This is a genomic window from Membranihabitans marinus (genome assembly GCF_019802045.1).
Classification (GTDB): Bacteria; Bacteroidota; Bacteroidia; order Chitinophagales; family Saprospiraceae; genus Membranihabitans; species Membranihabitans marinus_A.
This window is the reverse complement of record NZ_JAHVHU010000023.1, coordinates 1-46,268: the sequence shown is the minus strand read 5'-3', so window position 1 is coordinate 46,268 and position 46,268 is coordinate 1. Positions and strand designations below refer to the sequence as shown.

Genomic DNA, 46,268 nt, shown 5'->3' with positions numbered 1-46,268 from the left:
TGCTTCACTCCAATTTCAATTAAAAGAGCTTCAGAAAATGGTTTATGGTGCAAAGCGTGAACGCTTTGTTCCTGCGACTGCGGACAACCAGTTGAATATATTCTCCGAACCTGAATCTGAAGAACAGACAGAGCTGGAATCTACTACCGAAGAAGTCTCCTACACCAGAAAGAAAAAGAAAAAGCATCGGGGCAGAAATGCCTTCCCCGATCATCTGCCTGTAGAAGAGCAGGTTATTGAGCCGGAATCAACCACCGCCTGGGATTTGTGCGTCGCGTTGATGAAGAACGGCCTACTGGCGAAGCCCACACATGGTAATATTATCCGGTTTGCGCCGCCACTGGTTATTCAGGAGGAGGAGTTGAACGAAGGGCTGGATATTATTGGGAGAACATTTGAAGAAATGGAGTAGTGGTTTGTAGTTTGTGGTTTGTGGTTTGAAACCGTTGGTGGAAGCCCCTTGCAGTGATAATTCCTTCGATTAATTACAATCTCTATCTTGATGAAGTCACAATGACATTTCTAAATACTACTTTTGAAAAAGCAATATCTGAATATCAAGCACCAAAAGACAAAATAGTAGTTGGAGGTTTCTCGCTGGGAGGGATGAACGCAATAAGATATGTAGAAATCTCAAGAGAAAATCCTGATTTAACAGCAATTGAACCCACTGCGGTTTATGGAATAGACCCACCATTAGACTGGACAAGAATTTACTATACATTTCAGCGAACAAAGGATTTAAATTTTTCGGAAGTAGCCGTTAACGAGGCAACGGACTATTTATCCAAACTCGATGAGCAATTCGGAGGTTCCCCAGATAAAGTGCCAAATATCTACATTAAACATTCGATGTACTCAAAAGCAGTAAAAAATGGTGGCAACGCGAGATTTTTAATTGACGTCCCGATTAGAATTTATTCTGATCCGGATATTGATTGGCATTTAAGAGAAAGACAGACGGACTATTATGATATGAATGCGTTAGACCAAACAGCCATGATTAATGAGTTAAGGATATTGGGTAATGAAAATGCGGAATTTATTAACGCGTTAGGTAAAGGATATCGCTTAAACGGTACGAGACATCCACACTCTTGGTCGATTGCAGAACCCCATGAATTGATGAAATGGATAATCAACAAACTGACATAAAAAGGGTGCATAACTACAGGGTATTTAGCTCACAGCTTAGCTTTTGGTTCATCGAAAGGATAAAAATGTTTAATGCTGTGGGATAGTCAAACATCTATGTTTCCAATATCAACAGAAAGCGTCATATAATGAAGGTGCTTATTACGACATAGAGCCCTGCGGATTGCTATAGTTGCAACTCGCAAAGCTCTGGATGTGAATCCACGTGAGTGGGTGAAACAAACTCCGTATATCTTCCGTTCACGACGGAAATCTTAGCTGCTTTTACACAACGAACTATCTATAAACACTTTATACAAAATTAGAAAGCCAATGAATATGTCAATCGCCAACAAGACTCCGTTTATAAAAAACATTTCACCATTTCGATCCTTAGAATTAAAAGCCACCTGATTGATGCACCTGGTCCTGGAAATCACCCTTACTGATACTGACATCCAACAAAAATCAGTCAGTAATTAGACATATACAGTTAGATAAATTATGAAAATCACACCACTTGTTTTTTGTTTCGTACTATTCAGTCTGTTTACTGCTTGTTCCCAAAAATCTGCTAATACCAATCATAAAATGGAAATGGAGTTTATCAAAGCGGCCAGAAACAACGATATAGAGCAACTTCAAAACTTATTAGAACAAGGCGTTGATATCGAGACCACCGATTCCCACAAAAGAACAGCATTAATGGTAGCGACCTACGAGAATCATGTAGAAGCATCCAGCGTGCTCATAAATTCCGGTGCCGATGTCAATGCACAAGACGATCGGCTGGAAAGCCCGTTGCTTCACGCCGGAGCCAGCGGATACCTCGAAATTCTTAAAGCCTGCCTTGCTACCGGCAAAGCTGACCATCTGGTACTGAACCGATATGGGGGCACAGCACTGATACCTGCCTGTGAGCGAGGTCATACAGCAGTTGTACAGGAATTATTGAAAATAGCGGACTACCCCATCGATCATATCAATAACCTGACCTGGACAGCCTTAATGGAAGCTATTGTTCTGGGCAACGGTGGTCAAACCCATACGAACATTGTTCAACTTTTGGTCAATGCAGGCTGCGATGTCAACATTCCGGATAAGGAGGGCATCAGCCCGCTTCAGCACGCCAAAAAAAGGGGATTCAAAGACATTGTGGCTATTCTAGAAAAAGCCGGAGCTCAATAATCACTTCACAAGTATATGGTAACCACCCGTGTCACTTGCGCTCTAAAGCTTTTCATTGAACTCCGAAGGTGTTCAACCAGAACATCTTAGTTTTTGATACGGTTTTTATATCTTTAAGAAGTGCGTTAATTGTTATAAGCTGATCCCACTCCTCAAAATGTTGAAAATCATGCGTCACCCCGCTTATTAATTTCCCATAATTCACTATATTCAGCCATTGATTTGCCCCTTGTAAAGGAAACCAGTACAACACAATGCCCGCTGCCAAATATATAGATTATACAGCTAAACTTCGTTGGACACCTACAGAGAATAATCCCACGAATATTACCCGAATCGTCCGACTTGACCTTTTTTGGACGGTCGAAAAATAGAAAGAAAAATGTTTTATTATTGGTACCGTGTTAGCCGAATTTTATTGGCCCGAAACTTTCAAAAACAAGTAGACATCCAGACTGAGCTCAGCCGAAAGTTTACCGTTCGGCTGTTGGACTGCGATGGAATGCGTGTCATGACAGCCTCCCAATATGCAGCTTATATGGACTTTATCCGGTGGGAAATGATTGCCCGATCCAGGCTCTATCAGGAAATCGTGTTAAAGGGGCTGGCCCCCACCCTGGGTTCTCAAAAAATCATCTACAGGAAGCCGTTGAAACGCTGGACCTCATTTACTTTAAAATTACGAACGGCTGGGTGGGACGAAAAGTGGATTTATCATATCCATCAATTTGAACAAAAGGGTGAAATAAAGGCAGTCGGCGTAACAAAAGCCTTGATTTGGAAAAAAGACAAACCCCAGCTCCTCCAACATATCCTTAAAAAGATCGGCGTTCAGGATCTCCACAACCCGCCGCCTGACTGGGTCAGTCATTTATTTCAACACGATGGCGATATTCTTAGTGGCCGCTTGGAGTAAAAAAGTATCGACCAATGAATTCGAAAATCTTTCCATTTATCTGAACTCTGATACTACCACTTCATCTCATGAGACTCTATTTTTAGCATAAGCGTATAAATATCCCTATCTTGCGCACGCTCAACGACAATCGACAAATCATGAATAAAAAACTAATCGTCCTCACCGGCGCCGGCATGAGCGCTGAAAGCGGCATCAAAACCTTCCGGGACGCGGACGGTCTCTGGGAAGGCCATGACGTGCAGAAAGTAGCTACCCCTCAGGGTTTTCAGCACGATCCGGATTTGGTCCACGAATTCTACAATCAACGACGGCGGCAACTGCTCGAAGTCAAGCCCAATCCGGCCCATGAATTCTTGGCCGAACTTGAATCGGATTTTGATGTACATATCATCACTCAAAATGTGGACGATCTTCACGAACGGGCCGGCAGCAGCCAGGTCCTTCATTTGCATGGTGAATTACTCAAAATCAGAAGTCTGCAGGATCCCGGCCGCATCATGGAATGGAAGAAGGACCTCACCACAGCATACAAAGATGACGATCAACACACCTACCGGCCCCACATCGTCTGGTTCGGGGAAGCGGTCCCCATGCTGGAGCAGGCAGCGATGCTTTGTCAGCAGGCCGATTTGTGCATTGTGATCGGAACCTCTCTACAGGTCTATCCGGCAGCTTCTCTGTTGGATTACTGCCCACAGGATATACCCATCTATTACATCGATCCCAACCCCGGTGACATCGGCAGCTTTCAGAATCAATCTCAAATCGAGGTTCTTCCCTACCCCGCAACCCAGGCCATCGTACACCTTGAAAAAATACTAGCCGAATTTAAATAATTTTATTTATTGCTATGAACCCCCAATTCATTTCAAAAGCCAAAACCAAAATGTCATTTTTGTTTCAAACTGTCATTTTTTAACAATTATGACATTTTAATCCCACCTAACACCAGTAAAACTTTTAAATTTATTCATTTTAAGCTTTGGGCGTCTGATTAATATTTCCTACTTTTACCGATTCAATGCAGGAAATCAACTATTCATATCATCCATTTTTCCCTCGCCCCTCAAGGGCAAGGATTCCGCACGATCGTCGATGCTAAATCGACGAGCCTGGTCACACCCACCCCATTTTATTTATTCCTGTAGCATTATTTTATTTCAATTTTATTAATCAATGGACATTCAATTACATATAGGCAACGAAGACCATGCGATCTACGCAGAGGAAATCTGCGCTGAAATTGAGAAATCAGCCAAAGTCCGGGGGACGGGAATCGCCAAAAGAGAACCGGAATACATCCGGCAGAAACTTAAGAACGGCAATTCGATCATTGCCCTGGACGGTGATCATTTTGTGGGGTTTTGCTATATTGAGATTTTTCAAGGGAAAAAATATGTTTCCAATTCGGGACTGATCGTCAAGGATACCTATCGAAAAATGGGGATCGCCAAAAAAATAAAATACCGGGTTTTTGAATTGGCCCGAGACAAATTCCCGCAGGCCCGTATCTTTGGCATTACAACGAGCCTGGCCGTGATGAAAATCAACAGTGAATTGGGTTACAAGCCGGTCACTTATTCTGAATTGACCCAGGATGACGAATTTTGGAAAGGGTGTAAAAGCTGCCCCAACTACGATATACTGATGCGAAACGATCGAAAAATGTGTTTATGTACGGGAATGCTGGCAGCCTCAAAAATAGAACAAATTAACAAAGAACTCATTGACAAAAAATCAAAAGAAGATGAAGAATAAAAAATTGGTACTTGCATATAGTGGTGGATTGGATACGTCCTATGCGGTGCGGTACCTCAGTGACAAAGGATACGATGTTCATGCCGCTATGGTCGATACGGGTGGATTTGATGAAGAAGACATCCTGGAAGCCAAAGAAAAAGCACGGATTATGGGCGCCGCTTCTTTTCGGGTGCTGGATGTACAACAAGCGTACTACGATCAATGCATCCGATATCTGGTCTACGGAAATGTGCTTCGCAACAACACCTACCCGATGTCTGTATCTGCAGAACGCATGATCCAGGCACTGACGCTCGTAAAATTTGCCAAAGACATCAACGCCGAAGCGATCGCCCATGGAAGCACCGCAGCGGGGAACGATCAGGTACGATTTGATCTGGTTTTTTCCGCACTGGCCGAAGGAATCGAGATTATCACCCCGATCCGGGATCAAAATTTGTCGCGCGAAGAAGAAATGGATTACCTGATCAAGCACGGGATTGAAATGGATTGGTCCAAAGCGAAATACTCCATCAACAAAGGACTATGGGGAACCAGTGTGGGCGGTGCGGAAACACTGACTTCGGATCAGGCACTTCCGGAAGAAGCGTATCCGAGCCCGTTAAAAAAGACCGAACCCCGGGATCTGGTCCTTCATTTTCAGAAGGGTGAATTAAGTGGCATTGATAGTCATCAATACATTAATAAAGTGGAGGCCATAAAACAACTTCAGTCCATCGCTCAAGACTATGCCATCGGACGGGACATCCACGTCGGCGATACCATTATTGGAATCAAAGGACGGGTTGGGTTTGAAGCCGCTGCCCCCATACTCATCATCAAAGCGCATCATCTTTTGGAAAAACACACGTTGTCCAAATGGCAATTACACTGGAAAGATCAACTCGCCAATTGGTACGGCATGATGATTCACGAAGCCAAGTTTCTGGATCCAGTGATGCGGGATATCGAAGCTTATCTCGAGAGTTCGCAGGAAACCGTGACCGGGACTGTCAATGTACGACTTCACCCCTACCGTTTTGAACTTCAGGGCATCACCTCTGAAAATGATCTTATGCAATCCAAAGCCGGGCAATACGGAGAAACCAATAAGGCCTGGGATGCGGACGATGCCAAAGGGTTTATCAAGATCTACGGCAACCAGGACATTATTTATCATCAGCTGCATAAAACCAAAAAATAATAATGAAAGTCGCTATTGCAGGAGGTGCTGGCTATACCGGCGGAGAGTTGCTTCGTCTATTGCTCCAACATCCAAAAACAAAGGTTACACAAGTTCTAAGTCGGAGTCAGGCTGGTCAACCAGTATGTACTATCCATCAGGACCTCGAGGGAATAAGTACACTAGAGTTCAAAGAAGATTTAGAGGCAGATTATGACGCCCTATTCTTGTGCATGGGCCATGGACGGAGTGGCCAATTTTTGGAAGACAATCCCATTCCAGACGATAAGATCGTCGTGGATTTATCCAATGAGTTTCGATTTGCCAGTCCCGATCACCAGTTCACCTATGGTCTACCCGAGTGGCAAAAAGAAAAAATAAAAAAAAGCCGAAAGATCGCCAATCCGGGCTGCTTTGCCACCGGAATACAATTGGCCCTCTTGCCATTGGCTCAAGCCGGCTGGCTGACCGGGGAAATTACGGCAACCTCCATCACCGGGTCCACCGGGGCAGGACAACGACCTTCTCCGACCACTCATTTTAGCTGGCGGAACAACAATCTGTCTATTTACAAACTGGGAACGCATCAGCACATTCCTGAAGTTTATCAAAGTGTCCAGGACCTCCAACCCGACTATGACCATCCGGTCATTATGGTTCCTGTTCGCGGTGATTTTCCAAGGGGTATCTTTTCCAGCATCATCACAGATACCAGCCACAGTGAAGCCGAATTGGTCCAGCTTTTTAAGGATTATTACGCGGACCATCCTTTTACCATCGTGACCAGTCAGGACCTCGATCTCAAACGCGTCGTTAATACCAACAGAGCGTATCTGAAGGTCGATAAAATAAAAGGAAAAGTGCACATCACCAGTACCTTGGATAATCTGCTTAAGGGCGCCTCCGGCCAAGCCGTTCAAAACCTGAATCTGATAGCGGGCTGGGAGGAAACGACCGGCTTGATACTAAAACCAACCATCTATTAAAACAAGCGCACATGAAACTATTTGATGTTTATCCCCGATTTGATGTCAACATTGAACGGGGGGGCGGAAATTATGTCTACGACAATGAGGGCACAAAATATCTCGATCTGTATGGCGGCCATGCCGTGATCAGCATTGGTCACAGTCACCCGCATTACATTGAACGTATTCAGGGCCAACTCGAAAAAATCGGGTTCTACAGCAACTCAGTGGAGATGCCCATTCAAAACGAACTGGCCACTAAGCTGGGTGAATTATCCGGTTACCCGGATTACGATTTATTTTTAGTCAATTCCGGCGCCGAGGCGATCGAAAACGCACTAAAGTTAGCTTCGTTCGTCAAAGACCGGTACAAAGTCATCGCTTTTGACAATGCGTTTCACGGACGAACCTCCGCCGCAGTCCAAGTCACCGATAATGCCAAAATTCAGGCGCCGCTAAACCGGGGCATCGAAGTGATCCGCTTACCCTTGAATGACCCGGAGGCTCTGACTGCTCACATGAGCGAAGCAGTTGCTGCTGTGATCGTGGAGGGGGTTCAAGGAATCGGGGGCATGGAAGAACCCGATGGTTCCTTTTTGACATTAATCCAGGAGCTCACGAAAAAATATGATTCAACCTTTATCATGGATGAAATCCAAAGCGGATACGGCCGAACCGGCCACTTTTTCGCGCATCAAATCCATCCGGATGTTCGGCCTGACCTGATTACGGTCGCCAAAGGAATGGGCAATGGCTTTCCCGTGGGCGGACTCTTAATCCATCCTCGGTTCAAAGCATCACCGGGCTTGCTGGGTACGACATTCGGCGGAAATCAACTGGCTTGTGCAGCCGCATTGGCTGTACTCGAAGTATTCGAAAAAGAGGAGCTGGTGCATCAGGCGCAGCAGACCGGAGATTACCTGATCGGACAGCTCAAGAACATCCCGGCGATCCAAGCCATCCGGGGACGCGGTCTGATGATTGCGATGGATCTGGACTTCCCGATTAAAGAATTACGGAAAAAATTAATCTTTGATCAAAAAATATTTACCGGTTCCGCGAAATCGCCGAATACCATGCGATTGCTTCCGCCTCTGACCGTAAAGCCGGAAGAAATTGATATTTTTGTGCAGGCGTTTACTGAATTAGTCGAAAAATCATGAAGCATTTTATAAATACCGATGAAGTAGAAGATCTTGTAGCTTTGGCCAACGAAGGCCTGGTATTGAAAAAGCAAGGGGTGGGTAAAAAGCCCGGGGAAGGCAAAGTACTGACCTGCCTGTACCTCAACCCCAGCTTACGCACCCGACTGAGCACAGAGATCGCGGCACGTAAACTAGGAATGGAATGCATCAATCTCGCGGCCGATAGCGCCTGGAAGCTGGAAACACGCAGTGGCATAGTCATGGACGGCGACGCCGCAGAACACCTCAAAGAGCAGGCGGAGGTATTGGGTCGCTATTCGGACATCATCGCCATTCGGGCTTTTCCCTTGTTAAAAGACGCCCAGGAAGATTATCACGATGATTTTATTACCCGGTTTGCCAAATACTGTGACATACCGCTGGTCAGTCTTGAGTCCGGTTCTTTGCATCCCTTGCAGGGTCTGGCGGATCTGATGACGATCCAGGAAACGAAAAAAGTGGCTCGGCCCAAAATCGTTTTGACCTGGGCCCCACATCCGCGCCAACTTCCTCAGTCCGTTGCCAATTCATTTAGCCGAACCATCCAGCAGGCCGGGTTTGACTTGACGATTGCCTGTCCGGAAGGCATGGAGTTATCCGAAGAATACACCGGTCAGGCTACCCTCGTCCATGACCAGGAAGAAGCATTTGAGGGAGCTGACTATATCTATGCCAAGAACTGGTCCTCCTTTCACGATTATGGCCGGACCATTCAACGACCGGACTGGACGGTCACGCAGGAAAAAATGAGCCGGACCAATCAAGGTCGGTTTATGCATTGTCTGCCTGTCCGTCGAAATGTGGTAGTGTCAGATGACGTGTTGGATTCGGAAGCTTCGCTGGTCGGCCAACAGGCCGAAAACAGAATTTACGCTGCTCAGGCCGTATTGAAAAATCTATTGAGCCAATAACATGAAAGAGAAACTGACGATCATAAAAGTAGGCGGTAAACTATTGGAAGACGATGAGCACATTGAAAAACTGGCCGAATATGTGGCCCGGCTGGATGGAAGTACACTCGTCGTACACGGCGGTGGGGCCAAAGCGAGTGAAATCTCCCAGCGGCTCGGATTTGAACCCAAGATGGTCGATGGCCGCCGAATCACCGATGCGGCAGCGCTGAATGTAGCCACCATGGTGTACGCCGGATTGTACAACAAAAAAATCGTCGGCATTTTTCAAAAACACAATGTGCGAACACTGGGGATGTCGGGTGCCGACCTCAATTCTATCCGGGCGCGTCGGCGAACCGTAAAATCCATTGATTACGGGTATGTGGGCGATATTGAAGCGGTCAATAAACGAGCGGTCAAGATGATTCTAAAGTTGGGAGTGACCCCGGTTTTTTGTGCGATCACCCACGACAACGAAGGACAGTTGCTCAACACCAATGCCGATACCATCAGCACTCAACTGGCCACAGCCCTGGCCGAAGACTATGACATTCGATTACTGTTTTGCATGGACAAGGCGGGCGTCATGCTGGATCCGGACGATGATCAAACCCTTATTCACGCAATGAATTACGCTGAATACAAAAGACTAAAAATGGATGAAGTCATTACACTGGGCATGATTCCCAAACTGGACAATGCCTTCTACGCATTGATCAATGGAGTAAGCGAAGTATGGATAACGGGTTTAACCGAATTAACGGAAGCCCGGGAAATGACAGGTACCCGAATATTCGAATAATGAAACCGATTTTAACCCGCCTGCAGGATTTGATTGCCATTCCCTCTTACAGTAAGCAGGAAGATCAGACAGCAGCGTACCTCTACGATGACTTGACCCGTGCGGGGGTTGATGTGGATCAAATGGGCAACAACATTCTGGCTCGAAATTTATACTGGGACGATAACCGGCCTGTCCTGGTACTTAACTCACACCATGACACCGTCAGGCCGGCATCGACCTATACGAAGGATCCCTTTAAACCGAACCTTGAATCAGATCGACTTTATGGGTTGGGATCCAACGATGCAGGCGGCGCACTTTGCTGTCTCATCCAAGTGTTTATAGATTATTACAAAGCCACAGATTTACCTTTCAATCTTTTATTAATTGCTTCAGCCGAAGAAGAAATTTCAGGATCGGGGGGTATAGAAGCAGTGCTTCGGGAAATTCCGACACCGTGGGGCGCTATCGTCGGCGAACCCACACAGATGCGTGCCGCTGTTGCGGAACGGGGTTTGATGGTCGTTGATGGACACTCGGCAGGGGTTTCCGGGCATGCCGCCCGACAGGAAGGCACCAATGCCCTCTACATCGCCTTGGAAGACATCCATGCTATTCGACACTTCACCTTTACCAAAGAATCCAGATACCTTCCGGACACACAGGCCGTGGTCACGCAAATATCAGCGGGTACGCAACACAATGTGGTTCCTGATCGCTGTGATTTTGTAATCGATGTGCGTGTCAACGATCAATATACCAATGAGGAAGTATTTCAACTGCTGGACGGCATCACCCAGTCTACCCTGACCGCCCGTTCGTACCGGTTAAACTCCTCCTTTTTACCCGAAGAACACCCATTGTTCCAGGCCATCCGATCCCTGAATATACCGGTCTACGGTTCACCGACATTGAGCGACCAGGCCCTCATGAATTTCCCAAGTCTGAAAATGGGACCGGGTCGGTCTGCCCGATCGCACACCGCCGATGAATATATTGAGCTGAGTGAGCTGGAAGAAGGATATGTAAAATATCGTGCATTTATTGAATCGCTGAAAAACAACTTACCATGAAAAAGCTTTGGAGTGATCAACAGAATATAAATAAGAAAATCGAACAGTTTACCATCGGCCATGATGCCGCTTTGGATGAGCGGATTGCTTCCTATGATCTCTTGGGCAGCATGGCGCATGCCATTATGTTGTACGAGACCGGAATCATTGAAAAAGAGGATGCTTCCGCACTATTGGATGAGCTTAAAACCTTATTGAACCAGGCCGATCAAGGCCGTTTCACCATAGAGCATGGTGTGGAAGATGTGCACTCTCAAGTCGAAATGAACTTAACCGCCAAAATCGGTCAGGCGGGAAAAAAATTACACACATCCAGAAGTAGAAATGATCAAATTCTAGTTGATCTGAAGCTGTATTACCGCGATTATTTGATTGTACTCTGTGAAAAATTGGATCGGATGATTCAATTATTCTTAAAACAATCCGAAAAGCACCGGGATGTGCTCATGCCCGGCTATACGCATATGCAGGTTGCGATGCCGTCGTCGTTTGGACTTTGGTTCGGGGCTTATGGAGAAACTCTAATTCATGATTATGCCGTCGTCCGAAACATCCTCGATGTTATCAATCACAATCCTTTGGGTTCCGCAGCAGGCTATGGGACATCATTCCCCATCGACCGGAAGCGTACGACGGAATTGCTTGGTTTTGCTGATCTGGAATACAATGTAATCGCGGCCTCTATGAACCGGGGAAAAACAGAATATCTGATGGCGAATGCCTTTGCCAGCATCGGATTGACCCTGGCAAAATTTAGCATGGATGTCTGTCAGTACAACTCCCAGAATTATGGTTTTATTACGCTGCCCGACGAATATACGACCGGTTCCAGCATAATGCCGCACAAGAAGAACCCCGATGTCTTTGAACTTTTAAGAGCTAAATTCAATGGTCTGACCACCCTACCTCATGAAATCACCGCCATTATCCAGAATCTTTCGACTGGATACCACCGGGATTATCAACTACTCAAAGAAGTATTTTTTCCTAAAATGGAAATATTAGAAGATGCACTGGATATTCTGGAGTATGTCATTGACAAAATAAAGGTCAAAGACGGTTTGATGACCAATCCTCTTTACGCACAAGCGTTTTCCGTGGAACTCATTAAGGAAAAGGTAGATCAGGGATTGCCATTTCGGGAAGCCTATTTGGAGGTCAAAACACAGCTCGATTCAGGAACCGGGGATGTACCCGAAATTAATCACATCCATGAAGGCAGCATTGGCCAACTGAACACGACTGAAATACTTCAGAAGCTCGACCGGATTAAAACACAAAACCCATTACCGGATATCAAGGCTGTTTTTGATCGTCTTCGGAATTTTCAGGTCTAAGTAATCCGGTCTCTGTTCCGAAAAACTTGGTAAATTGGACCATGTGATTGGCTAGGTCTCCGTTATTAGTGGCCTTGTAGTAGGAATCAGCCATGGTCCGCAGGGTTTGGAAAATAAACTTATCCATCTCGTCGACGCGAAACTCCTTGGTCCACAGATCCAGCTTCATGGTTTCTTCCGACTCCTCATCATACAGAGACAGAAAGATACTTTTCACTGCTTTAAATCCAGCGGCCTGGCTATCATCCGCTTTCCACCGGATCTCCGTTGGCACCTGCTCATCATCCAGTGTAACTTCTATTTCTATTTTAGACTTTTTCATATTAAGGTAATTAAATTATTGTTGGTTAAGTTGATCATGATTATAGACCAAAGTTTATAGATTATAGTTTATAGTTTATAAACTATAGACTACTAACTAAATATCCCGCCTTTTTCATCAAACGCAATATACCTTTATATCCATACAAATGGGCGGCACCAACGGCAATAAATCCGGAAGTATGCATCAAATCCTCTACCAGACGAAGAGCCATTTGCTCATTGCGCTGATAGAGTAGAATGTGACGCAGCTTTCCAAGTTGACTTTTAGATCGTTGGTATAATTGCCTGGTATTTCGCGATGCATAATCTTGAAGCAGGGCTTGGATTTGATTTTTCGCTTTAGCCGGTTGTCTTCCAAGTTGACGCAATGCCTTGACCTGATAAGCGATGGGAATCTGCTGAAATATGGCCAGTTGTTTTCGCTGGCTTTCCAAATACCGCATTTCTTTGCCTTGATCCCGCGCATACTGGTATAGGTAATAATCCAATATCTCATCCGAAGTCTTTTGAAGGACTGACGTCTGAATAATATTCGCCACAATCATCGGGTAAAAATGTCGCAATGGATGAATATCCACCCCGAATGCCCGAAAAATAATTCGGCGCAGCCGGCTATAATGGTGGAAAGACATTATGTCGGTGAGTTCCTGCCCTCGGGGCATGCGTTGTAACTCCGCCAAAGATCCCAGACCTTTTGATTCCATTTCCAACTCTGAATAATACACTTCACTCCGATTGATGCAACTTTTGATCAGTGGCATGTTCCCAAATGCCAGGGCATCACGGACATGCATCGTTCCAAAAAGGAACGAATCAAATCCCTGCGGTGAAGTTACCCGCCATAGAAGTGCTTCGGTCAATGGAATTTTTATTTTTTCAGGATATGATTTATTTTATTCTTCACCTTGGTCATAATCATGAGGTAGCACATATGAATTTTTGACTTGAGATAAAGTCATCAAAGTCTTCAAACGACCAATTTCCTCTATTTTTGATAAGGTATTGAATAATAGGTTTTCATAGGTCGGAATATCCTTGCAAATAATTTTCATCAATGCATCAGCCTCCCCTGTGATTATATAACATTCAACGACTTCGTCGATTTCATTGACTTTTTCCAGAAAGTTATCCAGTGCATTATCCATATTCCACGCGATCTCCACCAATAAGTAAGTTTGCACATTCAGTCCGATGGCGTTGCGGTTGACATGCGCATGGTAACTGGCCAACACCCCATTGGATTCTAATTTTTTCACCCGTTCTAAGGTGGGGGCTGGTGAAAGGCCAACGCGCTTGGATAGTTCCAGGTTGGTTATTTTACAGTTTTCCTGTAAAATCTTGATAATCTGATTATCAATTAAATCTAATTTTGAATTTGCCATGATAAAATTTTTTAAGTTAATAGTATAAGTAGGTCATTTCTAGCTGCATTCATCCAGTCCAATTAGTTAAAATTGGAATTTGCCATTTCTGGAGATGCCACTTTATATTTTCTTTTAGCGATCGTGAATTATGGGAACACACCCAGTTGAGAATAATCTGATGCCACTTTATTTAAAGCTACCGCATAGGCTGCTGAGCGCATATCCGGAATATCTGATTTTTTCATTTCTGCACGGATGGAGCTGTAGGCCGTGATCATGGTTTCTTCCAAGCCGGAGCGTACTAAATCAATCTCATCTCCACCTTTGGTCAGATCCAGTTTCTCTTCCACGTTTACCTTTTCACCGGTAAGGCGTTCGATAAGGTTCACCATACTGATGTAAGTATTCTCGTTGAACCGTTTATCCATTCGGCCAAAACGCACATGATCCAAATTTTTGAGCCATTCAAAATAGGACACCGTCACCCCACCAGAGTTGGCGAACAAGTCCGGAATGATAATAACATTGTTGTCCAATAATATTTTTTCGCCATCAGCGGTAATTGGTCCATTGGCTGCCTCAGCCACTATTTTAGCCCGAACCCGATCCGCATTATCAGCGTGCAGCTGATTCTCCAAAGCAGCTGGGATAAGTACGTCGCACTCTACATATAGGGTATCAAACCGATCGTCCATGTTTTCAGCGCCTTCAAAATCCAGAATTGAGCCTGTTTCTGCCCGGTGCTTGATCAACTTCTCCACATCGATTCCATCCGCACTATATATGGCACCTTCATACTCTGACACAGAGACGATCTTCATGCCCCCTTCCTTTTGACAAATGGTGGCAGTGTGTGAACCGACATTACCCAATCCCTGGATCGCTATGGTCTTCCCTGCGGTACCGGTTGGCATGTTGATGCTGTTCATCAATTCTTTATCCTGAAGCACCTCTCGAGTAGCGTAATATACACCGCGACCAGTAGCTTCTGTCCGGCCCCGAATTCCACCGATCTGAACCGGCTTTCCCGTGACACAGGCTGAAGCATTTATATCTTCCCCCCCCAGAATGCGGTACGTATCAACGATCCACCCCATTTCTCGTGCACTGGTTCCATAATCCGGTGCGGGAACATCAATGCCGGGGCCTATAAATTTCTTTTTGATAAGTTCCGTGGTATATCGTCGGGTAATATTTTCCAGTTGTTTTACTGTATAATTCCGGGGACTTATTCGCACCCCCCCTTTGGCTCCTCCGAAGGGCACATCGACCAAAGCACATTTAAAAGTCATCAATGACGCCAGTGCCATCACTTCCTGCTGATTAACCACTGAACTGTATCGTATCCCCCCCTTGGTCGGTAAACGGTGGTGAGAATGCTGGATACGGTACGCTTCGATCACCTCAATTTCTCCATCGATTTCCACCGGAAACTGCATTTGATATACGGCATTACACGCTTTGATCTGTGCCAACATGCCGCGATCAATTTTGGTGTATTTTGCGGCATTGTCAAAATTACGGCTAAAGCTTTCATAAAACTTATTTTCTTCGGTGGTAGTTGCGGTAGGCTGATCAGTCATTTTTTCTATTAAATCTCTTTTCAAGTTTTGCAATTTTTCGATCCATAAATATCAGGTACGAAAAGATACCCAGGAGCACTAATACGACCACAGCGACCACGACATACATCTTGCCCATACTGTGCATAAAATCTCCAGCTAAAATTATTTGAGCCACAAAAATAGCTACATTTGTCATATAAACCTAATATTATTGTTATCTAAATTATATTCTTAGTATTTTCTAGCAAGAATGTTTAATTCTCGAACTCTTGTGGCCAAATCAGCCAGCCACCAACCAAACAATGCCCATCCAATGATGGCCGGATAAAAGATCATCCGCATCGTACTGTCGAGGTCTTCCCCCCCCATCGCCGGATTACCACCACTTCCAGGGTGCAGACTTTCAGACATGCGGGGTATAATATACAGCAGTGGAATTAAGGCTATAAAAGCAAAAATATTGAACACCGCTGATAAACGAGCTTTCCGATAGGGATCGCGAACGGAATTTCGCAGCAAAAAATAAGCGGCATAAATCAACAATGCAATGGCTGTTGTCAACTGTTTGATGTCCCAGGACCAGGCTTTCCCCCAAGTGTATTGCGCCCATATCATCCCCGTCAAAACGCCAAGTATTCCAAAGAAGAAACCCACCTGGGTCAGCGCCATCGCCCGGGAATCAAGAGCCAAAGAACCACTCCGCAGATTTCGTACACTATAAACCACCGCACCCGTCAACAGGATCATCATAGCCATCCATAAGCTAACATGGAAATACGTGTTTCGAATCGTTTCCTGCAATATCGAACGATAGGGAAAATGCATATTTTCCACTACGTTTAGCCCCCTCAGGTTGATCGCCGACCAGCCTGCTGTAGTTGCAACCGCTGAATCTGCGGCGGCTAGATACACCGCACGAGGAAGCACCGGGGTACCTTGTTCGGGAATATCCAGAATTAAGGTCAGATCGCTGTGTGTACCTCCATCCGGCAACTGTGAAGGCAGGTCAAAGACTGTCGTCAACTGATCCTCAGCGGATACATCCACACTTTTTGCGGCAATCAAATGATCATCATCGTATTTGAGCCAGGATCGGATCTGAGATTCATTTTCTGCAGAAAGATCAGCATTGTAAGTGGTGATTTCAAACCGGGCTTCTTCGCCACCTTTCACCTGAAAAGGCTGTATTCTCGTAATTCCGATTCCAATCGGAATCAGCAATCCGGCAATATGAACATAAAGTAATATCAGTATTGATAGAATTTTCCACCACTTCATAGGCAACGTCGGTTAATATCTTCTGTATGTACACAAACTCATCGCCCTTAAAGTTCATTTGATTTGTGAACTCTTTCGAATTTAAGGTCGAAAAATAAAAAGTCAAATATACAACTACTTCAGGTATTTAAAATACGAAAAGCAACATATTAATAAGTTGAATTATAGACTCCAACTACTTCCTTTAAGAAGTTTAATTTATTTATGGATACACATTGCAACTCAATCTTTCCAAACGTAAGGGAAAAGAACTACTGCTCCGACGGTAAAAATCAATCCCAAACCGGTCAGAATCGATGCATCGGACCACCAGTTGTTCGCCGCTGGGTTAAGACCGATGGCAATCGCCCCAATATTGTACAGTTCCAGCACGACAGGGATGATCAATGGTAGACTCAAAACAGGATACAGAGATTGGGAACGATCCGTCCGATGCGCAATGGCGTTAACCAAATGACTTATGGCACTAAAATTCAACGCTGCTAAGACCAATGATACAAAAAATCCCCCCGGAATGCGAATAGCCTGTCCAAAGAACAAAATCATCAACCCCCACAGAACCAACAGTAAGATCAGATTTTTAAGAAATGAAATGACCATCTTGGACAAGAGGATGACCTCCGGTGCATACAACTGGTAAAACCATACGAAGTCATGTGTAAACGTATCCTTAAATGCAGTCACCGAGGCATTGATCAACGAGAAAATGGCAATGACCCAGAACATGGACAACCAAAGCTGCCCGGCCATATCCCGAAAAATAAGATAAATGATAAAAGTCGAGGCCAAGAGGTACTGCAAAGTTGCCATCCAACTGGTGAGATCTTTATAATCCCGGTACCATTCCGTTCTCAATAAGGAAATATACGCTTTCAATCCAGAGTCATTTATTAGTGGTACTAAAATTCCAATCCATCGAAGAATTAAGCCGAAGGTACGCTATTCATGATTTGATCATCCTAAGTTAACATTCTGTTCATCTTACGCCCTTAGATTTGCATCAAAATAAAGAATAAAAATATGAAAAACATGAAAAAACAAACACTATTAGGAATATTCCTACTTGCATGCATTATCCTAAATTATGGTTGTGACACCCCCAAACCGATAGAACCTTCCGCTATCCAAATTACCGGAATTGTGATCGAAGTCAGTACCGATGCACCCATACCGGATGTCCAGGTCCGGACAGGATTAAAAAGCACCGTGACCGGATCCGATGGCAGATTTACCATAGAGGCCATCAAAAATGATACAGTGACATTTTCCAAAGCCGGTTATCTGGACACAAGCCTCATCGTAAATAAAGGCCAGTCGATCTCAATCAGATTACACCGAAAAGGCCAGTCGATCGAAACTGTCGTACTCACAGGACTTACCTCAGGTGATATGACACTGACATCCGATAAGGTGTATGAACTGGATAAGAAGTTTGTCGTAGCAAATGGCCATACGGTGACTATTGAACCCGGAACCATCATCAAAGGCCGGGAAGGAGTCGGATCTTTAGCTTCAGCTTTTATCGTGGCACAGGGCGGTAAAATCATGGCAGAAGGGACTGCTGAGCAACCAATCATATTTACCTCCGTCCTGGACAATATTACCCCTGGTCAAAAATGGGGAGATAATTTGACCGCAATCGACCGAGAAAAATGGGGCGGACTCATTATCCTGGGTAAAGCGCCCATTTCTGCCGGTGACGGCGACATCGAAGCACAGATCGAAGGCATCCCAGCGGACGAAGAATTTGGCAAATACGGCGGAGACGTCCCAGATGACAACTCTGGAGTTTACAAATACATCTCCGTTCGTCACGGCGGTGCCCTCATCGGTGATGGCAACGAAATCAATGGGATCACGCTGGGTGGTGTAGGATCAGGAACTGTGTTTGAAGACATCGAAGTATCAGCTACGCTGGATGATGGCGTTGAATTCTTTGGCGGAACTGTCAATGCAAAAAACATCATTGTTTCCTACCAAGGGGATGATGCTATTGACCTCGATCAAAATTATTCCGGCACCATTGAAAATGTTTTGGTTATCCATGGTGGTGACGATTCCGATAAAGCACTCGAAATCGATGGTCCGGAAGGAAGTCTTTCCGATGGATTGTTTACGATCGATAAGGGCACCTTTATTTTCACCGGAGGTAGTGGTACCGGTGCAGACCTGAAATCCAAAGGTCAAGGTACGATCAAAAATTCACTGTTCATAGGTTATGAAGATAGGGCTACTATTCTGATCAGGGACGATTTTGATGCAGACAATAATTGCGCCGATAGAGAAGATTCTTTCGATTATCTCGTGGCTGACGAGCCAAGATTGATATTTGAGAACATTGAAATCCTCAGCAGTTCCCCCTTGGATATTCTTGTTCATTTGTACACCAGCACATGCCAGGAATCTATTACTCCGGAAATGGAAAAACTGATGCTTGACGTCATCACTAACACAAATACGAAAGTAGTCACAGAACCTTCCGGAAATGTAGGAGCAAATGTTTCTGTCTTTGGATGGACATGGTCTGCTTTTCAGAAATTCTATCAGTAACCACTTGTGGAATCTGAATATAATCGCAGGAGGGTTATTGGAATGCCTTCCTGTGATTTTTATCATAAAATCGCACTTATGAAAAAGAGCTTAATATTACTACTACTAACCCTTCTATATTTTCCATTGATGGGGCAGAAAGGCCTGGTGAGGGGCACTCTTTATGACGGCGACACAGGAGAACCTGTTCCTTTTGCCACCGTTTATCTGGAAAGTGACAAAGGGATCGGCACCAGCACTGATCTCGATGGCACCTTTGAATTCCAATTGCCCGCAAAAATCTACAGTATCACGTTTTCATACATCGGCTATACATCGACAACGGTACACGATTTAGAAGTTAGGGAAGATGCTATTCAAGTCATCAATCCAAATATATATCCAGCCATGGAAACCCTTTCCGAGATCGTGGTCGTCGCCAGTCAAATACGCAACACACAATCTGCCTTACTCACCATAAAACGAAAATCACCCAATGTGGTTGACGGCGTATCCAGGGAGTTGTTTTCCAAAACTGGTGATGGTGATGCAGGTTCAGCCATCAAGCGTGTCACGGGTGTATCGGTCGTAAATGGTAAGCATGTTCTGGTCCGTGGTCTGGGAGATCGATACTCCAAAACGGTACTCAATGGAACGGAAATACCCGGACTTGATCCGGATAAAAACAGCGTCCAGTTTGACCTTTTCCCTACCCTGATCATCGAAAACATTTTGATCTCAAAGACATTTATGCCCAATCTACCGGGCGATTTTTCAGGTGGTCTTGTCAATATATATACAAGAGAATTCCCAGAAAGCCCACTTTTCAGGATTTCAGCGTCTGTGGGGTATAACCCATCCATGAATCTGGTAAATAACTTTCTGTCGTACGATGGATCCAAAACCGATGCACTGGGCTGGGACAACGGGTCAAGAGATTTACCCTTTGAGAAAACAACCAACATACCCGACCCGATACACAAAAACCATCAGTTATCAACCCTCACAAGTCAATTCAATCCCCGGATGAGTTCCATGGAAGTAAAAAGTGCTCCAGATCAATCCTATAGCATTGTTTATGGGAATCAATTTGATCTGGGAAGCGGCAAACTCGGTATAATAGGAACAGCTAATTACAAGGTTTCATACCGCACATTTCCGGAATTGGAATATAATACCTATTTAAAATATCCGGATACTGCCAATTTCAATCTCCTCCGAAACCGATCGATTCATGGACGAAGATCAGACCAAGAAGTGCTTTTGACAGGCATAGCCGGAATTAATTACAAATTGAAACGCACCAAAATCGGTATCAACTGGTTCCATATCCAAAATGGTACATCACGTGCAGCGAAACTTGACCAAATCAATTCCGAAACCAATCCATCCACTATTGTTAAGACAAACCTGGGTTACCGTGAACGATCCATGGACCACATCCGAGTCAATGGGAAGCACCATATGGGCTCGGACAATTGGGAGCTGGACTGGACATTGTCCCAAACAAAGTCCACTCTGAAAGAACCGGATAACAGAGTGACTACATATCAGACCCTTGATCGCGGAGAGGAAATCAGCTATGAATTAAATGCCAGCGTGGGCGGCGGCGTTCATCGAGTATGGCGGACCTTGCAGGAAGATAATTATGCCGGCATGCTGGACGTATCCTATGCGATCGATTCGCAGAATAATCGCACATCCTATATCAGAGGCGGAGGTGGTATGACGTACAAGGATCGGAGATATGAGATTTTGAACTATTTATTTCGAGTCGAGCAGTCAGGAAAAATCGGACTCAACGGTGACCCCGACCAATTGTTTCTACCACAAAACATCTGGGATCCAAACTCGCGAACAGGCACCTATGTCAGAGGAAATTATGAACCGGCCAACACCTATAAAGCCAATCAAACCATCTTTGCCGGGTATGTGATGAATGATCTGTCACTTGGTAGCCGTTTGAAAACGATATATGGTGCCAGAATGGAACAAGTGGTCAATCGGTATACCGGCCAGAATAATTTGGGAAGTGAACGGTACGAGAACCAGAAAGTCTTCGATCAATTAGATATCCTGCCTTCGTTCAATATCATATATGCCGCTACAGATAAAATCAACATCCGATTGTCCGCCAACCGGACGCTGGCCAGACCAACATTCAAGGAGAAATCGCTGGCTCAGATTCAGGATTTAATTTCAGGTAAAACCTTTATTGGGAACTTAAATCTTGATGCCACAGAAATCAATAATTTTGACTTGAGATTTGAAAACTATTTTGATTTGGGCCAACTGGTGTCACTGAGCGGATTCTACAAACAATTGTTTGCTCCAATTGAGTTAGTAGCCTATTCCGATGCTTCACCTGATAATGTGCAACCACGAAATAGTACCAAAGCAACCATTTTGGGAATTGAACTGGAATTAAAGAAAAACTTAGCGTTCATGGCTCCTGTTTTGCAGGGAGCCACCCTCAGTGGAAATGTAAGCTTTATCCGATCTAATGTCAAACTAGGAGAATCCGAGTATCAATCCAGACTGCACAATGCCAGATCCGGTGAATTGATATCCTCGACTCGGTCACTCGTTGATCAGGCGCCGGTGATCGCCAATGTGTTTTTACAATACGCTACCCTTAATAAATTGTTGGATTTAAACCTGAGTTATAACTATCAGGGTAAGCAGTTAACTATCGTGGGAATCGGACGAAATTCTGACATTTATACCCAGCCGACACACAGTCTCAACTTTACTGCGCGAATGAACATGAAAAAAACAAACCGTGTACATCTATCTCTATTAATTAAAAACATATTGGACCATGAACATATCCAGGTGTATCAATCTTATGGCTCGATCGATCGAATAAGTGAGCGATACCGGCCAGGCAGATCGGTGTCACTTGGCCTATCCGTCGCCCTTTAAGAATTTTTATACCGTGATTTTATGGATCAGTTGGCCATTGCTGGCCAACTTTCTTTGTTTCAAAACATTCGCTTCTAATTTTCTTTGGTGACTCCGGTAAATTGACCGATAAACAAAGGCAGTCCCTTTTCGTGATCCACGATCAGGTACAAAAATGGTTTATTGAACTGGATGGCCGGAGGTATGCTAGTCGTACCTACACCAATGGTGGTCACTGCAGCACCCTCCACCCCTTTCTCATCCATTTTGAGATAAACATCATGCAGGGTTCGGGAGACAAACAACGAAGGGCCCACTTTGGATTCACCCATGAAACCCAGGTCCGCTTTACCCGGATCAAAGGCAGATGTCATGCCAAGTGATTGCAACGCTTGATTCAGCGGCAAGTGCGTTTTGGTTTCTATAACCGGCATTTCCAGTACAACCCGTGCGTTCTTAAACCCGAGCGACTGATTCCAGATCTCAGTGATCATCGGTGACTTTATCAAATCGGACAATTCATCCGGATTCTGTGGCATGATGAGGTAGGTATAAAGCGATGAGTCAGCCAGCGGGAGTTTGACTACTTGTGTTCCACTGATATTCAGGTGGTCCACCGCACCTGTCCGATGCATGGTAGGAATCGTAATTTCTTCGCCTCGAGCTGTCACAAATTTTCTGTCCGAAGTAGCTTGCTCCTGAAACCCAGTTACCCAATCGGCCTTTAGATACAATGCATTGATCAGAAATAATACCTCCTGATCGGATATATCTTGGATTACTTCCTTGATTTTGTCGTACGTTTTATTACTGACCCACTCATTAATTGATTCCACAGCCTTTGACGAACCAAAGTCCAGCTCCGCTTTGTGCACATCAAAATAAGTCTCCAGTCGATTTACAAAATCCTCCGCCAACGCCACCCGGCTGTCATCGTAAAACAACGCATTGTGAATATCGAGGTGTCCGTCCCGGACTAATCCATTAAAATACCTCAACAGGGATTTTGTACGCTTATTCAGCCTTTCTAAATCCCAATTGGTCGTTCCATCCATCACACGAAGCAATTCACCAATCTCTTCTTTGGTGTCCCCATCAGCACCATTGTATACCATACACAACGCCAGTTGAATACTGAGCGGAGAAATTACAAAGTTCTCGTCTTTATAGTCTTGCGATGTCGCCTGATAGAGGTCCTGACTCGTTTCTTGCATATCCGAAATTTCATACCCATGGTCCAAAAAATGATCTTTATCCATCAGCTCCTTTTGGTCACAGGAAAATAACACGCCGATCATTACTACCATCCATAGGATAAAACTATCGTTTTTGAAGTACAAGGAAACGGTGGAAGTATTCATCATAAAACTATTTGCTTTAGTTAGAAAATCAGGTCAACTAAGAATCATCTTCTAGCTATAAAAACGAATAGCCCTTCCAAATTGTTGCAAACGGTCAAGCGGGTGATCAGGTTCGGGGCACTTTCGACGTGCCACGCAACAGGTATCAGGCGTGCGCGCCACATTGTACCGTGCGCTAGGGTACGCGGTAGAAACTTCTTTTTGTGTGTACTCAATACTATGATCTATCCTCACCGGCTAAATTCAGAAGATGCTTTCCATTCCGGCGTCACCTCCCCCATGGCCAGCTTCCATCCAATGTTGTAATACATCTGAACATCTTCTGTGATTCCCCGAAAATCCATTTCTTCTCGATATTCGTCAGAAGGCTGGTGGTAATGATTGTTCGTATACTCATCCATTTTCTGCTGTGCAAAATCCTTTCCTTTTTCTCGGTTCTCGAACGCTCCTTTGGCATACAAGGCTGGAACCCCAATTTTGGCAAAATTAAAATGGTCACTTCGGAAAAAATAACCTTTCTCCGGCTCCTGATCGGGAACGACATAGCGATCCATCCTTTGCGCCTCTTCTTCCAATATTTCATCGAAAGTCGAATGTCCGTATCCGATCATAGTGACATCCTTCATCGGCCCGAGTGCCTCCAAAGCATCCAAATTCAGATTGGCTACCGTAGTCGATGGTGGATAAATGGGATGCTCCGCATAATACTTTGACCCGAGAAGCCCTTGTTCCTCTGCGGTCACAAAGAGAAAAATGATCGACCGCTCTGGCTGGATGTTATTCTTTACGTAGGTCCGACCAATTTCCAGCAAGGCCGCCACACCGGTTCCATTGTCTATAGCACCATTGTAGATACTGTCGCCATTGACGGGCGTAGCGATCCCAAAATGATCCCAATGGGCCGTGAAAATGATATTTTCATCATGCTCAGCTGCCCCCGGAATCCGGGCTATCACGTTATTGCTTTCGTTATAGGTCATTTTATTCCGAATGGATAAAGACCATTCCACACCTAGTGGTACGGATTCAAAACCGGGTTGAGCAGCCTGTTCCTTTAACGTCTCAAAGTCCTGTCCTGCCAGGTCAAACAATTCCGTAGCAGCTTCTGTGGTGATCCATCCCTGAACCTTGCTTTTGTCCGCTCCTTTATTCTCTTGCTGCAACCCTTGCTGAGAACTTGTCCAGGAGTTCCGCACGACCGACCAGGGATACCCGGCCATATCGGTATCATGTACGATCAGGATACCGGCGGCGCCTTGACGAGCTGCTTCTTCATATTTATAGGTCCACCGCCCATAATACGTCATCGCGGCTCCTTTGAAAAAGGTCGAATCCCCACTGTACAGTCCGGGATCGTTGACCAGGACCACGATGGTTTTTCCTTCGACATCCACGCTTTCAAAATCATTCCAATCGTATTCCGGTGCCAAAATCCCATAGCCCACAAAGACAAACTCACTGTTCTCCAGGTGGACTTCTTCTTGCTCACGCTCGCTGTAAGCCACAAAGTCTTCCCCCAGGGACCATTGTACCGTACTATTTCCTCCTTGGAGTGTTGTTTCCGGATCTGGCGAACCTTTGATATCCACCAATGGCACTTTTTGGACATAAGAATCTCCATTCCCGGGCTCGAGGCCAAAGCTTTTCAATTGAGTCATGAGGTAATCAATCGTTTTCGTTTCTCCTTCGGTAAACGGCATCCGCCCCAAAAAAGCATCTGAGGATAATGTTTTGGTATAAGATCGCAGAGAATCTTCCTGAACCTGTCCTTGAAGGGTGACCTTTTTGTCGCTCAACTGACAAGCTGTGAATAATCCACTTAGGAGGATAATTAAATAAGAAATACGAAAAATTGCCATAATTTGTGATTTCTAACAAAATTAAAAAAATACTTCAGAATCATAACCATCGTATGATCTGAAAAATAACGTGGATACACATGAAAGCAAAAAAGCGGTATCTTTCTCTGGATGTCTTCCGTGGCGCGGCAGTATGCCTGATGATCTTGGTGAACAACCCCGGCAGCTGGGGACATATTTTTGCTCCGCTAAGACATGCGTCCTGGCATGGATTAACCCCCACAGATCTTGTTTTTCCATTTTTCCTGTTTGCGGTGGGAAATGCGATGGCGTTTGTCATTCCCCGCGCCATTGAAAAAGGTCCGCGATCTTTTTGGACCAAGGTGCTGTGGCGTAGTTTTATGATATTTATGATCGGTCTTTTTCTGAATTGGTATCCCTTTGTCCGCTGGAGTGGAGACAGCCTGTCCTGGATTCCCTGGGTCACGAATGAGACCTCCGGTGTGCGCATCTTTGGTGTACTGCAACGCATCGCAGTAGGGTATTTCCTCGCTTCGGTTCTGGTTTTCTATTTTTCCCTTCGGACGGTAGCCCGCATCGCAGGAGCTCTGCTGTTACTGTACTGGGGCATCGTTTACTTTGGTAACCCGGAGGATCCGTATTCGTTGGAGGGGTTTATCGGCAACGATATAGATAAGTTCATCCTGGGGATCCCTCACCTGTATAAAGGGGAGGGCGTCCCTTTTGACCCCGAGGGACTCTTAAGCACCATTCCGGTCGTCGCACAGGTGTTGTTTGGATACCTGATCGGCACAGCGATTACCAGGCAGGATCAAACCCGTCCTCATATTCTGACCACTAAGTTGTTTGTGCGGGCGGTGGCATTTTTGATTATCGGATACTGCTGGAGTTTGACTTTTCCGGTCAATAAAAAGATCTGGACCAGTTCCTTTGTCCTGGTCACCACCGGGTTGGCCACAGCTTTGATCGCTTACATGATCTATTTTATTGAAATTAAAGAGCAAAAAGGGTTCGTAACCCGATTCTTTGAGGTCTTTGGAAAAAACCCGTTATTCATCTTTGCACTCAGTGCGTTTTTACCCAAAACAGCCCGTTTAATCCCGTTGGGCGATGGGGTGACCCCCTGGAACTTTTTATATAAAAAAGGGTTTATTCATGCCCCCGGCCCTCCGGAGATCGGTTCGTTTCTATTTGCGCTTTCAGTCATATTGTTTATGTGGCTGATTGCCTGGTGGATGGACCGAAAAAAGATATACATCAAGGTTTGAATTACCTGACGTACCGGGCCCTTCATGAACTCATTCTCTACGGACGTCAAGGTAGGAAAAAAGGAATCTACCGGTTGATTTCTCAGCCATTCCAATACCAGAACTGTTTTGAATTCAATGACTCACCTTAGGGTGAGCGGAATACAAAATCTTGATTGAGTAATCTGACGCCGGCGAGTTAGCCGTGCTTATTTCCGAAAATTTGCGAAATTTGCGGGAAATACTTCAGCGTATGAACTTTCTTCCTGGCCGCTGATTATTCTACTTATGAGTAGATACATCGAACAGACCAAGACACCTAAGACGATTTAATTAAAATGAAAAACACTTCTTTGAACGATACCATTGTAGCCGTAGCTACTCCGCCCGGGGAAGGCGCTTTGGCCATCATCCGATTAAGCGGACCGGAGAGTTTTCCGATCGTAGATAATCTGTTTCGGAATAAAGATCTTTCCAGGGCCGAAAGTCATACCCTGCACTATGGCACCCTTTATAAAGAAAACGGAGAAATTCTGGATGAAGTAGTGGTCAGTTTGTTCCGCAACCCGCGATCCTACACCGGCGAAGATGTGGTGGAAGTCAGTTGCCACGGGTCTTCCTTTATCATTCAACAAATTATGGAAACCTGCATCGGTGCCGGCGCCCGCATGGCCAACCCCGGTGAGTTCACGATGAGAGCTTTTCTGCACGGCAAGATGGATCTCAGTCAGGCCGAGGCCGTAGCTGATCTGATCGCTTCCGAGTCCAAAGGGGCGCATGATCTGGCGCTAAAGCAAATGCGGGGTGGGTTTTCGGAGGAAATCAAAAAGCTGCGGGAGGAATTGATCCAGTTTGCCAGCCTCATCGAACTCGAACTCGATTTCTCCGAGGAAGATGTGGAATTTGCCAATCGGGACGACCTCAAGTCATTGATCCGGGACATCCTGAAATACATCCGTTCGCTCAAAGATTCGTTCCAGCTGGGGAATGTGATCAAAACGGGCGTGTCGACCGCCATCATTGGTCGTCCCAATGCCGGAAAATCCACCCTGCTCAACACCATTCTTCGGGAAGACCGCGCCATTGTCAGCGATATTGCCGGCACCACCCGGGATACCATCGAATCTTATTTTAACATCGATGGGATCCGTTTCCGGTTGATCGACACGGCTGGTATCCGGGAAGCGGAAGACACCATTGAACGCATTGGGGTAGAACGATCCCTGAAGGAAATGGAGTCCTCCAGTCTGGTGTTGTATATTTTCGATGCGACGGAGCTCGATCCTGTACAACTCGTGGAAGAATTGGAGAAGTACCCGCTGGGTGATAAGAACCTGTTGATCATAGCGAATAAAATGGACCTCAATCCCTATTTAAAACCAGAGGAATACTACAGTGGAGACCTGATTCGAAAGGACAATTTTATCACGTTGTCCGCCATCAATGAAATGAACATCCCCTATCTCCAGGAAAAAATGGTCGAAAAAGCACTCCTGGGAGTGCCCGGTCAGGACGATGCCATCATCAGCAACAGTCGCCATTATGAGGCCTTGCTTCGGTCAGAGAACAGCCTTCAGCAAGCACTGGACAATCTCAGCAGTGGGATTACCGGAGACTTTGTGGCCATGGACATCCGCCATGCGCTCCAGGCATTGGGTGAGATCACCGGCGAAGTAACAACTGATGATTTACTGGATAAGATTTTTCGGGATTTTTGTATTGGGAAGTGATGCATTAGTGAACAAATAGAACGCACATTACGCAGATCGGACGGATCATCACGGATAAAGAACTTGTCCGCTGTAGGAAGATCAGTGAAATGATGCAGCAAGATGAAGAATACATGGAGGATGTCTTTGGAGATCTGTTCACAGAAGCCGGCTGGATACCTTTGGTAAAAATCGGTAAGAACCAATTGGATGCATTGCTGGAATATCTAAAATTACCAGGAACTTATAGCTTTTTCAAATCTGGTGTCAGTGATGCCCTTGAACAAATATGGTATCATTTTCCGGAAAAAAGAGCTGAAATTGAAACCATATTTGGAGAACTCCTTGACTACCTCCACGATTCAACACCTGAAGAAAATGTGATCGATACGTTGTTCAATGGCCTTTTGATATGTAATATCCCTGACCTAATTTTAAAGCAATTCATTCCTCAGATCGAAAAGATGTACAAAAAGGACTATGTTGATTCTTCGATTTGTGGGTCCTTTGATGAGGTGAAAAAGAAAATGCTTAATAGATCTCAGTCTTTTAAATGGAAACGGGATTTGAAAGACTTACAAGCAATCTACGACAGTTTTACGACTCCCTTAAAGCCGCTTCCCGGGGTTCATTCCCCTCTACAAAGCAGTCAAACAGTGATTCATACTTCAAAAAAAGTGGGCCGGAATGATCCTTGCCCCTGCGGAAGTGGTAAAAAATATAAAAAGTGCTGCTTACGTAAATAATAAACCGCATGCAACCTCCAGATCACATCCGAAAACATTTGTCCAACGACCCGATCCTTAAACCCCTGATCGATAACTGTGTGCTCAGAGACCGACCCGGCCAACCAACGGTATATGAGGCCCTCCTCCGTTCAATCAACTTTCAACAATTATCAGGTGCTTCAGCCACAGCAATACACACTCGATTCTTGAATTTGTTTCCTGGTCAATACCCCGATCCGAATAAAATTATCCATATGGCTCCGGATGAATTGCGTGGAGCCGGTCTGTCGCGACAGAAAGCAACCTATGTACTTAACACCGCAAAATTCTTTCTGGAAAACAACCTCATGAATAAAAACTGGAACCCAATATCCGATCATGACATCATCAAAGAACTTACCCGAATCAAGGGAGTCGGTCGCTGGACGGTCGAGATGATTCTGATGTTTACCTTAAAACGCCCAGATGTATTGCCTCTGAATGATCTCGTCGTCCGAAACAATATCATCGATCTGTATGATGTGAAGGACCTGAAAGGAAAAGCACTCACACAAAGGTTACACGAAATCGCTGAACCCTGGCGGCCTTACCGCACGACAGCGAGCCGATACCTGTGGCAAGGAAAAGATACCCCAGTCTAGTTTGGATGTCATGGAAAGAACAGCCCATAAAATAGGATATTCAAATCCTTTTTAGGATATTTGGATTAAGCTGCAATGCAAATGCTAAGTAATTATGAATTGGCAACCCACCCTAAAAAACGATCTGGTCACACTCAGACCCGTCGAAGAAAAAGATCTGGAGCCGCTCTATGAGGTCGCTCGGGATCCCATGATATGGAGTCAGCATCGCTTCAAAAGATATATCCGAAGTGAATTTGAGGCTTTCTTTGATGATATGATCGCAGCAAAAAGTTCTTTTATTATTTTAGATCAAGCCAATGGCCAATTCATAGGTAGTTCCGGGTATAAAATAATTAACGGATTTGAAGACGGCATTGAAATCGGAGGTACTTTTTTTTCCCGTAATTATTGGGGAGGTCCGTATAACCGAACAGTCAAAAAAATGATGATCGATCATGCTCTGCACTATGTGGAGTACGTCCTATTCCATGTCCATATGACCAATATCCGATCTCAAAAAGCCGTTGAAAAATTAAACGGACGGAAAATATCCCCCTCCGAATTCACAGATATCCCCGCCAAAAGCAACGAACACATCAGGTATTTGATCTGTAAGGATTGTGGTCCGGAGTTGCCAGAAATGATCCACAGTCCGGGACATTCATATATGGCCGGACCAAGAACAACAAAATAACTATGCATAGTGAATCTATCTTTGGGGGACTAAAGAATGTCGCAAATTGGATTTATGAATAATCCGGGCTTAGGGTTCCAAAATAAACCGGCAGAGTTCTTCCTTAAGATCTTCCTCATTCATCTTCCTGGCTAACTCAACGGCTCTTTCCTTATAGCTTTCATTGGTGTATAGATCAAGAATCTTTGATTCCACAGCCGTGCAGGTAAATCGATGAATGGATGGTCCTTTCGGGCCTATTCCGCGCTCAGCTATTAAATCGTTCCACACAAACTGATCAAAGATATGGGGGATAATCAGGGTGGGACATCCCCACTTCAATCCATTGTGTGTAGTCCCAGATCCGCCATGATGGATCACACTATGGATGTGTCGAAAAATATAATCATAAGGGATGGAAGAGACGAATAAAAATTGAGTGTGATCATAATCCGAGGGCGCGATCAGACCACCGGAAAAGGTATTGAAAATGACCGGAATATTGTACTTCGTGAAGATATCCATAAAAATACGGGTGACTTTTTCCGGATTCCTATTGATCATGCTGCCAAAGGTGACAAACACTATCTTTTCATGCGCGATTAAAAAATCGAGCAGCTTCTGATCCGGGTACCACGTGGATCTTCGCGTGCGCTGGTAAAATCCCAATACTTTGGAATGATCTTCCCAATAGTCCGGCTGTGGAAACAGAGCTCTAGAAATGGTATATATCGTTTTGTTCCGTTTTAAAAATTTCCGGATTTTGGAGGCGTTTGTTTTTTCTCCAATGTTGCTTTTTCTCGCAGAAAGTGCGATGCCTTGGCTAATTAAATAATGAGCGAAACGGTAGGTCCATTTATTGATCATGGGTCCAAAATCAGTTCTGAACAATAGAAAAGAATGATTTTGGACGTAGTGATACAGAAATGGAACAGGAAGTAAAAGAATGGCTTTGCCCGGATGGTCCATACTCCATATCACTGGATAATTGGTCAGACCACTGTAGATGACTTTATCCGGTTTTACTTCTGAGATGACTTGGGACTGCCGGTACACAAGTGCTCTGCTGTAGGCGAGACCATCCAGATAAAGTCTGCGGTATTCCCCCAGCTTACGCAGACTAAACTTTTCTTTCAACGTGTGACTCAAACGATCTTTTAGTAATGCATGAGAAATACCCCCGTCAAGCGATAAGAATTCCATCCGGGACTCGATAACCAGGGACTCAAACTCACTCTCAAAAGCACAAATCACTTCGTGCCCCTGTTCTTTCAGCAGTTCACCTATAGCAAGGAAAGGCTCTATATCCCCCCGGGTCCCCAGGGATGTAAGTAAGATCCGCATTCTATGTGTTCTTTAAGCCAAAAAAGTGAAGTAATCAATAATGCCGCTCCAATACGAACCAGCTAAACGCCCTCAAATTCAATTTAACCATAGAATCCCGGACATGAGGATCCAATCCACGCCATCCCTCATCCATAATATCGTGCGCTTCCTGTTCGCACAGCTTCAAAGCATCGACCTGGATTAACAGATCAACAGCTTCCTTGAGCATCGCCGGATCTTCGGTCTTACACTGTAGTATTTGCCAGAGTCTGATGCGGTCTGTTTTGTTCAATCGATGCATGGCTTTGGCAATGGGATAAGTAATCTTACCAGCAGTGATGTCTTCCGCTTTCGTCTTTAGATTATTTTGGAATCCGGCGATATTCAACGTGTCATCAATGATCTGAAATGCAATACCCAGCGCCTCAAAAAAGGCAGCCAGGGCAGTACTTTGCTGATCACTTCCCCCGCCGATCACAGAACCGATTCGGGCCAGATAATAGCATGGAGCGGCACATTTCAATTTATGAATGGCCAACACACTTTCTTCCAAAATATGACCACTATTATCCTCTATGACATCCTCCATAAGATAATCCAATCCATAGATATCCAGGGCTTGTCCACTATGGCCGGCCCGAAGTGCTTCAAAATAATATTCATAAATCTTAAGCTTATCTGAGTCGGCGATGTTGTGATCGGAATAAACACAAATCTGGCTGATAAAATAACAGGCCGAACCGGCATTTATCGCCAATGGACTGCCGTACAATTCATGACAAGCCGGTCCTCCCCGACGGACTGCTGACTGATCCTGCACATCATCGACGATAAGCGATCCCACGTGCATCAGCTCTGGCAAAGAAAGCCAATGTCGAGCTTTCTGAGGATCACCACCCACCACATCACAACAGGCCAAAGCGGCATAACTCCGCCAGGACTTTCCACCCCGATCAATGACAGATCGTATCGGGTCAATCACGGATTTGGTATAGACAGCCGCATCAACACCCATCGAAAACCGATTTGAATCAGCGTTGGTAATTAACGTATTCAACGCTTTCTCATCAGGATTTCTGGGCAGGATGTGTTTTACAGATGCTATAGTCTCCCGGCTGACAACCTTAAAAAAGTCTTCCAGGGTGTCCAGTGTATTGTAACCGTTCAATTCCTGGAATCCGACCCCTTTCACTGGTTTATGAAACAATTGCCCTTCTACATTAATCCGACCTTCCCAAAAAGCTTGTTTTGAAATTAATGTCGAAAATTCCTGCATGGCAAAACTTGCCCGCACCGTCAGATCCAACCCAATTTCAGGTGCTTTCAAAAACCATTTGAGGGGATAATCGCAAAACGTCCGCATACTGGTCCACACCTCTTCGGCAGGTTCCAGTGAAAAGTCGTCGACTTGTATTCTTTTTCCATTCCCATCGATCACCAAAAGTCCTGAATCTCCGATGGTTCGATCTTCCAGGTTAAGAAGCGTCGCTGCAGTAAATTCACACCCGTTATCCAATTGCCCCGAGACCCAGTTCCAGGCTGTATCCATTTTCACGGAAGTTATTCCGTCATCTTCAGTGGGATTGGGCCGGCCAAATTCATGGTCGTACCAGGCAGACCCGACAATATCGATGGTTGAATTTTCAATTTCTATGGTTCCTTTCGCTGCATTTCGCGGGATAAAATAATAGTACATTGTATCAGATGACACCCCATGAACTACGCCGTCCCGTCCATTTTTTATAACGGGTTTCTGAGGCGTAAACTCCAACGAAAAAGATACTTGGTGCTCCAGGTCTATGCATTGCAATTTATAAGTTCCATCCTCAGTTTTATGAAAAGTATTGGTATCAAACTTCAAAGACAACTGGTCCAGATCAACGGATACTTCCCCTTCAAATAAACGATCCGGGTAAGGAACTGCATTTTTCTCAAGCATCTCAATAGCCGCTTTCCGAAGGAATTTGTCTTTTAATAACTCCCCCTTTTTCAACCGTTTAATGCCGATTTCAGGTGCCTTCTTATCTACCAGCGAATTGGAATAATATTTTTCATTTTCGACATCGATGATCGCCCATAGAATGGAATGTCCGTATTCGGGAAGTTTTGTCGATTCATCAATATGTATCAATTTTCGGAAAAACGATGCAAAAATGGAATATTCCTGGTCGTTTTCACCTGTAAAATGTCCGTTAATGTACCACCACTCCGTACTCGAAGAACGATGTGGCAAATCATGTATATTCAAATCTATCGTACCATTCTCTTCAGGCCAATCTGCCGGACGGATAAAGTCTTTTTCTGTCATAGGAAGGAACATGTTTAATTAGAGGTTAACTTTCACGCCATGAATTTAAATAATTCTTAGATGTTTAAATTAATATTCCATGTTTTCTCCTAACTAATTTTGAGATGGACTGTTGTACAAGTTTACCAAAGCAATAATCATGAGCAGAGGGTTTGTCAAAGAAAGTGATCAGGAGGAAGTACCTATCGTCCCACCCCGGGCCGAACTGCCTCCGGGATTGCCCAATTATGTCACCCGCACCGGAATGGAAGCACTGGAGGAGGAACGGGAAGACTTGATCCGTCAAAAAAACAATCTGGGACCAGCGTCAGAGAGTGAGCATCGCATTGCCCGGAATCACATTGATGCACTATTGTTACAGCTCGAAAACAGAATATCGACGGCCAGAGTAGTGGAACACAGCCAACAACCTCAGGATGAAGTTCGCTTTGGCGCAAAAGTGACGTTGAGAATTGACCGTCACAAGAAGACGAAAACATTCCAGATCGTCGGGGTGGATGAAGCCGATATCGGGAAAGGTAAAATTTCTTTTGTCTCTCCCATCGCACAAGCGATCACTGGCAAAAAGCCAGGCGAAACAGCATTAATAAAACTTCCTGCGGGAAAAAAGGAATTTGAAATCATCAAAGTGGTGTATTAATAATCAGGATTCCGAAACCGCTATCGGGTGGTTATATTTTTTCCATACAGCGTTCCAGGCTTTCCTGCCATTGGGGTATATCGATGCCAAAAGCATGTTCAAATTTCGAAGGATCCAGCACCGAATACGCTGGTCGGACCGCAAGCGTAGGGTAATCACTCGTCGGAATGGGCTTTACCAAAACCGCCTTATCTTTGAGAATCTCCACTGCAAACCGATGCCAGGTTATAGCTCCATGGTTGGCAAAATTGTAAATTCCCCATGGTAATTCCAAGTCATCATCTGCCGACCTTAATATCTGGTCGACGGCCCGGGCCAGATCTTGGGCATAGGTGGGAGAACCGGTCTGATCATGAACGACCTTGATTTTATCGTGTTGAATTGCCAGACGCAGCATCGTCTTCACAAAATTGTGGCCATACTCTGAATACAACCAGGAGGTCCGGATTATCAGATGACTCACGCCACTTTTACGGATTTCTTCCTCTCCGTTCCATTTGGACTGCCCATAATAATTCACCGGGTCGATCTCCTGATCTTCGGAAATTGGCTCACTGGCTTTGCCATAAACATAATCGGTCGAAAAGTGAATCAGCGGAATGTTGTGCAGCACCCCAAAGTCAGCCAACATTTTGGCACCGGTGACGTTGATGCGATCAGCAGTACTCCTGTCCTCTTCTGCTTGATCTACCGCCGTATACGCAGCACAATTGATCAGAACATCAATATCCGGAGGATTTAGTTCTGTGAATGAAAAGGGATCGCTGATATCAAATTGATCCCTGTTATAAAATGTATAGCACAAGGTGCTCTCTCTGGAAACATCCCGAAAACATCGGCCCAGCTGGCCATTCGCACCAAATACAGCTATATTCATTGTCCACCAAAGGGTTGATGGTCCTGAAAAGAGGGATGGTTTCTGTCCTTATCGGATAATTTGACCTCTTCTTCCGGAATCTGCCAGTCAATATACAATTCAGGGTCATTCCAAAGAATACCGGCTTCTGAAGCTGGCGCATAATAAGCATCGCACTTGTATTGGATCACGGCGGTCTCAGACAATACGGAGAATCCGTGTGCAAATCCTTTGGGGACCCAAAGCTGGACACTATTCTCTGCACTCAGTTCCGTAGTAAATACGTGTCCAAAGGTGACTGATCCAGGTCGAATATCAACGACCACATCCCATATGGCCCCACGAATAGTCCGCACTAATTTCCCCTGAGCATAATCACCGTATTGGTAATGCAATCCCCGAATGACCCCATATTCGGACTTGGATTGATTTTCTTGGACGAATCGATCCGGGAGTCCATGATCTTTAAAGACATCAGCCCGAAAGCTTTCAAAAAAATAACCGCGTTCATCTTCATGTTTTTCGGGGGTAATCATGATTAAACCCTGCATCGAAGCTTCTTCAATCTTCATTTATTTCTGTTTAAAAACGACGGCGATCGGTACGCCTGTAAAATTAAAAGTTTCTCTTAGTTTATTTTCTAAAAACAAACGATAAGGTTGTTTGATTTCCCTGGGGTGGTTGCAAAAGAATGCAAAGGCCGGGTAAGAGAGTGGCAATTGAGTGATGTATTTGATCTTTATAAAGTTTCCCCGGTAGGTTGGTGGCGGTGTACGCTCAATGATGGGCAACAAAACCTTGTTTAGTTCAGATGTTTTGAACTTTTGTGCCTTGTTTTTAAATACATTCAGCGCGGTATCCAACACACGCATGACGCGTATTTTTTCAGTTGCACTGGTAAACAATACAGGTACATCATCAAAAGGGCGCAATCGTTCCTTGATGGTCTTTTCAAAATCGCGGGCTGTATTGGTTTCTTTTTCCACCAAATCCCATTTATTGACCACAATAAATATACCCTTTTTACGGGCTTGGGCAATCCGAAACAACTTCATATCCTGAGCTTCGATTCCCATGGTCGCATCGATCATCAAAGCACATACATCAGACTCATCGATCGCCCGAATTGCACGTAGAACACTATAGAACTCTAGGTCTTCATGCACTTTAGACTTTTTACGTATACCCGCGGTATCCACCAGATAAAACTCTTTATCAAACTTATTGTAATACGTGTGGATTGAATCCCGGGTCGTACCTGCGATATCGGTCACAATATTGCGATCAACACCCAGCAGCGTATTGACCATACTTGACTTCCCGACATTGGGTTGGCCGACGATGGCGAGTCGCGGAATTTCCTTATCGGGTTTTACTTCGCCCTCAGGCAACAATTCAACCACTTCGTCAAGCACCTCCCCACTCCCTGCTCCGGTCAGTGATGACATAAAAAAGGTTCGTTCAAACCCCAGGCTCCAAAACTCATTGGCCTCCAGCTGTCTGTTGTAATTATCTACTTTATTAACCACTACAATAACAGGCTTGTCCACTGCTCTGAGCATATCTGCAACGTCACTATCCAAATCTGTAATGCCGGTGGTCACATCCACCAAGAAAATAATTACATCGGCTTCCTCAATGGCGATTTTGACCTGACTCCGAATCTCGGTTTCAAAAACATCATCCGAATGCCGAACAAAGCCGCCTGTGTCAACGATCGAGAACTCCCGGCCGTTCCATGTACTTTGTCCATAGATCCGGTCCCGGGTGACCCCGCTTATATCATCGATTATGGCTTTTTTCTCACCAATAATACGATTAAAAAGAGTGGATTTTCCGACATTGGGTCGACCCACAACAGCGACTAGATTGCTCATATAATTTCGTGATTAGTAGCCAAATTTACGCAGAAGATCTTCGTTGTTCCGCCATTTTTCCCGCACTTTAACATGCAATTTCAGAAAAACCTGCTTCCCGATAAATTCCTCAATATTTTTACGGGACGCTATGCCCAATTGTTTGATCGCCGATCCATTTTTTCCGATGATGATATATTTTTGACTCTTGCGATTCACATAAATAATGGCATCGATATGAATAATATCCTCTTTGTCTGTATATCCTTCAATATCCACTTGTGCCGAATACGGTATCTCCTGTCGAAACTGAAGAAAAATCTGCTCGCGAATCATTTCACTGATAAAAAACCGAACATTTTTATTGGATATCTGGTCCTTGGGATAGTAGGCCGGACCCTCAGGTAGATGCGCAACCAGGGTGTCGAGCAATTCGCCAACACCCTCCCCCGTTTCAGCTGCCATCAGTCGGGTTTCATCAAAGGCCAGCTTCTCATTCCACTGGGCTGCTGTATTTTTCACATCATCCGAATCGTGCAAATCTATTTTATTGACAACAAGGATCTTATATGCTTTTGATTTATCTATTAATTTAAGCACTTCCGGCGCCAACTCCGTCTGATCTCCTGGATTAATCATCACCAGTAAAATATCGCCGTCTTTGAAAGACTCTTCGATGTAGGTATTCATTTTACGGTGCATCTCATAACTCATATCTTCCACATAGCCAGGTACATCAGAGAGAACAATCTGATATTCGGGCGCAGATAAAATGCCCAAAATTCGGTGGCGGGTTGTTTGCGGCTTGTGCGTGACGATGCTCAATTTTTCGCCCAGCAGTTGATTCATCAATGTCGATTTCCCTACATTGGGCAATCCAATGATATTGACAAATCCAGACTTGTGAGCTATGTTATTCAGTTTCAATGAATTTATGTTTGTTCATCAGCATTTCAAACGTTTTAAAAAGATTCTGCGGCGTTTGTTTCCGCCATTCATAGTTCATCAGATGCGGCAATAAATTAACGTAATGATGAATCCGGGACTGTACCATCTCATCATATACATGCTGGTGCAAATTTAAAAATATTATCCAGCCATTTTCTTCACGCACCTCGTCATTCCATTCTTCATAATAATCATCATCACCACCATGAAAATTGAATACGCTCTCGCCGATCACTGCAAATTTAAATATTCCCCGGTACATTAGTACATCAAGCACCTTTCTTTTTAAATACATGATGTCATTGTGAAGACAATCATTCCATTCTCCGATTAATTCAATAATGGCAAAACCGGTGTCGTAGTCCGCATAAAGCACTTTAAGGTAAAGGGTATCGGAACCAAAAGCATCCCATTGAGGATGGATATAATAATTGTATACTTTATTTGAAAAATAAAATTCATCATAATTACTCCCATAGAAGGGGGAGTATTCATCATCCTCGGTCGTGTAATGATTCCTCCAGTGATAATATGGTTCAATGTCGTGCATTGATTTTAAGTTTTATGGTTTAACTGTTGTCAAAAATTCAGAATTTTCGATTCAACAGCGTTAAAGTTAAGATCCGAAATTAATCTGAATAATCAAAATGTTATCTAAACGTTATGATCTCAATGAATTTTAAAACAGACTCAATTTGATGTTTTCCAAAGATCCGTTCAGACGATTTGCATTGCGCTATAATCTGGTTGCTTTTCAGGATAATAGGCAAACTTTTATGGTGGAATCTGCGCAGTTAAAACCGTTGAGAAGAAAAGGTCGGCGTACCCAACTTCCGTTACGCAGACTCAAAAGCCAGCTGCCCCACAGGAGACATAATGCGATTATATTTTCCATAAATTCAGCAAAATCAAGTATTTTGGATTTTTCTATTGATAACGCTATAAGATAAAAAGTTGTTTATATGCCCCAGTTTTACCTGTTGATTGGTATGTTACTGTTAATGACCACATCTTCGGCACAGCAATGCGCCGCCAACCCAGACGTAGACATACCTGACAATGGTAAATCTTACAGAATAAGCCTGGAAGCCAATACAACCCAATCCGGACCCAAATTATTGTGCGGGGTCAGACTGGCGTTTACCCATCAGTTTGCCGATGAACTGAAGTTTGTGCTGGTGAGTCCCGGGGGCAAAGAGGTGACACTAATAGCAGGGAAAACAGCATCTTCCAAGACAACTGGCAGCACGTGGAATATACTGTTTGTCCGTTCTGAAGAACCCGCCCATCCGGACGATTTCAAAAAACAAAAGTGGAATGAAAATAAATGGGAGGAGAATCAGGATTACATCGGCTCATACTATCCCGCTGATCAAAACTCGCTCGAAATATTTGATGGAGAAAACCTGAACGGTGTGTGGAATCTGATTTATTCCGACGGTGTAAAAGGAGGAACCGGAATCCTTAAAAGTTTTAGCCTCGTATTTTGCGATCCCCCCGTGTCGTGCAATCCGTGCGCAGTTTCCCGGGATTTTATCAATAAACAAAACTTCGGGTCATTTTGTGGTGGCGATCCGGCTCTTAAATCCATAACCCCGGCTTTTGTTCCTTCCCGACTCACCCCTGGATTCGATCGCATGTACATCGTCCTTGATGGAAAAAGTCGAATTGTAACCCGGGGAAGTCAACCGGACCTTAGTATGCTAGGTAGGGGTTCTTACAAAATCCTGGGCGTTCAATATCGTTCTGCTGATCTGAATCACATCCAGAATGCAACAACAGCCAAAGAACTCAACAACCTTTTTCACAGTTTGAAATCGGGTGTTTGTGGAGCCGTCTCGAATTCATCAGCTCAACTAACCATCCTATCCGACCCCGGCGTCCAAAATGAATTGCGTGAAGTCTATGGCCGCGATTATGTGATCATCGATGGAAAGAGAATCACATCCGACCAATCCATTATGCAATCATTGACCGATCAAAACGGCTGCGATAGCTTGGTGAATACGACAGTGGAATTCAAAACCTATACGACTGATTTTTCCCAGGATAATCCGTATAATTGTATAAACACATCCATTAACTTGAGTGTAAAGTCCAACCCCACATTTCCAGTTCATCGGTGGTACACAAAAGATGGCCGGATCAACAATCAATCGGACATCACTTCCAACGAAATTATTGTCGATGCACCGGGGACCTATTTTGTCGTTTTCGAGATCGAAGATTACCTGGACACGGTGGCTCACACGATCAATACAGACCCTAATTCACCGAATATTACCCTGGATAATGAATATACCCTCTGTTCAGGCAGTCCACTTCGATTATCGATCGGCACGAACTTTGACAAAGCAACCGTCAGTCCGGCTTCAAAAGCAACTATAGACGAAAATACGATCACCTTCCATGAACCGGGGTTATACACGGTGAACGTAAATAAAGCATGTGAAGTAACCAAGTTCGTCTTGGTTCGGCCGGCCGGCGCTCCGGAAACGGTCTCCATCGACGATGTCGAACTCACATGCGCACGCAATACCGCCGAAATCACACCGGATTTGGAAAAAACTTATGAAAATTATTCGTGGTTTTTTGAAGGTGAAAAAATCTCAAGTACACACACACTCAAAGCCAGTGCTCCTGGAAGGTATGCTTTTCGGGCCTGGGATGGCAATGAATGCGGAGTCACTGGTGCAATGTTGGTTACTGATCGCCGAACTTCAGTCAATTTAAAAATCACCGGCCCCACGCTGATTAATTGCAGCAACGAAAGTAAAAACAATCAGTTACAGGCAGATTTCCAGGGTGATTTCGAGGTCAGCTGGAAGCTCCCGGACGGAGCGGAAGCCACCGGAAAAAAGGTGCCGGTCAATCAAGCGGGTGATTACCAGGTGACATTAACAGGAAGTTCGGGCTGTATCTATACCGACATCCATACGGTGGTGTTCAATCAAGAAAAAATAGATTTTGTAGGTCCCGACCAGGTCATTATCCCCTGCGATTCAAAATCAACTGAAATGTCTGTAATTGTACCGGCCAACATCGATGAATATTCCATATCCTGGCAGGGTGCAAAGGAAGGCACACCGGCAACCTCAGCCACCGTATCAGAACCTGGGTCCGTCACAGTCGGTGTAACCCACAAAATCAGTCGGTGTACGGTCAAAAAATCGATTCCCGTCAGCCTGGCCGCAGGATCGCCGGAACTGATCATTGACCCCGATCTGGATCTGGCCATCACCTGTGACACTCCGGTGCGAAATATCCCCGTGCTTTTTAAGAATTTTGACGGATTCACGCCGGAGTTTGCGTCGGACAAAGGTCTGGTCTTCATGGATAGCTTTTTTACAGCTTCCAAACCCGGTACCATTGATATCACACTGAACAATGGGACCTGCATATCAACGTATGCACTGAAAATACCGGACCAGATCAAGGCCAAAAATCCACGCATCGACAAAATGGACATCGGATGCAGTGGACAAAATGGAAGAATTGAAATCAAAAACAAGAATGATTATTCCAGCATCATTTTTGAATCCAATAGTACATCAGCAACTGCCTACTCAGGGCCGATTAACAACATCGCTGAGGAGGACTCATACACCTTCTATTTTACAGACCGGACCAATGGGTGTGAGATAAAGAAAGTCATTGAAATTACTGCTGATAAATCAGTTCCAAAAGTAGAATACGATCCTGTGGAATACCTGCAATGTCACACCGGCAAAGCGGTCATGAAAATCAGAGGCCCTGATGTCAGCGAAGTAACATGGGTTGATAAAGACGGGCTTAAAACCGGGCATACATCCAGAAATTATGAGGTGGATCAACCGGGCACCTACTATTTCATAGTGCACAACGACGCTTTGTGTTATCAGGAGGGACAGATCGAAGTAAAAGACGATCGGTCCGCACCATCGATTGGTCTTTCACCCAAGTACACCATTTCATGCAGCGCTTCCTATATTATTCCGACATATGATACATCCGAATTAGAGAATGTGGTGTGGTATGGACCGGGGGGATGGACCTCTAATGAGTTTTCTCCAAAACTCAATACGGGGGAATACAGTGTGTTATTGGTTGGAAAAAATGGATGTACTTCCACGCAAAAAACCCTGGTCACCACAGAAGAGCCCGGTGATATTCCAGGTATTATCGCTCCGCCGATTACCTGCATTGATTCATTTAGTCGGGTTCATGTCACAGATTATACCGATATAGAGGAAATTCAGTGGATTGATGAAAATGGACAAGCCAGTGTAAGTGATACATTTCAGGTATACAACCCCGGCTCGATCAGCCTGATTATCCAAAAGAAAAACGGATGTTTGATTTCGACATCAATCGATATTGATGAAGATAAAGAAACGGTTCCATTTACCATTAATAAACCTGTGATCAATTGCCATAGTCCGGATCCTGTGATTGAAGCAAAAGTTCATAAATCTGTAAATCGGGACGTACAGTATCAATGGTACTTTGGCAATACACCGGTAAGTTCAGCAGCATCATACGATATAGAATACCCGGGCGAGTACCGGGTTGAAGTTTCTTATAGCAATGGATGTGTAGATTCAAAAAATTATCAGGTGAAGTTGGATACTTCCGCAGTGGAATTCAATTTATTGGCAGATACGATCAGTTGTGCACGATCCAAAATCCAACTCCGCCAGCAAGTGGTCTCGAAACAAATTGCCAAAGCTTCCTGGAGTGGCCCGGAAGGATTTGCTTCTACAGCAATCCGACCAACGTTTCAGACGCCCGGGCAGTACCAGGTGACCTATGCCGGAAAGAATGGATGTGAAGCGAGGACACAAATGGAAATTTTTGGAGACCTGGAGGCTCCCAAGGTTGATTCGGTCGATTACCTCTCCTTAGGTTGCAACGATAAAAAAGTAGATCTGACCTTCCATTCCCGGGATCCCATCGTGACGCAATACTGGCAATTGCCCGATGGACAAGTTTTAGAAGATTCAATAATAAAAATCGATGCCAAAGGTGATTACGCATTGTATCTGGAAGGTGACAACGGGTGTTCAAACATAGATACATTCCCGATTCATCAGACCATCACACCACAGTTTGATCTATATATAGCTCATACCGGCTGTGATGATTACAGCGGATTAGCTCAACTTATGCCGGAATTGGATACTTTTCAGGCCATCTGGTACGAACCCGATGGAGTCACTGAGCTGGGGCGGGGTCCCGCTTCCCCACATCTTGGAGCAGGATCGTATACCGTAACCGTAATCAACCCCTACAACCAATGCGATTCGACGACGGTCTTTGAGATCAAAGATATTTCAAACATCCTGGAAGCTTCTATCTCCATTGATGATTCTCTGCGTTGCGAACGCAATGAAGCCAATTTGATGTCCCGGGTATATCCACCGTCCGAAAATTATGAATACCATTGGCGCTATGAAAACAACCCCAATCCGATATCGAAGGATTCCGTCCTTTCGAAGATTTCCAAACAAGGATTGTACCGGCTGACCATCCGGGATACTCTAAATCAATGCACCGTACAGGCCGAATACAAAAATGTGAGAGCACCTTCCCGTTTGAGGTCTTTTGATTTATTCGTAAAAGAACCTTCCTGTGACATCAACAAACCCGGGTATGCCATCATGGATTCGCTGATTGGTGCCACTGACATGCGTTTCATCACCTACAGTACCAACGGCAGTGCGTATATATCGCAGGATACCTTTCCGTTTTTATATGCTAATGAACCCTACACGATCGCTGCCCGTGATCAGTATGGATGTCAGATTGATACTACGATTATTCCGGAACTTCGGGGAATTATGGACCGAATAGCTCAAATCCCCGATACGACCATCAACAGTGGAGACACCATCAACTTCAATGACCCTGCCTTTAAGATATCCTATGCATCCACGGATGCCCCCTTGTCCGAACAATATACCTGGATTCTCAATCCGGATACATTATTCTGTGACTACGATTGCACCGACCCTATCCAAAAACAACTTTTTCATACGAGAACGGTATCTACGCAACTTACCAATCAATTTGGCTGCACGATCACCGATACCTTTAACATTTATGTCCGTCAGGCAGATGTCCTCAATATACCCAATGCCATCGCACCCGGTAGCAGTCAGCCGGAAAATGCAAATGTGTGTATTTATACCAACAACTACATAGCCGATATCGAGCTCTTTGTTGTTTTCAATCGCTTTGGCAAGGTCATTTTCAAATCAACCCACTTTGATCCAAGAAATGATGACCAAAACTTTAACCATTGTTGGAATGGCCGGGATTCTCAAAATAATATTCTACCATCCGGCAGTTACAACTATTATGTGCGCTATAATACAGTGTATCAGACGACCAAAGAAAAATATGGAAACATTTTCCTGGTCCGGTGAATTGCTCAAATTACATATAAGCAATTAAGAGCTGACCAAAACCATTTCTCATAAACCACAACCACGCTTCTTGTGTACTAATGACCTGAAGATTTACGCGTTCGATGCCTTTCTCAATCAAATCTAGCCTTTTAGCGGCTTGTGTCGTCAAATCAATCATTCGGGTCGAGTGCGCTGGCAGTCGGTCATTAATATACACCACGACCTCGTCCCCTGTCAAATCCCGCACCAGAACCCAAGTACCAAAACGCAGCGTCTTATGTGCCGCGGTAAACTTGCTCTGATCAAATATTTCTCCGGAAGCTGTTTTATTCCCTTCCAGACTGTCATGATAATAGGACGCCCACCCCGCATGGACCGTTTGAGCATCCATCAGGGACAGTGCAACCATGATTACCAGGCCCGAGAGCAAGAACCGCCTGGAAATGGCATATACACCATACAATCCGCTTTTGAACCAGTGTTGCATGATTATACTCCTTAGATTATAAACAAAAAAGGCCTCCATCCGGAGGCCTTGTATAATATATGAAAATATAATTAATTTTAATTAATCTCCATGAGTTCAATATCAAATTCCAATTCTTTTCCAGCCAATGGATGGTTGGCGTCAATTTTTATTTCGTTTTCTTCCACTTTAGTTACGACCACAGGAATTTGCTGACCACTGGGATGTTGCATGGAAAGTTGCTGACCCTCTTCGGGTTTAATTTCAGGTGGGAGCTGATCTTTGGGGACCGTAAAAATCATCTCATCATTTTTTTCACCATAACCATCTTCACTCGAAAACTTCGCCGTCTTGGATTCACCGACGGCCATACCGTCAACGGCTTTATCAAAACCCGCAATCATCTGACCTCCTCCGAGCTCAAATTCCAGCGGTTCACGCTCTCTAGAAGAATCAAAAACGGTACCGTCCGTTAATTTCCCTGTGTAATGTACTTTTACCTTGTCGCCCTTTTTAGCTACAGACATAAAACTATTTTTGTTAATTATTAAATTACCATTTGACTTCAAACGCCAAATGTATCAATTAATTCCCCAACGACATATTTCAAAAATAGTTTAACTTTTCACCCTGGAATTCCTGAATTATTCAAATCAAAAAGAATTGGCAATGATATAGTGAACACCATGTTGAAAAAAAGCCTCCGGAAAATTCTATTCCCCGGAGGTCTTTAAACCATTTACTATTTGTTTGCATTCCAGCAAACGTCTTCAGTTACTCATGATCCAGACTGAATGTTTTTGCAACTGCGCAAATGCGCAACTACTTATTTTATCACGATCATCTTCTTAGTCGCGGTATACGTTTTTGTATCTAATTGATAGTACAATACGCCAGTCGCATTAAGATCTGAACTTGTCAACTTCACTTCGTTGTAGCCTTCGCTGTATT

The 46,268-nt window shown here is 44.5% G+C and carries 39 protein-coding genes and 1 pseudogene; 22 read left to right on the top strand and 18 right to left on the bottom strand.

Annotated features, from left to right (window positions below; genetic code table 11):
• The 13 genes and pseudogenes from KUV50_RS18385 to argH form a co-directional block, all read left to right on the top strand.
• Positions 1–412 (top strand): annotated as a pseudogene (locus KUV50_RS18385) (hypothetical protein); the annotation flags it as partial.
• 101 nt (positions 413–513) lie between these two features.
• On the top strand, positions 514–1,155 hold the full coding sequence (locus tag KUV50_RS18380; protein ID WP_222581673.1) for a hypothetical protein: 642 nt from the start codon (positions 514–516) through the stop codon (positions 1,153–1,155).
• Positions 1,156–1,731: 576 nt separating this feature from the next.
• Positions 1,732–2,322 carry an ankyrin repeat domain-containing protein gene (locus KUV50_RS18375; RefSeq protein ID WP_222581672.1) on the top strand — a complete coding sequence of 197 codons (591 nt, stop codon included), beginning with the start codon at positions 1,732–1,734 and terminating at the stop codon, positions 2,320–2,322.
• 382 nt (positions 2,323–2,704) lie between these two features.
• Positions 2,705–3,238: a thioesterase family protein gene (locus KUV50_RS18370; protein ID WP_222581671.1), complete on the top strand. Its 534-nt coding sequence runs from the start codon at positions 2,705–2,707 to the stop codon at positions 3,236–3,238.
• Positions 3,239–3,378: 140 nt separating this feature from the next.
• The gene (locus KUV50_RS18365) at positions 3,379–4,077 is read left to right on the top strand and encodes an SIR2 family NAD-dependent protein deacylase (protein ID WP_222581670.1); all 699 of its coding nucleotides are present in this window, start codon (positions 3,379–3,381) and stop codon (positions 4,075–4,077) included.
• Positions 4,078–4,417: 340 nt separating this feature from the next.
• Positions 4,418–4,999, top strand: coding sequence for a GNAT family N-acetyltransferase (locus KUV50_RS18360; RefSeq protein WP_222581669.1), 582 nt, complete (start codon positions 4,418–4,420; stop codon positions 4,997–4,999).
• Complete coding sequence (locus KUV50_RS18355; RefSeq protein WP_222581668.1) at positions 4,989–6,185, top strand: argininosuccinate synthase; 1,197 nt, start codon at positions 4,989–4,991, stop codon at positions 6,183–6,185. The genes KUV50_RS18360 and KUV50_RS18355 overlap by 11 nt, the downstream gene beginning before the upstream one ends.
• Positions 6,186–6,187: 2 nt before the next feature.
• Entirely contained in the window at positions 6,188–7,150 is a 963-nt protein-coding gene (gene argC / locus KUV50_RS18350; protein ID WP_222581667.1) for an N-acetyl-gamma-glutamyl-phosphate reductase, read from the top strand.
• Between the two features lie 11 nt (positions 7,151–7,161).
• Positions 7,162–8,295, top strand: coding sequence for an aspartate aminotransferase family protein (locus KUV50_RS18345; RefSeq protein ID WP_222581666.1), 1,134 nt, complete (start codon positions 7,162–7,164; stop codon positions 8,293–8,295).
• Positions 8,292–9,227 (top strand): N-acetylornithine carbamoyltransferase, encoded by a 936-nt coding sequence (locus KUV50_RS18340; RefSeq protein WP_222581665.1) that lies wholly within the window; start codon positions 8,292–8,294, stop codon positions 9,225–9,227. The genes KUV50_RS18345 and KUV50_RS18340 overlap by 4 nt, the downstream gene beginning before the upstream one ends.
• Position 9,228: 1 nt before the next feature.
• The gene (gene argB / locus KUV50_RS18335) at positions 9,229–10,011 is read left to right on the top strand and encodes an acetylglutamate kinase (RefSeq protein ID WP_222581664.1); all 783 of its coding nucleotides are present in this window, start codon (positions 9,229–9,231) and stop codon (positions 10,009–10,011) included.
• Positions 10,011–11,066, top strand: coding sequence for a M20/M25/M40 family metallo-hydrolase (locus KUV50_RS18330; RefSeq protein WP_222581663.1), 1,056 nt, complete (start codon positions 10,011–10,013; stop codon positions 11,064–11,066). The genes argB and KUV50_RS18330 overlap by 1 nt, the downstream gene beginning before the upstream one ends.
• Positions 11,063–12,403 carry an argininosuccinate lyase gene (argH, locus tag KUV50_RS18325; RefSeq protein ID WP_222581662.1) on the top strand — a complete coding sequence of 447 codons (1,341 nt, stop codon included), beginning with the start codon at positions 11,063–11,065 and terminating at the stop codon, positions 12,401–12,403. Before KUV50_RS18330 ends, argH begins: the two co-directional genes overlap by 4 nt.
• Here the strand turns inward: argH and gldC are convergent.
• The 7 genes from gldC to KUV50_RS18290 form a co-directional block, all read right to left on the bottom strand.
• The gene (gldC, locus tag KUV50_RS18320; protein ID WP_222581661.1) at positions 12,363–12,725 is read right to left on the bottom strand and encodes a gliding motility protein GldC; all 363 of its coding nucleotides are present in this window, start codon (positions 12,723–12,725) and stop codon (positions 12,363–12,365) included. The two genes, argH and gldC, sit on opposite strands and share 41 nt — an antisense overlap.
• A gap of 82 nt (positions 12,726–12,807) precedes the next feature.
• Complete coding sequence (locus tag KUV50_RS18315) at positions 12,808–13,587, bottom strand: TraB/GumN family protein (protein ID WP_222581660.1); 780 nt, start codon at positions 13,585–13,587, stop codon at positions 12,808–12,810.
• A 33-nt stretch (positions 13,588–13,620) separates the two neighbouring features.
• Positions 13,621–14,109, bottom strand: a complete 489-nt coding sequence (locus KUV50_RS18310) for an Lrp/AsnC family transcriptional regulator (RefSeq protein ID WP_222581659.1) — start codon at positions 14,107–14,109, stop codon at positions 13,621–13,623.
• Positions 14,110–14,237: 128 nt separating this feature from the next.
• Entirely contained in the window at positions 14,238–15,674 is a 1,437-nt protein-coding gene (locus KUV50_RS18305) for a Glu/Leu/Phe/Val family dehydrogenase (protein ID WP_222581676.1), read from the bottom strand.
• A complete protein-coding gene (locus KUV50_RS19815; protein ID WP_410000069.1) occupies positions 15,667–15,783 on the bottom strand; it encodes a CcmD family protein in 117 nt (38 codons plus the stop codon). Before KUV50_RS19815 ends, KUV50_RS18305 begins: the two co-directional genes overlap by 8 nt.
• A gap of 104 nt (positions 15,784–15,887) precedes the next feature.
• A complete protein-coding gene (ccsA, locus tag KUV50_RS18295) occupies positions 15,888–16,934 on the bottom strand; it encodes a cytochrome c biogenesis protein CcsA (RefSeq protein WP_222581657.1) in 1,047 nt (348 codons plus the stop codon).
• Between the two features lie 222 nt (positions 16,935–17,156).
• Positions 17,157–17,810, bottom strand: coding sequence for a heme exporter protein CcmB (locus KUV50_RS18290; protein WP_222581656.1), 654 nt, complete (start codon positions 17,808–17,810; stop codon positions 17,157–17,159).
• Between the two features lie 153 nt (positions 17,811–17,963).
• On the opposite strand from KUV50_RS18290, the gene KUV50_RS18285 reads away from it, so the two are divergent.
• Together KUV50_RS18285 and KUV50_RS18280 are read left to right on the top strand one after the other, a co-directional pair.
• Positions 17,964–19,484, top strand: coding sequence for a carboxypeptidase-like regulatory domain-containing protein (locus KUV50_RS18285; protein WP_222581655.1), 1,521 nt, complete (start codon positions 17,964–17,966; stop codon positions 19,482–19,484).
• A 78-nt stretch (positions 19,485–19,562) separates the two neighbouring features.
• Complete coding sequence (locus KUV50_RS18280; RefSeq protein WP_222581654.1) at positions 19,563–22,388, top strand: TonB-dependent receptor; 2,826 nt, start codon at positions 19,563–19,565, stop codon at positions 22,386–22,388.
• Positions 22,389–22,462: 74 nt separating this feature from the next.
• On the opposite strand, the gene KUV50_RS18275 is transcribed toward KUV50_RS18280, so the two are convergent.
• Together KUV50_RS18275 and KUV50_RS18270 are read right to left on the bottom strand one after the other, a co-directional pair.
• Positions 22,463–23,731, bottom strand: coding sequence for a serpin family protein (locus KUV50_RS18275; protein ID WP_222581653.1), 1,269 nt, complete (start codon positions 23,729–23,731; stop codon positions 22,463–22,465).
• A gap of 227 nt (positions 23,732–23,958) precedes the next feature.
• Positions 23,959–25,587, bottom strand: a complete 1,629-nt coding sequence (locus tag KUV50_RS18270; protein WP_222581652.1) for a M28 family metallopeptidase — start codon at positions 25,585–25,587, stop codon at positions 23,959–23,961.
• Between the two features lie 80 nt (positions 25,588–25,667).
• On the opposite strand from KUV50_RS18270, the gene KUV50_RS18265 reads away from it, so the two are divergent.
• The 5 genes from KUV50_RS18265 to KUV50_RS18245 all read left to right on the top strand — a co-directional run bounded on the left by KUV50_RS18265 (position 25,668) and on the right by KUV50_RS18245 (position 30,549).
• Entirely contained in the window at positions 25,668–26,816 is a 1,149-nt protein-coding gene (locus tag KUV50_RS18265; RefSeq protein WP_222581651.1) for an acyltransferase family protein, read from the top strand.
• Between the two features lie 317 nt (positions 26,817–27,133).
• Complete coding sequence (mnmE, locus tag KUV50_RS18260) at positions 27,134–28,525, top strand: tRNA uridine-5-carboxymethylaminomethyl(34) synthesis GTPase MnmE (RefSeq protein WP_222581650.1); 1,392 nt, start codon at positions 27,134–27,136, stop codon at positions 28,523–28,525.
• 89 nt (positions 28,526–28,614) lie between these two features.
• Positions 28,615–29,250: a YecA family protein gene (locus tag KUV50_RS19505; RefSeq protein ID WP_261395402.1), complete on the top strand. Its 636-nt coding sequence runs from the start codon at positions 28,615–28,617 to the stop codon at positions 29,248–29,250.
• Positions 29,251–29,258: 8 nt separating this feature from the next.
• Positions 29,259–29,873, top strand: a complete 615-nt coding sequence (locus KUV50_RS18250; RefSeq protein WP_222581649.1) for a DNA-3-methyladenine glycosylase family protein — start codon at positions 29,259–29,261, stop codon at positions 29,871–29,873.
• 94 nt (positions 29,874–29,967) lie between these two features.
• Positions 29,968–30,549 carry a GNAT family N-acetyltransferase gene (locus tag KUV50_RS18245; RefSeq protein WP_222581648.1) on the top strand — a complete coding sequence of 194 codons (582 nt, stop codon included), beginning with the start codon at positions 29,968–29,970 and terminating at the stop codon, positions 30,547–30,549.
• Positions 30,550–30,618: 69 nt separating this feature from the next.
• Here KUV50_RS18245 and KUV50_RS18240 read toward each other — a convergent pair whose 3' ends face one another.
• Positions 30,619–31,872: a glycosyltransferase gene (locus KUV50_RS18240; protein WP_222581647.1), complete on the bottom strand. Its 1,254-nt coding sequence runs from the start codon at positions 31,870–31,872 to the stop codon at positions 30,619–30,621.
• 34 nt (positions 31,873–31,906) lie between these two features.
• A complete protein-coding gene (locus KUV50_RS18235) occupies positions 31,907–34,162 on the bottom strand; it encodes a polyprenyl synthetase family protein (RefSeq protein ID WP_222581646.1) in 2,256 nt (751 codons plus the stop codon).
• Between the two features lie 139 nt (positions 34,163–34,301).
• Here KUV50_RS18235 and KUV50_RS18230 point away from each other — a divergent pair, with 139 nt between their 5' ends.
• Complete coding sequence (locus KUV50_RS18230; protein ID WP_222581645.1) at positions 34,302–34,802, top strand: GreA/GreB family elongation factor; 501 nt, start codon at positions 34,302–34,304, stop codon at positions 34,800–34,802.
• 31 nt (positions 34,803–34,833) lie between these two features.
• On the opposite strand, the gene rfbD is transcribed toward KUV50_RS18230, so the two are convergent.
• The 5 genes from rfbD to KUV50_RS18205 are packed head-to-tail and all read right to left on the bottom strand — an operon-like array spanning position 34,834 to position 39,012.
• Positions 34,834–35,679, bottom strand: a complete 846-nt coding sequence (gene rfbD, locus KUV50_RS18225; protein WP_222581644.1) for a dTDP-4-dehydrorhamnose reductase — start codon at positions 35,677–35,679, stop codon at positions 34,834–34,836.
• Positions 35,676–36,230 (bottom strand): dTDP-4-dehydrorhamnose 3,5-epimerase, encoded by a 555-nt coding sequence (gene rfbC, locus KUV50_RS18220; RefSeq protein WP_222581643.1) that lies wholly within the window; start codon positions 36,228–36,230, stop codon positions 35,676–35,678. Before rfbC ends, rfbD begins: the two co-directional genes overlap by 4 nt.
• The gene (der, locus tag KUV50_RS18215; RefSeq protein ID WP_222581642.1) at positions 36,231–37,535 is read right to left on the bottom strand and encodes a ribosome biogenesis GTPase Der; all 1,305 of its coding nucleotides are present in this window, start codon (positions 37,533–37,535) and stop codon (positions 36,231–36,233) included. It lies immediately after the preceding gene.
• A 12-nt stretch (positions 37,536–37,547) separates the two neighbouring features.
• On the bottom strand, positions 37,548–38,441 hold the full coding sequence (era, locus tag KUV50_RS18210) for a GTPase Era (protein WP_261395401.1): 894 nt from the start codon (positions 38,439–38,441) through the stop codon (positions 37,548–37,550).
• Positions 38,428–39,012 carry a hypothetical protein gene (locus tag KUV50_RS18205; RefSeq protein ID WP_222581641.1) on the bottom strand — a complete coding sequence of 195 codons (585 nt, stop codon included), beginning with the start codon at positions 39,010–39,012 and terminating at the stop codon, positions 38,428–38,430. The genes era and KUV50_RS18205 overlap by 14 nt, the downstream gene beginning before the upstream one ends.
• Before the next feature lie 412 nt (positions 39,013–39,424).
• Between KUV50_RS18205 and KUV50_RS18200 the strand changes: the two genes are divergently transcribed.
• Complete coding sequence (locus KUV50_RS18200; protein ID WP_222581640.1) at positions 39,425–44,869, top strand: proprotein convertase P-domain-containing protein; 5,445 nt, start codon at positions 39,425–39,427, stop codon at positions 44,867–44,869.
• 10 nt (positions 44,870–44,879) lie between these two features.
• On the opposite strand, the gene KUV50_RS18195 is transcribed toward KUV50_RS18200, so the two are convergent.
• Positions 44,880–45,338, bottom strand: coding sequence for a septal ring lytic transglycosylase RlpA family protein (locus tag KUV50_RS18195; RefSeq protein WP_222581639.1), 459 nt, complete (start codon positions 45,336–45,338; stop codon positions 44,880–44,882).
• 77 nt (positions 45,339–45,415) lie between these two features.
• Entirely contained in the window at positions 45,416–45,844 is a 429-nt protein-coding gene (locus tag KUV50_RS18190) for a peptidylprolyl isomerase (protein ID WP_222581638.1), read from the bottom strand.
• Positions 45,845–46,268 lie beyond the last annotated feature (424 nt).

Bases quoted from the DNA above. Each gene is read 5' to 3' on its own strand.
- KUV50_RS18380 (WP_222581673.1), top strand. From the start codon at position 514: ATGACATTTCTAAATACTACTTTTGAAAAAGCAATATCTGAATATCAA.
- KUV50_RS18375 (WP_222581672.1), top strand. From the start codon at position 1,732: ATGGAGTTTATCAAAGCGGCCAGAAACAACGATATAGAGCAACTTCAA.
- KUV50_RS18370 (WP_222581671.1), top strand. From the start codon at position 2,705: ATGTTTTATTATTGGTACCGTGTTAGCCGAATTTTATTGGCCCGAAAC.
- KUV50_RS18365 (WP_222581670.1), top strand. From the start codon at position 3,379: ATGAATAAAAAACTAATCGTCCTCACCGGCGCCGGCATGAGCGCTGAA.
- KUV50_RS18360 (WP_222581669.1), top strand. From the start codon at position 4,418: ATGGACATTCAATTACATATAGGCAACGAAGACCATGCGATCTACGCA.
- KUV50_RS18355 (WP_222581668.1), top strand. From the start codon at position 4,989: ATGAAGAATAAAAAATTGGTACTTGCATATAGTGGTGGATTGGATACG.
- argC (WP_222581667.1), top strand. From the start codon at position 6,188: ATGAAAGTCGCTATTGCAGGAGGTGCTGGCTATACCGGCGGAGAGTTG.
- KUV50_RS18345 (WP_222581666.1), top strand. From the start codon at position 7,162: ATGAAACTATTTGATGTTTATCCCCGATTTGATGTCAACATTGAACGG.
- KUV50_RS18340 (WP_222581665.1), top strand. From the start codon at position 8,292: ATGAAGCATTTTATAAATACCGATGAAGTAGAAGATCTTGTAGCTTTG.
- argB (WP_222581664.1), top strand. From the start codon at position 9,229: ATGAAAGAGAAACTGACGATCATAAAAGTAGGCGGTAAACTATTGGAA.
- KUV50_RS18330 (WP_222581663.1), top strand. From the start codon at position 10,011: ATGAAACCGATTTTAACCCGCCTGCAGGATTTGATTGCCATTCCCTCT.
- argH (WP_222581662.1), top strand. From the start codon at position 11,063: ATGAAAAAGCTTTGGAGTGATCAACAGAATATAAATAAGAAAATCGAA.
- gldC (WP_222581661.1), bottom strand. From the start codon at position 12,725: ATGAAAAAGTCTAAAATAGAAATAGAAGTTACACTGGATGATGAGCAG.
- KUV50_RS18310 (WP_222581659.1), bottom strand. From the start codon at position 14,109: ATGGCAAATTCAAAATTAGATTTAATTGATAATCAGATTATCAAGATT.
- KUV50_RS18305 (WP_222581676.1), bottom strand. From the start codon at position 15,674: ATGACTGATCAGCCTACCGCAACTACCACCGAAGAAAATAAGTTTTAT.
- KUV50_RS19815 (WP_410000069.1), bottom strand. From the start codon at position 15,783: ATGTATGTCGTGGTCGCTGTGGTCGTATTAGTGCTCCTGGGTATCTTT.
- ccsA (WP_222581657.1), bottom strand. From the start codon at position 16,934: ATGAAGTGGTGGAAAATTCTATCAATACTGATATTACTTTATGTTCAT.
- KUV50_RS18285 (WP_222581655.1), top strand. From the start codon at position 17,964: ATGAAAAAACAAACACTATTAGGAATATTCCTACTTGCATGCATTATC.
- KUV50_RS18280 (WP_222581654.1), top strand. From the start codon at position 19,563: ATGAAAAAGAGCTTAATATTACTACTACTAACCCTTCTATATTTTCCA.
- KUV50_RS18275 (WP_222581653.1), bottom strand. From the start codon at position 23,731: ATGATGAATACTTCCACCGTTTCCTTGTACTTCAAAAACGATAGTTTT.
- KUV50_RS18270 (WP_222581652.1), bottom strand. From the start codon at position 25,587: ATGGCAATTTTTCGTATTTCTTATTTAATTATCCTCCTAAGTGGATTA.
- KUV50_RS18265 (WP_222581651.1), top strand. From the start codon at position 25,668: ATGAAAGCAAAAAAGCGGTATCTTTCTCTGGATGTCTTCCGTGGCGCG.
- mnmE (WP_222581650.1), top strand. From the start codon at position 27,134: ATGAAAAACACTTCTTTGAACGATACCATTGTAGCCGTAGCTACTCCG.
- KUV50_RS19505 (WP_261395402.1), top strand. From the start codon at position 28,615: ATGATGCAGCAAGATGAAGAATACATGGAGGATGTCTTTGGAGATCTG.
- KUV50_RS18250 (WP_222581649.1), top strand. From the start codon at position 29,259: ATGCAACCTCCAGATCACATCCGAAAACATTTGTCCAACGACCCGATC.
- KUV50_RS18245 (WP_222581648.1), top strand. From the start codon at position 29,968: ATGAATTGGCAACCCACCCTAAAAAACGATCTGGTCACACTCAGACCC.
- KUV50_RS18240 (WP_222581647.1), bottom strand. From the start codon at position 31,872: ATGCGGATCTTACTTACATCCCTGGGGACCCGGGGGGATATAGAGCCT.
- KUV50_RS18235 (WP_222581646.1), bottom strand. From the start codon at position 34,162: ATGACAGAAAAAGACTTTATCCGTCCGGCAGATTGGCCTGAAGAGAAT.
- KUV50_RS18230 (WP_222581645.1), top strand. From the start codon at position 34,302: ATGAGCAGAGGGTTTGTCAAAGAAAGTGATCAGGAGGAAGTACCTATC.
- rfbD (WP_222581644.1), bottom strand. From the start codon at position 35,679: ATGAATATAGCTGTATTTGGTGCGAATGGCCAGCTGGGCCGATGTTTT.
- rfbC (WP_222581643.1), bottom strand. From the start codon at position 36,230: ATGAAGATTGAAGAAGCTTCGATGCAGGGTTTAATCATGATTACCCCC.
- der (WP_222581642.1), bottom strand. From the start codon at position 37,535: ATGAGCAATCTAGTCGCTGTTGTGGGTCGACCCAATGTCGGAAAATCC.
- KUV50_RS18205 (WP_222581641.1), bottom strand. From the start codon at position 39,012: ATGCACGACATTGAACCATATTATCACTGGAGGAATCATTACACGACC.
- KUV50_RS18200 (WP_222581640.1), top strand. From the start codon at position 39,425: ATGCCCCAGTTTTACCTGTTGATTGGTATGTTACTGTTAATGACCACA.
- KUV50_RS18195 (WP_222581639.1), bottom strand. From the start codon at position 45,338: ATGCAACACTGGTTCAAAAGCGGATTGTATGGTGTATATGCCATTTCC.
- KUV50_RS18190 (WP_222581638.1), bottom strand. From the start codon at position 45,844: ATGTCTGTAGCTAAAAAGGGCGACAAGGTAAAAGTACATTACACAGGG.